The sequence below is a fragment of the uncultured Olsenella sp. genome (assembly GCF_959602185.1).
Lineage (GTDB): Bacteria > Actinomycetota > Coriobacteriia > Coriobacteriales > Atopobiaceae > Olsenella_I > Olsenella_I phocaeensis.
In genome coordinates, this window is sequence record NZ_CAUGRZ010000001.1 from 340201 (window position 1) to 397745 (window position 57545).

46 protein-coding genes and 1 pseudogene (1 of these 47 running past the window's edge) are annotated in these 57545 nt (G+C 67.7%); 5 read left to right on the forward strand and 42 right to left on the reverse strand.

What is annotated here, in order from left to right; all coding sequences use genetic code 11:
• The 5 genes from Q5923_RS01605 to Q5923_RS01625 form a co-directional block, all read right to left on the reverse strand.
• A protein-coding gene (locus tag Q5923_RS01605; protein WP_303131683.1) for an ABC transporter permease crosses the window boundary here: on the reverse strand, positions 1-1389 show its 5' portion. Its footprint begins 516 nt before the window's first position; 1389 of the gene's 1905 nt are visible here — the first part of the coding sequence; it begins with the start codon at positions 1387-1389; the stop codon falls past the left edge of the window.
• Between the two features lies 1 nt (position 1390).
• Positions 1391-2134, reverse strand: a complete 744-nt coding sequence (locus tag Q5923_RS01610) for an ABC transporter ATP-binding protein (protein ID WP_009279083.1) — start codon at positions 2132-2134, stop codon at positions 1391-1393.
• A 137-nt stretch (positions 2135-2271) separates the two neighbouring features.
• Positions 2272-3246, reverse strand: coding sequence for a sensor histidine kinase (locus Q5923_RS01615; RefSeq protein WP_303131685.1), 975 nt, complete (start codon positions 3244-3246; stop codon positions 2272-2274).
• Positions 3243-4001, reverse strand: a complete 759-nt coding sequence (locus Q5923_RS01620) for a response regulator transcription factor (protein WP_303131686.1) — start codon at positions 3999-4001, stop codon at positions 3243-3245. Before Q5923_RS01620 ends, Q5923_RS01615 begins: the two co-directional genes overlap by 4 nt.
• Positions 3998-4657: a 5-formyltetrahydrofolate cyclo-ligase gene (locus Q5923_RS01625; RefSeq protein ID WP_303131688.1), complete on the reverse strand. Its 660-nt coding sequence runs from the start codon at positions 4655-4657 to the stop codon at positions 3998-4000. Before Q5923_RS01625 ends, Q5923_RS01620 begins: the two co-directional genes overlap by 4 nt.
• A 191-nt stretch (positions 4658-4848) precedes the next feature.
• On the opposite strand from Q5923_RS01625, the gene Q5923_RS01630 reads away from it, so the two are divergent.
• Positions 4849-6129: an amidohydrolase family protein gene (locus tag Q5923_RS01630; RefSeq protein ID WP_303131690.1), complete on the forward strand. Its 1281-nt coding sequence runs from the start codon at positions 4849-4851 to the stop codon at positions 6127-6129.
• A 16-nt stretch (positions 6130-6145) separates the two neighbouring features.
• Here the strand turns inward: Q5923_RS01630 and Q5923_RS01635 are convergent, their stop codons facing one another.
• The 25 genes from Q5923_RS01635 to Q5923_RS01755 form a co-directional block, all read right to left on the reverse strand.
• A complete protein-coding gene (locus Q5923_RS01635; RefSeq protein WP_303131691.1) occupies positions 6146-6823 on the reverse strand; it encodes an aspartate/glutamate racemase family protein in 678 nt (225 codons plus the stop codon).
• A 25-nt stretch (positions 6824-6848) separates the two neighbouring features.
• Positions 6849-7643: an ABC transporter ATP-binding protein gene (locus Q5923_RS01640; RefSeq protein ID WP_303131693.1), complete on the reverse strand. Its 795-nt coding sequence runs from the start codon at positions 7641-7643 to the stop codon at positions 6849-6851.
• The gene (locus tag Q5923_RS01645) at positions 7643-8560 is read right to left on the reverse strand and encodes an ABC transporter permease (protein ID WP_303131695.1); all 918 of its coding nucleotides are present in this window, start codon (positions 8558-8560) and stop codon (positions 7643-7645) included. The genes Q5923_RS01640 and Q5923_RS01645 overlap by 1 nt, the downstream gene beginning before the upstream one ends.
• A gap of 97 nt (positions 8561-8657) precedes the next feature.
• Positions 8658-9623, reverse strand: coding sequence for an ABC transporter substrate-binding protein (locus Q5923_RS01650; protein WP_303131697.1), 966 nt, complete (start codon positions 9621-9623; stop codon positions 8658-8660).
• A 145-nt stretch (positions 9624-9768) separates the two neighbouring features.
• Complete coding sequence (locus tag Q5923_RS01655) at positions 9769-10758, reverse strand: inorganic phosphate transporter (RefSeq protein WP_303131699.1); 990 nt, start codon at positions 10756-10758, stop codon at positions 9769-9771.
• Positions 10751-11365 (reverse strand): DUF47 domain-containing protein, encoded by a 615-nt coding sequence (locus tag Q5923_RS01660; protein ID WP_303131701.1) that lies wholly within the window; start codon positions 11363-11365, stop codon positions 10751-10753. Before Q5923_RS01660 ends, Q5923_RS01655 begins: the two co-directional genes overlap by 8 nt.
• A gap of 152 nt (positions 11366-11517) precedes the next feature.
• The gene (locus Q5923_RS01665; RefSeq protein ID WP_303131702.1) at positions 11518-14214 is read right to left on the reverse strand and encodes a valine--tRNA ligase; all 2697 of its coding nucleotides are present in this window, start codon (positions 14212-14214) and stop codon (positions 11518-11520) included.
• Between the two features lie 186 nt (positions 14215-14400).
• Complete coding sequence (locus Q5923_RS01670) at positions 14401-15522, reverse strand: Xaa-Pro peptidase family protein (RefSeq protein WP_303131704.1); 1122 nt, start codon at positions 15520-15522, stop codon at positions 14401-14403.
• A 71-nt stretch (positions 15523-15593) separates the two neighbouring features.
• Positions 15594-16706: a 3-dehydroquinate synthase gene (locus tag Q5923_RS01675; RefSeq protein WP_303131706.1), complete on the reverse strand. Its 1113-nt coding sequence runs from the start codon at positions 16704-16706 to the stop codon at positions 15594-15596.
• Positions 16703-17248, reverse strand: coding sequence for a shikimate kinase (locus tag Q5923_RS01680; RefSeq protein WP_303131708.1), 546 nt, complete (start codon positions 17246-17248; stop codon positions 16703-16705). Before Q5923_RS01680 ends, Q5923_RS01675 begins: the two co-directional genes overlap by 4 nt.
• Positions 17249-17305: 57 nt before the next feature.
• Positions 17306-17812 carry a YqeG family HAD IIIA-type phosphatase gene (locus Q5923_RS01685; protein WP_303131709.1) on the reverse strand — a complete coding sequence of 169 codons (507 nt, stop codon included), beginning with the start codon at positions 17810-17812 and terminating at the stop codon, positions 17306-17308.
• Positions 17802-19064: an endolytic transglycosylase MltG gene (gene mltG, locus Q5923_RS01690; RefSeq protein WP_303131711.1), complete on the reverse strand. Its 1263-nt coding sequence runs from the start codon at positions 19062-19064 to the stop codon at positions 17802-17804. The genes Q5923_RS01685 and mltG overlap by 11 nt, the downstream gene beginning before the upstream one ends.
• Positions 19065-19071: 7 nt before the next feature.
• The gene (gene ruvX, locus Q5923_RS01695) at positions 19072-19485 is read right to left on the reverse strand and encodes a Holliday junction resolvase RuvX (RefSeq protein WP_009279065.1); all 414 of its coding nucleotides are present in this window, start codon (positions 19483-19485) and stop codon (positions 19072-19074) included.
• Between the two features lie 4 nt (positions 19486-19489).
• Entirely contained in the window at positions 19490-22141 is a 2652-nt protein-coding gene (gene alaS / locus Q5923_RS01700) for an alanine--tRNA ligase (protein ID WP_303131713.1), read from the reverse strand.
• Between the two features lie 97 nt (positions 22142-22238).
• Positions 22239-23594, reverse strand: coding sequence for an AI-2E family transporter (locus tag Q5923_RS01705; protein ID WP_303131715.1), 1356 nt, complete (start codon positions 23592-23594; stop codon positions 22239-22241).
• A 17-nt stretch (positions 23595-23611) separates the two neighbouring features.
• Positions 23612-24448, reverse strand: coding sequence for a SigB/SigF/SigG family RNA polymerase sigma factor (locus tag Q5923_RS01710; RefSeq protein ID WP_303131716.1), 837 nt, complete (start codon positions 24446-24448; stop codon positions 23612-23614).
• Positions 24441-24824 carry a hypothetical protein gene (locus tag Q5923_RS01715; RefSeq protein ID WP_009279061.1) on the reverse strand — a complete coding sequence of 128 codons (384 nt, stop codon included), beginning with the start codon at positions 24822-24824 and terminating at the stop codon, positions 24441-24443. Before Q5923_RS01715 ends, Q5923_RS01710 begins: the two co-directional genes overlap by 8 nt.
• Positions 24825-24903: 79 nt before the next feature.
• Positions 24904-25518 (reverse strand): DUF948 domain-containing protein, encoded by a 615-nt coding sequence (locus tag Q5923_RS01720; RefSeq protein ID WP_303131719.1) that lies wholly within the window; start codon positions 25516-25518, stop codon positions 24904-24906.
• Between the two features lie 63 nt (positions 25519-25581).
• The gene (locus tag Q5923_RS01725; protein WP_303131721.1) at positions 25582-26949 is read right to left on the reverse strand and encodes a replication-associated recombination protein A; all 1368 of its coding nucleotides are present in this window, start codon (positions 26947-26949) and stop codon (positions 25582-25584) included.
• A gap of 8 nt (positions 26950-26957) precedes the next feature.
• Positions 26958-28193, reverse strand: a complete 1236-nt coding sequence (locus Q5923_RS01730) for a deoxyguanosinetriphosphate triphosphohydrolase family protein (protein ID WP_303131723.1) — start codon at positions 28191-28193, stop codon at positions 26958-26960.
• A 115-nt stretch (positions 28194-28308) separates the two neighbouring features.
• Positions 28309-30303: a GNAT family N-acetyltransferase gene (locus Q5923_RS01735; RefSeq protein ID WP_156797621.1), complete on the reverse strand. Its 1995-nt coding sequence runs from the start codon at positions 30301-30303 to the stop codon at positions 28309-28311.
• A gap of 108 nt (positions 30304-30411) precedes the next feature.
• Positions 30412-30987, reverse strand: coding sequence for a DNA-deoxyinosine glycosylase (locus tag Q5923_RS01740; RefSeq protein ID WP_009279056.1), 576 nt, complete (start codon positions 30985-30987; stop codon positions 30412-30414).
• A gap of 1 nt (position 30988) precedes the next feature.
• On the reverse strand, positions 30989-31789 hold the full coding sequence (locus tag Q5923_RS01745; RefSeq protein ID WP_062531335.1) for a metallophosphoesterase family protein: 801 nt from the start codon (positions 31787-31789) through the stop codon (positions 30989-30991).
• Between the two features lie 69 nt (positions 31790-31858).
• The gene (locus Q5923_RS01750) at positions 31859-32371 is read right to left on the reverse strand and encodes a very short patch repair endonuclease (RefSeq protein WP_303131726.1); all 513 of its coding nucleotides are present in this window, start codon (positions 32369-32371) and stop codon (positions 31859-31861) included.
• 21 nt (positions 32372-32392) lie between these two features.
• The gene (locus tag Q5923_RS01755; protein WP_009279053.1) at positions 32393-33364 is read right to left on the reverse strand and encodes a hypothetical protein; all 972 of its coding nucleotides are present in this window, start codon (positions 33362-33364) and stop codon (positions 32393-32395) included.
• A 209-nt stretch (positions 33365-33573) separates the two neighbouring features.
• Here Q5923_RS01755 and Q5923_RS01760 point away from each other — a divergent pair, with 209 nt between their 5' ends.
• Positions 33574-34794: an MFS transporter gene (locus Q5923_RS01760; RefSeq protein WP_009279052.1), complete on the forward strand. Its 1221-nt coding sequence runs from the start codon at positions 33574-33576 to the stop codon at positions 34792-34794.
• A gap of 285 nt (positions 34795-35079) precedes the next feature.
• Here Q5923_RS01760 and Q5923_RS01765 read toward each other — a convergent pair whose 3' ends face one another.
• From Q5923_RS01765 to Q5923_RS01775, 3 genes are all read right to left on the reverse strand, one after another.
• Positions 35080-36207: a hypothetical protein gene (locus tag Q5923_RS01765; protein WP_303131730.1), complete on the reverse strand. Its 1128-nt coding sequence runs from the start codon at positions 36205-36207 to the stop codon at positions 35080-35082.
• Positions 36208-36333: 126 nt separating this feature from the next.
• The gene (locus Q5923_RS01770) at positions 36334-37173 is read right to left on the reverse strand and encodes a DNA/RNA non-specific endonuclease (RefSeq protein ID WP_303131731.1); all 840 of its coding nucleotides are present in this window, start codon (positions 37171-37173) and stop codon (positions 36334-36336) included.
• 15 nt (positions 37174-37188) lie between these two features.
• Positions 37189-38046 carry an HAD family hydrolase gene (locus Q5923_RS01775; RefSeq protein ID WP_303131733.1) on the reverse strand — a complete coding sequence of 286 codons (858 nt, stop codon included), beginning with the start codon at positions 38044-38046 and terminating at the stop codon, positions 37189-37191.
• A gap of 80 nt (positions 38047-38126) precedes the next feature.
• On the opposite strand from Q5923_RS01775, the gene Q5923_RS01780 reads away from it, so the two are divergent.
• Positions 38127-40919, forward strand: coding sequence for a DUF2201 family putative metallopeptidase (locus Q5923_RS01780; protein ID WP_303131735.1), 2793 nt, complete (start codon positions 38127-38129; stop codon positions 40917-40919).
• A gap of 70 nt (positions 40920-40989) precedes the next feature.
• On the forward strand, positions 40990-42519 hold the full coding sequence (locus Q5923_RS01785; protein WP_303131737.1) for an ATP-binding protein: 1530 nt from the start codon (positions 40990-40992) through the stop codon (positions 42517-42519).
• 53 nt (positions 42520-42572) lie between these two features.
• On the opposite strand, the gene Q5923_RS01790 is transcribed toward Q5923_RS01785, so the two are convergent.
• From Q5923_RS01790 to Q5923_RS01830, 9 genes and pseudogenes are all read right to left on the reverse strand, one after another.
• A complete protein-coding gene (locus tag Q5923_RS01790) occupies positions 42573-46217 on the reverse strand; it encodes an FtsX-like permease family protein (protein WP_303131739.1) in 3645 nt (1214 codons plus the stop codon).
• A 4-nt stretch (positions 46218-46221) separates the two neighbouring features.
• A complete protein-coding gene (locus Q5923_RS01795; RefSeq protein WP_009279045.1) occupies positions 46222-46923 on the reverse strand; it encodes an ABC transporter ATP-binding protein in 702 nt (233 codons plus the stop codon).
• Positions 46924-47015: 92 nt separating this feature from the next.
• A complete protein-coding gene (locus tag Q5923_RS01800) occupies positions 47016-47780 on the reverse strand; it encodes a hypothetical protein (protein WP_303131741.1) in 765 nt (254 codons plus the stop codon).
• Between the two features lie 119 nt (positions 47781-47899).
• Positions 47900-48265: a hypothetical protein gene (locus Q5923_RS01805; RefSeq protein WP_303131743.1), complete on the reverse strand. Its 366-nt coding sequence runs from the start codon at positions 48263-48265 to the stop codon at positions 47900-47902.
• A complete protein-coding gene (locus tag Q5923_RS01810) occupies positions 48258-49646 on the reverse strand; it encodes a DNA repair protein (RefSeq protein ID WP_303131745.1) in 1389 nt (462 codons plus the stop codon). The genes Q5923_RS01805 and Q5923_RS01810 overlap by 8 nt, the downstream gene beginning before the upstream one ends.
• Before the next feature lie 5 nt (positions 49647-49651).
• Entirely contained in the window at positions 49652-50233 is a 582-nt protein-coding gene (locus Q5923_RS01815; RefSeq protein ID WP_303131747.1) for a DJ-1 family glyoxalase III, read from the reverse strand.
• A gap of 66 nt (positions 50234-50299) precedes the next feature.
• Positions 50300-50599: pseudogene (locus Q5923_RS01820) on the reverse strand (peptide chain release factor-like protein); the annotation flags it as partial.
• An 85-nt stretch (positions 50600-50684) separates the two neighbouring features.
• Entirely contained in the window at positions 50685-52061 is a 1377-nt protein-coding gene (locus Q5923_RS01825; RefSeq protein WP_009279039.1) for an MATE family efflux transporter, read from the reverse strand.
• A 174-nt stretch (positions 52062-52235) separates the two neighbouring features.
• Complete coding sequence (locus Q5923_RS01830) at positions 52236-55610, reverse strand: ABC transporter ATP-binding protein/permease (RefSeq protein WP_303131749.1); 3375 nt, start codon at positions 55608-55610, stop codon at positions 52236-52238.
• Positions 55611-55959: 349 nt separating this feature from the next.
• On the opposite strand from Q5923_RS01830, the gene Q5923_RS01835 reads away from it, so the two are divergent.
• Positions 55960-57545: pyruvate formate lyase family protein (locus tag Q5923_RS01835; protein ID WP_303131751.1), on the forward strand; the 1586-nt coding region annotated here is incomplete at its 3' end.

Here is a 57545-nt window from a genome sequence, read left to right on the forward strand (position 1 = left end):
ATCGTCATCCACGTCAAACGTGAAGACCCTCACGTCCACAAGGCTGCCCGTGTCCTGCAGCATCTGCCAGTCCGCATCGCTCACCACGTAACTGCCGCTGCGCTTGGCGGTGTCCAGTATGGGTGTGGACGTGCCGACGACCTCCAGCACCCGGCCGCCTGGCACCTCCACCGAGCTTTCTGGCTCGGCCGCGCCGGAGACGTCAACCGCCTGTCCGTCTTCGATCGAGAGCGTCCTACCCGACTGCCTCTCGTATGAGCTCTGGGCGACGAACTTGTTCCCGAAGATGGTCTTCTCGGTCTGCAGCATGCCGTAGGAGTCCTTCGCGTACGCCACGCCATGGCTGGCGAGCTCGGCCTCGATCTCGCTGACGTCTGACGACTCCCGCGCGTTGTCGCCATACGAGAAGTACCCGATTCCGAAGGGGATGTCCCTGGTGATGTCGGCGCGGACCGTCGTGACGAGGGCGAGGGACACGACGATGGCGCTGAACGACATCGTGAGCATGAGGGTCGACACGAACATCGTCGTGACCGACCCCTTGAGGCGGTCCCTGAGCCCGGAGACCCAGATGGCGTTTCCCTCCCTCAGGTAATAGCGCGACCGCGCGACGCGCGAGATCACGAGGAACGAGAACTGGCGGTACGCGAGGAAGAGTCCGGCGAGCGTGGACGCGATGATGAGCCAGGGTATGACGTCGACGAGCGCGTCGTGGGACTCCACGAACGTTCGCACGGACGGGATGACGCCGAACAGGCAGGTGCCGCAGCCGCAGGCGAGCAGGACGATGCCCAGGACGGCCAGGGGCTTCGAGAAGCGCATCTCGCGGCTCTCGTCGACCTTGGCGGCAAGCAGGTCGACGATGGGACGCCTGCATATCCCGCGCGCCTGCGCTGCGCTCGCCACCAGGAATATGACGGAGAACGTGACGACGGTCTGCACGATGGACGCGGACGGGAACTGGTATGCGATGTCGGCGACATGGATGATGCGGGCCATGAGCATGACCATGAGATGCCCGAAGACAAGCCCGATGACGAGTCCTGCGGCGATGGCGCTCACGCCAATCAGGAGGCTTTCGAGCACGATCGAGAGGGCGACCTGGCGCCTCGTCATGCCCATGGTGAGGAGGGCCCCGTACAGGCGCCGCTTGCGCTTCAGGAAGGCGCTGAGCGAAAGCCCCAGGAACCCCAGGGAGTACACGGCGATGAAGGCGATGGCGAGGCGCATGATGTCCTGCACGCTCTCGCTCTGCGCAAGCTGCGGATGGTTCATGTTGGCGGAGAAGACGAAGAAGACCACGATCGAGAACACGCTGCTCAGCCAGAACGCGACGTAGCTCTCCTTGTCGCGCATGACGTTGTTGAGGGCAAACCTGAAGAAGCTCATCCTACTTCGCCCCCATGAACTTGAGCACGTTCAGGATCTCGTCGTAGAACGCCAGCCCGTCTCCCTCGCGGTACAGCTCCTCCAGGATGCAACCGTCCTTGATGAAGATGGCGCGCGTGCAGAAGCTTGCGGTCTTGGCGTCATGCGTGACGATGATGGTGGAGGTGCCCCGACGCGCATTGAGGTCGGCAAAGATGCGCATGACGCCCTCGGCTGCCGCCGAGTCGAGGTTGCCCGTGGGCTCGTCGGCAAGAAGGAGGCGTGGGCTGTGGATGATGGCGCGGGCGATGGCGGCACGCTGCGCCTGACCTCCCGACACCTCATGCGTCCGTTTGTCGAGGATCTTGCCGATGCCAAGGCTCGCGGCAATGCTCTCGGCTGCGGCGTTCATGCGTGCAGGCGGGACGTGGCGCAACATGAGTGGGAGCATGATGTTCTCGCGGATGGTGAGCGTGTCCACCAGGTTGAAGTCCTGGAAGACGAAGCCGAGCTCGTTGCGGCGGAACTCGGCCGCCTCGGGCTCGCCCAGGTGGGAGATATCGCGCCCGTCGATGCGAATTTCTCCCGAGCTGAGCGGGAGGATGCCCGAGATGAGGTTGAGGAGCGTGGACTTTCCCGATCCCGACGCCCCCATGATCGCTACGAACTCGCCCTCCTCCATCTTCATGGACAGGTCGTTCACGGCACGCACCTGAACTCCGGTTCCGTATATCTTGCTCGCGTGCTCGATGGTGAGAATCGCCATGAGGTTCTCCTTTCCGATTCACTGCAAGCAGAATACGAAACGGCACGTGAGGGACGCTATCGAGTGGAGTGACGAAAGATGACAGCCCCTGTCACTTTTGCACAAGGGGGGATGATGGGCGCGAGTCGGGGGCGACGCTAGAAAACTATGTCCACTCGGGTTCCATGCCCAACCTCAGACCTCACCTCTATTTCGTGCCCAAGCTCGTCGAGCGCGCGCTTCACCACGTACAATCCGACGCCTGACGACTGGTCGTGATCGCGTCCGTTGCTCCCCGTGAAGTAGAGGTCAAAGATGCGCGGCAGGTCGCGCGGGCGGATGCCAATGCCGTGATCGACAAAGCTGAGCTCCACGCTTCCGTCCGACTCCCCCGCGCCGACCTCGATCGACGACCCCGCGTCCGAATACTTCACGGCGTTATGCAGTATCTGCTCGATGACGAACGCGAGCCATTTCCTGTCGGTGCGCACGCGCAGGCTTGCGTCGATGCCTACAGTGGGGAAGACCTCCCTCTGCGCAAAGAGGCGCCTCTCTTTGTCAATAATGGCCTCTACCACCTCTTTGAGGGACAGGTCCTCGATGGTGAGGTCGGCCTGCATGCGCTCCATGCGCACGAGACTCAGGATGAGGTCGAGCTGCCCCTGCATGCGATCGAGCTCGCAGAGCGCACCGAACGAGTCCATGTGCCCGGGGTCCTTCTGAACCATGAGGCGCAGGACGCTCACGGGCGTCTTCATCTGGTGCACCCACTGCATGACATGCGTCCGCCAGCGCAGCATCTCGTCGTCTCGCTCGTTCAGCTGGCGCTGGTAGCTGCGGTAGGCATCACGCCTGCGTGTGACGTACGCTTCGGTGACGGGGTCGCCGCTATGGCGCCCCACCAGCTGTTCCATGGTCTCGACGTCCTCTTCCAGGCTTTCGTAGAACGCCCGCTTGCGCGCGAATCGCACGACAAGGAACACCGCCAGCACGAATGCCGCCACGAAGAGGAAGTAGGCGATGCCTGCGGCCGTCTCGAAGCCTCGGCCAAAGTGAAAGGCAAGGGCTATGGCAACGGACTCGAGGAGGAAGAGGGCCATGACGTCCAGATGATCCCTGAGGAAGAGCCTCATGGCCTTCCGCCCATGTAGAGACGATAGCCAACGGTGCGCACCACCTTGATCTGGGCGGAAATGCCCGCACTGGAGAAGCGATCGCGAAGCCGGCGGATGTTGACGTTCAGGGTGTTGGGCTCCACGAAGCCCTCCCCGTCCCACGCGGCCATGTACAGGTCTCCACGCGCAGCCGTCTTTGGATATGCCCTCATCAGGCATCCAAGGAGACTTGCCTCCGTGGCGGTGAGCTCGATCGTTGAGCCCTGGTACTCCGCCCTGAGGAGTCCCGGGAAAAAGACGAGCCCGTCGCAAGCGAGGGACTCGAGCTCCGTTGTGGCAGGTGCGAGCTCCCCATAGTTGCGGCGCATCTGCGCCTGCACCTTGGCGAGCAGCACGTCGAGGTCGAAGGGCTTCGTCACGTAGTCGTCAGCTCCCGCCTCCATGCCACGCACCTGGTCGGACGCGGCATCACGAGCCGAGACCATGACGATGGGGACGTGCGATGTCTCGCGGATGCGACGACACCAGAAGAATCCGTCGTAGCGGGGCAGGCTCACGTCGAGCAGGACGAGGGAGGGGTCGAGGGCACGGGCCTGGGCGTCTATGTCATCGAACGAGTCCGCCACGCGGCACTGGTAGCGATACCGCCCCAGCAGGTCTGCTACCTGGCCCGCGAGGGCGCTGTCATCTTCCACTATGAGGATGGGCCGCAGCGTTGCGCCCTCGGCCCGCCGCGCGCCACCATGTGCCGCCGTTGTCTTCTCCATGGTCATGCCTGGCCCTCCTTCTCTCGCACCCAATTGGACCAGGGGCTCTCGGACGTTTCGATGGTGCGCCGCTCCGTCACTACCACGTCGACGCCCAGGTCATGCTCCCCCACCACGCCCATGGCTGCCAGGTTATCGGTAAGCTGCGCCTCGTGACATATGCCGACGGAAGTGCCAGGAAAATCGGCAAGCAGCGTGTCATAGAAGCCGCCCCCGTACCCCATGCGGAAGCCATGGCCGTCGAAGGTCAGGCCAGGCACGACGGCGAGGATGCTCCCGCCCGCCTCTGCCTCGCGCGCGACGTCCAGAAGGCGATCTGGCTCCGCAAGGGGCTCCTCCACGCCAAAGGAGCTGCGCTCGAGGCGGTCGAAGTCGTCGATGCGATACCACTCCATGAGACGAGTGTGGGGCACCACACGGGGGATGGCAACGACCTTGCCAGCTACCCACGCCTGACGTACGAGCCCGCGTGTGTCCACCTCCTCGCCTACCGAAAGGTAGGCGAGGACGATCTGGGAGCGTTGCCACTCGGACAGAGAGAGGACGCGGGAGGCAATGCCGGCATCGGCACGCTCTCGCGCCTCGGAGCCAAGGTCCTTGCGCGCCTGCCTGAGCCGCTTGCGAAGCTCCTTCTTGCGCGCGGTGACTTCCTTGTCCTCCATGTGCCTCCCCCAGGACCCAATTCACATCGAGGAGAGCTTACTCCACCCCGAAGCATGCGTCACAGGGAAGGAGGCGCGCCATCCTGCTGCAATGCAGGCAAAGGGAAAAGTGTCTGGCACAAGAACCCCGCCTCCTAGCCCATCGAAACTCGGAAGGTCTACGATGGCAGCGCTGACTTCGAGGAGGGGCCATGAGATACGCATTTGCCAATGCCACCGTGATCGACGGAACGCTCGAGGCTCAACCCCAGGAGGGACGCTGCGTACTCGTCGCGGACGGACGCATCGAGTCCGTCGATGCGGGCACGGCCCCCTCCGGATACCGCGTGGTCGACCTCGGGGGCAGATTCCTGCTGCCCGGCCTGATAAACATGCACGTCCACCTCGCGGGCAACGGCAGCCCGAAGTCGGGTGGCAAGGACCCCAAGAAGACGGTGGACGCCATCTTTGCCACTCCTGTCGGCGCGGCCGTCGCCCACCTCATGGTGGCCGGGTTCGCCAAAGCCGCACTCATGGGCGGCGTGACCACCGTGCGCACCGTTGGCGGCCTGCGCGACCTCGACACGCGCGTGAGGGACGAGATCGCCGCAGGCAGGAGGATCGGACCGCGCATCCTCGCCGCCAACGAGGCGGTCTCGGTGCCGGGAGGGCACATGGCCGGATCGGTCGCCGTCGCGGCGACGACCGTCGAAGAGGCCCTGGCCGCGGTCGATGCCGCCTGCGACCAGAACGCGGACCTCGTCAAGCTCATGATTACCGGCGGGGTCATGGACGCACGGGCCAAGGGAGAGCCCGGCGAGATGAAGATGCCTCCAGAGATGGTGCGTGCCTGCTGCGACCGGGCGCACGCGCGCGGTCGCATCGTGGCGGCGCACGTGGAGTCTCCCGAGGGCGTCCGCGCCGCACTCGAGGGCGGCGTCGACTCGATCGAGCACGGCGCCAGGCCGGACGAGGACACCATGGCCCTCTTCGCCGAGAGGGGTTCCTTCCTGGTGACCACGCTCTCCCCCGCCCTCCCCTATGCGCTCTTCGACAGAAGCGTCTCAGGCGCCTCCGAGATGGACCAGTTCAACGGCAAGGTCGTCTTCGACGGCATCAGGGAGTGCTCGAAGGCGGCACTTGCCGCCGGGGTGCCCGTGGCGCTCGGCAACGACGTGGGCTGCCCCTGGATCGCCCAGTACGACTTCTGGCGCGAACTCGTCTACTTCCACAAGTACGTGGGCGCAAGCAATGCGCTCGCCCTGCATACCGCAACCCTCGGCAACGCCCGGCTCGCGGGCATCGACAGGGTGACGGGCTCCGTCGAGGAAGGAAAGGACGCCGACCTCGTCGTCTGTGCGCGGAACCCCCTCGAGGACCTCAAGGCGCTTCGCGAGGTCGACATGGTCATGGCACGCGGCATCCTCGTACGGCACCCCCACGTCAGACGCAACGCCCTGCTCGACAGGGAGCTGGACAAGTTCCTGGATTAGCCTCGCGGCGCACGCGCTACCTGGCTCTAGCCTCGTCCACGAGCGCCTGGGCCTGAGCCCCCAGGGCGTCGGCCACCGGGAGCGCAAGCTCTCGACCCCGCGTGAGCGCGAGGAGCTCCGGCGCGGCCATCACGATGGCCTGGGCGCCATGCTCGACCGCCTCGCCCACGAGCTCGTCAAAACGTGCCAGGTCGTCCGCTGAGGGTTCCTCTCCCCCGGACACGCGCCCGATCACGGCGTCGACCCACTCCTTGTCCTCGTCGTTGGGCGTGAACACCGGAACGTGGCTCGCCGCGATGGGCGACTTGAAGAACTTCTCGCGCATGGTGGTGGACGTGCCAAGGAGAAGTACGCGCACATACCGCGCTGCGACGATTCTCCTCCAGCTGGCCTCGACCACGCTCAGCAGCCGCACGCTGGTCGTACCCCGCAACTCGCGGAGGACGAGGTGCGCGTCGGTCCCCACGATCGCGACGAGCTCGCAGCCACGACGCTCGAGCGACTCGACCGCAGGGGCGAGGAGCGCGACCAGGCCCTCCTTGTCGCCCTCGCCGGCGAGGGCGTTCGTCAGAGCGGCATCCACGGACGAGCGCTCGACCTGCGCGGCGGTCTCGCCCAGCTCCTCCCCGAGCACGTCCGTGAAGTGGCGCATGCCTGCCTCGCCCGTCGCCAGAACGATGCCCATCTTCCTCATGAGACCCCCGTCCGCCGGCGCGCGGCTAGCTCAGGAGCATGCGGTCGTTGGCGAGCTCGCCGCCGCTTGCCTCCTCGAACTTGAGGAGCAGGTCGTGGACCTTGAGCGCGCGCTTCTCCTCGCCGCTCACGTCGTAGATCACGTGGCCCTCGTGCATCATGATCAGGCGGCTGCCCAGGCGGATGGCGTCGTTCATGTTGTGCGTGATCATGAGGGTGGTGAGGGAGTCCCTCTCGACGACCTGGGCCGTGAGCTCAAGGACCTTCTTGGCGGTCTTGGGGTCCAGTGCCGCCGTGTGCTCGTCCAAAAGCAGGAGCTTGGGCTTCTTGAGCGTGGCCATGAGCAAGGTGAGCGCCTGGCGCTGCCCGCCCGAGAGCAGGCCGACCTTGGAGCTCAGGCGATTCTCGAGGCCCAGGTCGAGCGAGGCCAGTCGCTCCGCGTACTCGGCGCGCTCGGCCTTCCCGATGCCCCAGGACAGTCCCCTGCCCTCGCCGCGGCGGCGGGCCAGAGCCAGGTTCTCGTCGATCTGCATGTCGGCCGCGGTGCCGCGCATGGGGTCCTGGAAGACGCGCCCCAGGTAGCGGGCGCGCTGGTGCTCGGAGAGCAGGCTCACGTCGGCCCCGTCGATCTGTATGACGCCCGAGTCGGGCGGGAAGACGCCGGCTATGGCGTTGAGCAGGGTCGACTTGCCCGCCCCGTTTCCGCCGATCACGGTGACGAAGTCGCCGGGCTCGAGGTGGAGATCCACGCCGACGAGGGCGGGCTTCTCGTTGACGGTGCCCTTGTTGAAGGTCTTGCTGACGTTGGTAAGGCGCAGCATCAGCGCTCGCCTCCCTTCGAGTAGGAGCGCCTCTGCCGCTGGCGCTCGACGACGGTGGGTACCACCAGGGCAAGGGCGACGATCACGGCCGAGAGGAGCTTCATGTCGTTGGCGTCGAGGCCCATCTGGAGCACGATGGCCCTGATGAGGAAGTAGACGACGGAGCCCACGACCGCCGAGGTGAGGCGGCTGCCGAAGGCCTGGAGCTTGCCGGGGGTGAGCCGGCCCAGGACCTCGCCGATGACGATGGCGGCGAGTCCGATCACGATGGCGCCCGTGCCCATGCCGATGTCGGCGTACTTCTGGCTCTGGCAGATGAGGGCGCCCGAGAGGCCCACCAGGCCGTTGGAGAGGGCAAGCGCTATGAGCTTGGTGACGCGCACGTCGATGCCCAGGGCGCGGCACATGTCCTCGTTGTTACCCGTGGCGCGCAGGGCGGAGCCAATCTCGGTGCCGAAGAACCAGTACATGGCCGCCACCAGAGCCGCTGCCACCACGAGCCCCACGACCATGGCCGAGGCGGCCTGGTTGAGGCCCGTCAGCGCGGAGATGCGCGTGAAGACGGTGTCCACGTTGAGGAGCGGGGTGTTCGACTTGCCCATGACGCGCAGGTTGACCGACCAGAGGGCGATCTGGGTCAGGATCCCGGCCAGGATGGCGGGGATGTCGAACACAGTGTGGAGAAGCCCCGTCACCAGGCCCGCGACCACGCCGGCAAGCATGCCCAGTAGGATTGCGACCAGCGGGTCGAGCCCTAGCGAGACGGAGGCGACCGCCGCGACGCAGCCGCCCAGGGCGAAGCTGCCGTCGACCGTCAGGTCGGCGATGTCGAGCATCTTGTAGGTGACGAAGAGTCCGAGCACCATGACGCCCCAGAGGATTCCCTGAGAGACGGCACCCGTTAGAGCTGGCAGCATGCTACCCCCAAACCTGCGATGTGCCCCGGGTCGCCCCGGGGCACACGACGAACGTCAGAAACTGTCGTCCCATCCCGGGACGAGACGCGACCCGCGCCTAGGCGCCCAGCACGGAGAGGTCGACCCCGATGGCGTCGGCCGTGGCCTGGTTGGTCGCAAGGGTGCAGTCCTCCGCAGCGAGGTACTCGATGGGCATCTCGGCAGGCTTGGCCTCGCCCTTCAGGACCTTGACGGCCATCTGGCCAGCCTTGTAGCCCAGCTGGTCGTAGTTGATGCCATAGGTGGCAAGGCCGCCGTTGTCGACCATGCCCTGCTCGGCCACGATGACCGGGAGCTTGTGCTCGATCGCCACCATCGAGACCGTGGACATGCCTGCGGCGATCGTGTTGTCGGTCGGCGCGTAGGCGACGTCCACCTTGCCCACCATCGACTCGACGACCTGCTGGATCTCGTTGGAGCTCGAGACCGAGAAGCGGACGGCCTCTAGGCCGCGGGCGGAGGCGGCAGCCTCGGCGAGCGCGACCTGGACGTCGGAGTTCGACTCGGCGGTGCAGTAGAGCAGGCCGACCTTCTTCGCGGAGGGGATGAGCCTGACCAGAAGGTCGAACTGGTCCTCGACCGGCGTGAGGTCGGAGCTGCCCGTTACGTTGCCGCCCGGGGCGTCGTTGGAGGCGACGAGACCGGAGGCCGCGAAGTCGGTGATGGCCGTACCGATGACGGGAATCTGGTCGGTGGCGCCTGCGACCGCCTGCGCGGCCGGCGTGCCGATGGCGAGGATGAGGTCGTCCCCGTCGTTGACCAGCTTGGAGGCGATGGTCTGGCAGGCCGACTGGTCGTTCTGGGCGTTCTGCTGGTCGATCGTGTAGCTCAGTCCGGACTCGTCGAGCGCGCGGACGAAGCCGGCGTTCGCGGCGTCGAGGGCGGCGTGCTCGGTGAGCTGCAGCACGCCGATCTTGTAGCCCCCCTTGGAGCCCGTGCCGACGTTTCCGCAGGCAGCAAGCGCAAAGGAGGAGCATCCTCCCAGTGCCACGGCGAGAAAGGACCTTCTGCTGAGGCTGTTCATGGCAATCCCCTCTCTGAATGCACCGCAGGATGCGGCAGGCGTCTCGATGCTGTTGGTTATATCAGTTGGGCGGACGCCGATGGTTTCCTGCGTATTAAGTTATTTATGGGAAGGCTCGGGATGCCGTGCAATTCGCCCGAGAGCCCTAGAAGCGCCCCGCCACGAGGGCGAAGAGGGCGCCGAGGCACATGGTCGCCGGAAGGGTCACGACCCAGGCGGTCACGATGCTGCCGGCGACCCCCCAGCGCACGTTCTTGATGCCCTTGGCACTGCCCGCACCCATGATCGAGGTGGTGAGCACCTGCGTGGTCGACACGGGGGCGCCCAGCGCCGTCATGGCCTCGATGGCGATGGCAGAGGCCGTCTGGCAGACGAAGCCGATGGCGGGCTCCAGCTTGGTGACGCCCTGGCCCACCGTCTTCATGATGCGCTGCCCGCCGATGGCGGTCCCCAGGGCCATCATCGCCGCGCAGAGCACCTTCACCCAGAGGGGCACGCCGGCCCCGGCATCGAGCATCCCCGCCGAGACAAGGGCGATGGTGATGATGCCCATGGTCTTCTGCGCGTCGTTGTTGCCGTGGCTGTAGGCCATGAACATCGACGAGGCGACCTGGGCCTTGTGGAAGAAGGAGTTCGCGTTATGGGCCGTGACGTCGGCGAAGGCCTCGAAGGCCAGGTTCATGAAGACGAAGCCCAGGGCCAGGCCGATGAGGGGCGAGGTGAAGAGGGGGATCACGACCTTGTCCACAACCCCCTCCCAGATCACGTCCTGGGGTCCCCCCGTGAAGACCATGGTCGCGCCGATGAGGCTCCCGATGAGGGCGTGGCTCGAGCTCGAGGGAATCGAGAACCACCAGGTGAAGAGGTCCCAGGCCACGGCGCCCAGGAGGGCGGCGAGGATGACGTGGAGGCCGAGCTGCACGCTCACCAGGCCCGTGGCGATGGTCATGGCGACCTTCTCGCTCGTGAGCGCCCCCACGAAGTTCATCGCGGCCGAGCTCAGGATGGCGACGCGCGGCGAGAGGGCGCGGGTGTAGACCGTGGTCGCGATGGCATTCGCGGTGTCATGGAAGCCGTTGATGAACTCGAAGGCGAACGCTATGACGAGCACGGCGACGAGCAGCGGGCTAGGCATTCTTCATTACCACGCTATGGGCGACGTTGGAGACGTGCTTGCAGTTGTCGAGCGCATCCTCCATCTTGTCGAGCAGGCTCTTCCACTTGAGAGTGTGAATCGGGTCGTCGTGGGCGGCGAACACGGCGCCGAGCGCCTCGCGGTAGACGACGTCGCTCTGGTCCTCGAGCTCGTTGATGCGGCGCATCTGCTGGGCCACCACGGGGTCCCTCTTGAACTTGTCGAAGTGGTCGAAGAGCGTCTGGAGCTCGCGGGCGGATGCGAGGGTGAGGTCCGCCATGTCCTTGGCGGGGGCGATCATCACGTTTACGTCGTAGATCGAGAAGCGCGCCGAGACCCCCTCCATGCCGTCCACGATGTCGTCCAGGAGGGTGATGAGCGAGAAGACGTCGTCGCGGTCGAAGGGGGTGATGAAGGAGCGGTTGAGCTCATCCATCGCCTCGCCGGTGAGCTCGTCGTGCCTGCTCTCGAACTCCTTCATCTGGGGGATGAGCGACTTGGAGCTCGGCCACTCGCCCACGATCCGATCGAAGAGCTCCGCAGCCTCGACGATCATCTTCGACGACGCCCTGAAGTGATCGTAGAAGACGGCTTCCTTGCGACTCACGCGACTCATAGGCCCCTCTTCCAGGGCACGAGGCCCGTTTGGAAATTTGTCAATTTTCGGAATTTTACACCCATAGCAGAGCGCCCCGCCACCGCAAGGTGTCAGGGCGCCCGAATCTGCCTGAGGTAGCCGGAACTCCGCGAGCGGCGTGGCTAGGCGAAGTCGGCAATCTGCTGCCTGAGCGCCTCCACCATCGCCTCGAGCTCGGCCTGCTGGTTGCGCTTCTTCTCGATGACCTCAGGCGCCGCCTTGGCCACGAAGCCCTCGTTTGTCAGGGTCTTGGTCACGCTGCCCAGGTCCTTCTCGGCCTTGGCGAGGTCCTTGGCGAGGCGCGCGGCCTCGGCCTTGAGGTCAACCAGCTCCCCCACCAGCACATAGGCATCGAAGTCGCCCTCGTGCGCCACCACGGCACCCTCGGGCTTGGCGAAGCCATCGGCCACGGAGAGCACCAGCTCGCTCACGCGGCCCACCTTGCGGATGAAGCCCGCCTGGCCAGAAAGGACGTCCACCGTCTGCTGCCCACCGCAGCTCACCTCGACGCGCAGCTCCTCCTTGGGAGAGAGGCGATAGCGCGCCCTCGTGGAGCGCACCTGCGAGATGAGGCGCTTGGCCAGCTCGAAGTCCCCCTCCGCGCGCTTGTTGACGAAGCCCGCGAGCGCCTCAGGCTCGGGCCAGGCGGCCGTCATGAGGAACTCGCTCGAATGGTCGTCCAGGGCGGAGGCGGGAAGCATGTCCCACACGCTCTCGGTCACGAAGGGCATCACCGGGTGGAGCAGGCGCATGCTCACGTCGAGGACGAAGACCAGGTTGCGCTGGACCTGCAAACGCTCCGCGGCGACACCGTCCAGGAGGCGGCCCTTGCAGAGCTCGATGTACCAGTCGCAGACCTCGTTCCAGAAGAAGGACTGGATGTCACGGGCGTAGTCGCCGAACTCGTAGGCCTCGAGCTGCGAGGTCGCCGTGCGCACGGCGCGAGCGAGGCGGCTGAGCATCCAGGCGTCCTCGGGGGTCTGCGCGAGCGCGGGGCCCGGCTCGTAGCCGTCGAGGTTCATCTGGACGAAGCGGCTCGCGTTCCAGATCTTGGTCACGAACCCGCGCGCCTGCTCGGTCCGGGGGCTGTCTATGAGCGCCTTGGTCTTCTTGTCGATGTTCGCGTCGAACTTGACGTCCTGGTTGTTGGTGATGAGCGTCAGCAGGTTGAAGCGCATGGCGTCGGCGCCGTACTTCTCCATGAGCTCCATGGGGTTGACGCCGTTGCCCTTGGACTTGGACATGCGGCTGCCGTCCTTGGCCAGGATCGTCGCGTAGATGTACACGTCGTGGAAGGGCACCTCTCCCGTGAAGTAGAGGGAGCTCATGACCATGCGCGCCACCCAGAGGGCGATGATGTCACGCGCGGTGACCAGCACCTTGGTGGGGTGGTGCCCCTCCATCTGCTCCGGGTGGTCGGGCCAGCCCTGCGTGGCGAAGGTCCAGAGCTGCGAGCTGAACCAGGTGTCGAGCACGTCCTCGTCCTGGTGCACGTGGTGGCCGCCGCAGTGGGGGCACACGTCCACGTCCTCCATGAGGGCGTCCTGCCAGCCGCAGTCGTCGCAGTAGAAGACGGGGATGCGGTGGCCCCACCAGAGCTGGCGGCTGATGCACCAGTCCTTGAGGTTCTCCATCCAGGTGAGGTAGGTCTGGGTCCAGCGGTCAGGGTGGAACGTGACCTCGCCGTCCCTCACGACCTCGCAGGCACGCTCCTTGAGCTTGTCCACGGCCACGAACCACTGCTCGCTGAGCCAAGGCTCGAGGGCGGTGCCGCAGCGGTAGCAGTGCATGACGGAGTGGTCCAGCTCCTCGACGTGGTCGAGCAGCCCATGCTCCTCGAACCAGGCCACGATGGCCTTGCGGCACTCGTCGCGGTCCATGCCGCTGAACTCGCCGTAGCCCTCCACCACGTGCGCGGTCTCGTCGAAGATGTTGATCTGCTCGAGGCCGTGGGCCTGGCCCATGGCGTAGTCGTTGGGGTCATGCGCGGGGGTCACCTTGACAAATCCGGTGCCGAAGCCGGCGTCGACGTGCCAGTCCGAGAAGATGGGGATCTCGCGGTCCATGATGGGCAGGATGACCGTCTTGCCCACGAGCCCCGCCTTCTTGGGGTCGGATGGGCTCACGGCGATGCCGGTGTCGCCCAGCATGGTCTCGGGACGGGTGGTGGCCACGGTCACGTACTCGACGCCGTCCACGGGCTCCGCCAGGGGGTAGCGCAGGTACCAGAGGTGACCCTTCTCGTCCTGGTACTCCGCCTCGTCGTCCGAGATCGCGGTGCGGCAGCTGGGGCACCAGTTAACGATGCGCTTGCCGCGGTAGATCAGCCCGTCGTGGTACCAGTCGACGAAGACCTTGCGCACGGCCTTCGAGAACTCGGGACTCATGGTGAACTTCTCGTCGTCGAAGTCGATCGAGCAGCCCATGCGGCGAATCTGGCTCACGATGGTCCCGCCGTACTCGTGCGTCCAGTCCCAGCAGGCGTCGAGGAACCTCTCTCGTCCGATCTCAAGGCGAGAGATGCCCTCGGACTTGAGCTTCTTGTCCACCTTGGTCTGCGTGGCGATGCCGGCATGGTCAGTTCCCAGGATCCAGCGGGTGGAGCGGCCCCTCATGCGGTTGTAGCGCACGAAAGCGTCCTGGATGGCGTCGTCCATGGCGTGCCCCATGTGCAGGATGCCCGTGACGTTGGGGGGCGGAATCACGACGGTGCAGTCTCCCACGCCCTTGCTGCGCTGGTAGCAGCCTGCAGAGACCCAACGGTCGATGAGCGCGGGCTCGCTGGCCTGGGGGTCGTAGGTCTTGGGCATCTCTTCCACGGGTACTTCCTCTCGTCTGGCCCGGGGCACGCGTTGGCACTCGTGTCTTGAGCGCGCGCGACCTTCGGGCTGGTCAGGTCTGCGCGAGGGGCATGCCCTCGCGGCTAGCAAAGAAGAATAGCACGCAGCGGGCGGGGCCTCCCCTGCCGGGTCGACCCGCCGCGCGCCGGGTTGCCCTGTCGTGCGCTACCCCACCACGCGAAGCTCGTGGCCGGACTTGGTGAAGGGATGGTAGCCGTCCTCCCCCATGATGCCGAAGTCCTCGAGGCGCACTCCGAAGCGACCGGGCAGGTAGATGCCCGGCTCGATGGTTATCACGGAGCCGACGGGGACGGGCTTGTCATAGAGCCTCCCGAAGCTGGGCTGCTCGTGGATCTCGAGCCCCACGCCGTGGCCCAGGCCATGCTTGAAGTAGTCGCCGTAGCCGGCGTCGGTGATGACCTCGACGGCCAGGTTGTGGATGTCGCTGCCGATGCAGCCGGGCCTTGCCTCGCAAGCGCAGGTCTCGTGGGCGAGACGAACCACGTCGTAGACCCGGCGCTGCTCCTCCCCCGGCTCGCCCACGCACACGGTGCGCGTCATGTCGGAGTGGTAGTCGTGGTAGCCCGCGCCGTAGTCCATGACGACCATGTCGCCCTCCCGGACCACGTACTCGCCCGGCTGGGCGTGCGGGTTGGCGCCGTTGGGCCCCGCGGCGACGATGGTGTCAAACGAGAGCGCATCCGCGCCATGTGTGAGCATGTAGTTCTCGAGCTCGACCTTGATCTCCTGCTCGGTCATGCCCGCCTTGACGAAGGCGCAGATGTGCTCGAAGGCCGCGTCGGTGATGTCCTGCGCATGCCGCATGAGCTCGACCTCCTCGGCGTCCTTCACGATGCGCAGGCCGACGATGTCGCCGTGCATGCGCGGGACGAGGCAGGCGGTCGATTGCTTTGCGCAGGCGACGTTGAAGGCGTCGAAGAAGGCGAGGCTGCAGCTGTCCTCGATGGCCACGACGCGGGCATGCGCCATCGAGATGACGCGTGCCGCCCACTCCGCGGGGGCAACGAGCTCCATGTCGATCTGCCAGGGGGTGTCGGCACCCAGGCGCTCCTGGAAGGTGTTGAAGTAGCGGGAGTCGGTGTGAAGCCAGAGCCCGTCGGCCGTGACGACGGCCGTGTGCGCCACCTCGCCGTCGAAGGTGCGCTCGGCACCCGTGAGCCAGCGCAGGTCGGGGTTGTTCCTCAGAATCGCGGCGTCGTAGCCACGCTCCCCCATGAGCGCGCGGAAGCGCCCGACGCGTCCCGCGCAGGCCTTTGCGTCTGCCATGTTCGGTTCCTCTCTAAGCGTCCTCTGCCGCGTGGGTGCGTCGCCCGTCCCGCAGCGGCAGTTCGATCCTTCTATTCCTCGGGCAGGTGGGCGTCGCACCAGGCGGCGGCATGCTCGGCGAGCAGGCCCTCGTCGACGGAGGAGAGCCTCACGCGCCCCACGGCCTGGGGCAGCGCCAGGAGGAAGCGGTTGCTGCGCGCGAAGCGCTCCCTCCTCAGGGCCTCCACCATGGCCCCTGGCTCGAGCTCGCATTCGACGGGCTCGATGCCCAGGCGCTCGAGCAGCTCGTCCTGCACCAGCACGTCGTCCACGTCGAGCTTGCCCTCGCCGGCCGAGACGCGAGCGGAGAAGCGAAGGGCCTCCCCCAGGAGCTCCGCCTCGGATGCCGCGGGGACCAGCGGGCGCAGGGCGCGCACGAAGTCCTGCCCGTAGAAGAGCGACTGTCGCACGGCGACGGCCGTCGAGGAGGCGAGCTTCCCGCGGGCCTTGAGCAGGGAGAGGGTCTGTTCGAGCAGGACGTCCTCGTCGCCCCCCATGATCTCTGGCGTGGCGTCCCAGAGGTGCTCGAGCGCCGGCCTCGAGTCCGCGACGGCCGTGGCGGCCATCAGGGCGAGCGAGAGCCGCGTCGCCTCGGAGCCAAGCGAGAGGTCCATCACGAGGGGATCGCAGAAGAGGTAGCGGATGCCCAGCCTGAAGCTGGCGACCTCCTCCCTGCCGCCCACGTCGAGCGCGCGGGGCGAGGCAGGCACCAGGAGCATGCCCGCGAGGTCGAGCGGGATGCCCGCGAGCGGGACGCCCCCGCACCAGACCGAGCAGGCGGCCTGGGCGAGCGAGAGCTCGTCTGCGCCCCCCAGGGCGAGCGCGAGGTCGTCAGAGGTGACGCCGGCCTCCCCCAGGCCGGCCATGAGGGCGCAGAGGGCGCTCACGTCCCGGGCGCCCGCACCGGCGGGGACGTCCACGCGGGCCGCCCTGAAGCCCGCGTCGGTGACCTGCCTGCGCAGGCGCTCGACCAGCGTCTCGTCGGAGCCCTCGGGCACCACGACGGCGCAGACCTCGGGCCTTCCGGCCACCGTCTTGAGGACAGACCCCAGCCCCTCGACGAGGTCGCGGCCCACGCGCACGTCGCAGGAGCCCCCGGGCACCGAGACCCACTGCCTGACCAGCTCGGGCACCTCTTCGCTCATAGCAGACCCTTCTCCCAGAGCAGCTGGGCCGCATCGGCACAGACCTGCTCGAACGTCCTGTTCCTGATGTCTATCGTGTAGTCGGAGGTCGCCTCGTAGAGGGGCCGCCTCCGGCCGTGGAGGCTCCTGGCGCAGTCCACCGTGGCGAAGTCGGGCCTGAGTTCGGGATGCCTGAGCTGGCGCAGGGAGTCCTCGACGTCCCCGTCGAGGTAGACCACCGTGCCCATGCGGTGCATGAGCTCGCAGCTCTCCCGCCCCTCCACGATGCCGCCCCCGCAGCTCACGAGCAGGGACTTGCGATCGAGCAGGCCCCGCAGGACCTTGGCCTCGTCGCGTCGAAACGCCTCCTCGCCCTCCCGCTCGAAGATCTGGCAGACGCTGAGGCCGCGCATGCGCTCGACCATGCGGTCGGTGTCCACGTAGTCACGACGGAAGAGCCCGCCCAGGTTGCGCGCCAGGGTGGACTTGCCCGCTCCGTGAAAGCCCACGAAGAAGATGTGGTCGCAGCCCTCGTGGACCACGTACCCGCCAGCCGATGCCATAGAGCCTCTCGAGAGGAAAGATGTCTTTCGTGACGATTCTAGCATCCGAGTCCCGGGCTATTCCCCCCTGAACCGGCGGCCGCGCAGGACGGCGCGCTCCGCGACGCGCAGGAGCTGCGTGTACCAGAGGTCCTGGGTGGACTGGGGCCGGACCAGCACGGTGCGCACGCCCGCGAGGTTCCCCGCCACGACGTCGGTGAACACCTGGTCGCCCACGAGCACGGCCTGCTCGGCGGGGACGCCCACCTTGCGCAGCGCGGCATGGACGGCGAAGGGCAGGGGCTTCATGGCGTGATGCACGACCTCGCAGCCCAGCTCGCGGGCCGAGCGCTCGACCTCGGCGGAATGGAAGTTGTTCGAGACGACGCAGGTCGCCATTCCCGCCTCCCGCACGCGCCCGAGCCAGTCGAGGACCTGCGGGGACGCGACCTTCGCGTCGCGGGGCACGCAGGTGTTGTCACGGTCCAGGAGCACGCAGCGCACCCCCTCGGAGGCGAGGCGCCCGACGTCGACGAGGTCAACGGAGGCGACGTAGGCCGTTGCCTCGAAGGGACTACGAGGCATTGGAGATCGCCTGCAGGTGCTGGTCGTAGGTCTCGGAGAAGACGTGCTCGCTCTGGGTGATCCAGAAGTAGAGGTAGTTGGTGCTGGGCGGGTCCATCGCGGCCTTGATCGAGGCCAGGCTGGGCGAGCAGATGGGAGTCGGGGTCAGTCCCGCGTTGAGGTAGGTGTTGTAGGGGCTCTGGGTCTTGAGGTCGTCGGCGCTCACGGCACCGCCCGTCACGTAGCCCATCGTAGCATCGCTCTGCAGGGCCATGCCCTCCCTCATGCGGTTGTACATCACGGACGAGATGTTGCTGCGGTCCTCGTCGTTCAGGGCCTCCTTCTCGATGATGGAGGCGAGGGTGAGGATGCCGTAGTCGCTCATGTCGATGCCGTAGGTCTCCTTGATCCTCGCCTCCGCCGAGGCGAGGTCGAGGCTCGCGACCTCCTGCCCATACTGGTCGAGCATGGCGCGGATGACGGAGTCCGCCGTCGCAGGAGTGCCGCCGAAGTCGTAGGTCTTGGGGAAGAGGAAGCCCTCGAGCGAGTCGTTGGCGGCCCGCGCGAGGAAGGGGTAGTCGGCGGCGTAGTTGGAGGCCTTCGCCTGGCTGAGGAAGTCCTCGGCCGACACACCGATGCCGCTTGCGCCGACGGCCTCCGCCGTCTTCTGGAGGGTGAGGCCCTCGGCTATGGTCAGCTTGCCCGCCGCGGAGTTGGGCCCGCTCACGAGCTGCCTCACGACCTCGGACACGTTGGCGCCGGTGAGGAAGTCGTAGGAGCCGCTCTTCATGCTCGACTCCGCGCCCTGGGCCTGAACGGCCTTGAAGAACTCACCGCTGTCGCCGATGACGCCGGCATCGAGGAGGATCTGGGCAATCTGGCTGCCGCCCGAGCCCTCCGGGATGGTCACGGTGACCCTCTGCCCGGCGGCGACGGAGCCGCCCGCCTTGCCCGAGGACGAGAAGTGGCGCCAGGCGAGGGTGCCCGCACCCACGAGCAGGCCGCAGACCACCAGGAGCATGAAGGCGACCTTGGGCCAGCGACGGCGCGGACCGCCGGGCCTCTCGCCACGGGCATGAGAGCCGGCGTTTCCGGCAGCGCGACGGGTCGCGCTGACGCTCCGCTGCGAGACCCCTCCCGCATAGCCCGCCCTGCGGTCGGGCGTGGAGGACCCCCGCGAGCGACGCGTGTCACCGCCGCGGACGGGCCGGGAGCCGCGACTCGAGGGCTCGGGCGAGAAGTGCGATCCGTTGCGGGTCGGGTTGTTAGACATCAGGGACCTAATCTACTCGGGCGTCCAGCCAGGCCTGCAGGAACAGGGACGCCGCCACCATGTCGACGCGCCCGCGCATCGAGCGCTCGTCGTACCCCTGCTCACGAAGGATACGCTTGGCCTCCCTGGACGAGAGGCGCTCGTCGGCAAACTCCAGAGGAAGGCCGCAGGAAGCCGCGACCCCCCTCGCCTGCTCCATGACGCGCTCGGCCTGGGGACCCTCCTCGCCCGCAAGGGTGAGGGGGCGGCCGCACAGCAGGAGCTCGGGCTCGTAGTCCTCCAGGATGCGCCTGAAGCTGCGCGCGTTCTGGAGGACCTCCTGGGCCGGGAGCACCTTGACGGGAGAGGCGATGCTTCCGCTCGCGTCGCTCGCCGCGACGCCGATGCGCACCTCCCCTATGTCGAGGGCGAGGACCCGCATGCCGCTAGGCGCCCAGCATCTCTCGGGCGGCCTTCAGCGCCGCGTCGATTCCGGAGGCGTCGGTGCCGCCTGCCTGGGCCATGTTGGGCCTTCCGCCACCGCGGCCACCCACCAGCTGCGAGGCCTCCTTGACCACCTTGCCGGCGGAGAAGCCCAGGGCGACGGCGTCGTCGGTGGCCGCCGCGAGCAGGGCGACCTTGCCGTCTGGCATGGCGGAGGCGATGACGCAGGCGGCCTTCTGCCCGCCCATGCCGTCGCGGATGGTGTCCCAGGCGCTGCGGAGCTCCTTGCCCGAGAGGCCCTCGACGCGGGCGATGGCGCAGCGGTAGCCGCCCAGGTCGACCGCGGAGGAGATGGCCTGCGCCAGCTGGTCGCTGGAGGCACCCACCTTGGCCGCGTCCAGGCTCTTGCACGCCTCGCGGAGCTCCGCCTCTAGGGCCTCGACGCGCGCCTTGAGGTCGGACGGGCGGCACTTGAGCGACGCCGCGACGTCTTCCAGGAGCTGCAGGCGCTCGTCCACGTACTCTATGGCGCCGGCGGAGGTCACGGCCTCGAGTCTGCGGGCGTTGGACCCCACGGAGCTCTCGCTCACGATCTTGAAGAAGCCGAGGTCGGCGGTGTTGCGGGCGTGGGTGCCGCCGCAGAGCTCGCGGGAGAAGGGCCTCTCGGACTCGCCGGTCGAGACCACGCGCACGACGTCGCCGTACTTCTCGCCGAAGAGGGCGACTGCACCGGACGCCTTGGCCTCCTCGATGCCCATGATCCTGGTCACGATGGGCTCGGCGGCGAAAATCTGCGCGTTGACCAGCCCCTCGACGCGCTCGACCTCGTCCTTGGTCATGGCCTCGAAGTGCGTGAAGTCGAAGCGCAGGCGGTCGGGGGCGACGAGGGAGCCCGCCTGGCTCACGTGCTCGCCCAGGACCTGCTTGAGCGCGGCGTCCAGGAGGTGGGTCGCGGTGTGGTTGCGTCGGATGAGCTCGCGGCGACCGTGGTCGACCACGGCACGGAGCTCGCGGCCCTGGGCCACCTCACCCGCGACGACCTCCGCCACATGCCCCACAAGACCACCCTCGTGGTGGCGTGTGTCAGTGACCTGCAGGCTCAGGCCCTCTGCCAGGAGCCTGCCGGTGTCGCCCACCTGGCCGCCCATCTCGGCGTAGAAGGGAGTGCGGTCGAGGACGACCTCGACCCTCTGCCCCAGGGTGGCGGAGGGGACCTCCTCGCCGTCGCGGACGAGGGCCAGCACCCGGGCGCCCTCGAGCTCGTCGCTGTCGTAGCCCACGAACTCGGTCTGGGCGATGCGGTCGGAGAGGGAGACCCACACGTTGTTGGCCTTGCCCCAGGCGTCGCGGTTGGCCGTGGCGCGGGCGCGCTCGCGCTGGGCCTCCATGGCGCTGTCGAAGGCGCCCATGTCGATGCCATGGCCGGAGTTAGCGCAAATCTCGCGCGTAAGGTCGATGGGGAAGCCATAGGTGTCATGCAGCTTGAAGGCCACGGCGCCCGAGAGGTCCTCCCCCTCGCCCAGGGACTCGAGCTCGGTCTTGAGCATGGTCTCGCCGGCGTCCAGGGTTGCGCCGAAGCGCTCCTCCTCGGCGTTCACGATGCCGTCGATGAGGGCGCCGTTCTCCACCAGCTGCGGGTACACGTCCGCCATGAGGCTCGTGACCTCGTGGACGTAGCTGGAGAGGAAGCGGCCCTGGATGCCCAGGAGGCGTCCATGGTAGACGGCGCGGCGCAGCAGGCGGCGCAGGACGTAGCCGCGTCCCTCGTTGGAGGGCAGGATGCCGTCGCCGATCATGAACGAGACGGCGCGGCTGTGGTCCGCGACGATGCGCAGGCTCTTGTCCACGGAGCCGGACTCGTGATAGGTCACGCCTGCGAGCCGCTCGCCCACGCCGATGAGCGTGCGCAGCACGTCGCCCTCGTAGTTGGAGCCCTCGTGCTGCATGATTGCGGCGATGCGCTCCAGGCCCATGCCCGTGTCGATGTTGCGGTGGGGCAGCTCGGGCATGGAGCCGTCCTCCTGGCGGTCGTACTGGGTGAACACGAGGTTCCAGAACTCGAGGTAGCGGTCGCCGTCGTCGCCGGGCGCCTCTCCCTCGAAGTCGGGGCCCTGGTCGAAGTAGATCTCGGAGCAGGGACCGCAGGGGCCGGTGGGGCCGGCGGCCCAGAAGTTGTCCTCCTCGCCCAGCCGCGAGATGTGGTCGTAGGCGACGCCCTGGGCGTGCCAGAGCTCGATCGCCTCGTCGTCGTCCTCGAAGACGGTCATGTAGAGGCGGTCCGCGGGAAGGCCGAGGTGCTCGGGGCTGGTGATGAACTCCCAGGCCCAGGCGATGGCGTCGGCCTTGGTGTAGCCGCCGAACGAGAAGTTGCCCAGCATCTCGAAGAACGAGAGGTGGCGGGAGTCCCCGATGTTGTCGATGTCGTTCGTGCGCAGGCACTTCTGGCAGGAGGTGGCACCTATCTCCCCCATGGTCTTGGTGCCCTGGTAGTACTCCTTGAACTGGTTCATGCCGGCGTTGGCGAGGAGGAGCGAGGGGTCCTCGGGGACGAGCGAGGAGGACGGATAGAGCTTGCAGCCCTTCTCCTCGAAGAAGCGCAGGAAGTCGCTGCGAATCTGCGCGGTGGTCATGGTCTTGTAGTCAGAGCTGCTCATGCTTCTCCTTGTGGTCTTACTTGCGGCGGTGGCGCCGAGCCAACCCATATATCATACGTGGCGCGCCCTTCGAGCGCGGCTGGGAATTGCCACTCAGCTACTTCTCTTCACCGTCTGCGCCAGACCTGCCGCGCATGGCACGCCGCGCGACGTTTTGCACCCGCGCCCCCAGTCCGACCCCGGTCGCGTCCGGCCGGGGCTCGGGCCGCACCGCATGCAGGCCCTCAGGGCTCACCAGCCGCGTGCTTTCGAAGAAGCGGTCGTCGTCCAGGGCGTCGAAGGAGGGCTCGATGCGCCCCTCCTCGTCGCGGAAGGGGGTGCTCCTGAACAGCGCCCCGTCGTACGAGACGAGCTGCCGTCCGCTCTTCGACTCGAAGAAGTAGACGAAGACGCTGCGGGCCGCGGCGGTGAGCGGTATTGCCAGCGCCATGCCCAGGACCCCGCCCAAGGCGTTGCCGATCACGATGCCCAGAAGCGAGAGCGCCGGGTGCACCTTGACCGACGACTGCATGACCAGGGGAGAAACCACGTTGTCCGTCAGGTTCTGCACCACCACCGAGACGAGCAGGGCCTCGAGGGCGAGCACGGGGCTCACCGAGAGCGCGAGCAGCACGACGAGGGCGGAGGCAATCCAAGGCCCCACCACGGGCACGAAGTGGAACACGCCCATCGCGATGGCCATGAGCCCCGCGTAGGGGTGTCCCATGAGCGCGTAGCCCACGAAGGCGAGAAGCCCACCCACGAGCGAGGTGACGGTCACGCCCCTCATGTAGCCACCCACGGACCGGCTCATCACGGCGAGCAGGACGGAGATGTCCCTGCCGTGCGCGGGACCGGCGATGACCATGAGCTCGCGGGCGATCCGCGGGTAGTCCTTCGCGAACCAGTAGCCCAGGACGAGCCCGAGGAAGAGGGTGAAGAGTCCGCCCACGGCCGAGACGGCGTTGCGCACGATGCCGCTGGAGAGCCGCTCCACCAGCTCAGAGGAGGTGTTGAGGCCCAGGTTGGATATGGCGGTCACGAACTGGTCGAGGCTCTGCTGGACCTCTACGGTCTTGTCGCTGCCGAAGGACTCCCAGAACCTGCCCATGGTCGCGCGCAGCTGCGAGACGTACACGGGCGTCCTCTGCAGGACCTCGAGCAGCTGGCTCATGAAGGGCGGTCCCAGCAGGACGAAGACGAGGGACGCGACGAGGAGCACGAGCAGGAGGGAGGCGAGCGCGGCGAGCGCGCGGCCCACTCCCCTCCCCTCGAGCCAGTTGGTGATGGGGCTGCAGACGAAGCCGACGACCACCCCCACAATGAGGAGCTCCACCGCGGGCCACACGATCACGAGCGCGCGGCTGGCCAGCCAGACGGCGAGCAGGCAGCCCACGGTCGCCCAGGCCCGCAGGGCGACCCTGCGGGCCCTTTCGTCGCTGGCGCCACGGTCGTGGGCGTCGGTCTGGGGCATGAGGGCTCCCTTCCGGCCTAGCGCATGAGCCCCTCGGGGTCGATCTTCTCCTGGACCTTCTTGAGGGTGCGCCTCAGGAGGCGCGAGACCTGCACCTGGGAGATGCCGAGCCGCTTCGCGATCTCGACCTGGGTGAGGCCGTCGATGAAGCGCATGCGTATGATCTCCTGCTCGCGCGGAGAGAAGTCGCGGATGGTGTCCTCGATGACCATGCGGTCGTCAGAGGAGGCGAGCTCCTCGTCCTCGCTGGCGTAGTGGTCCAGGACCGAGGGGCTGTCGTCGTCCCCACCCGAGCTCGGCGCCTCAAGCGAGACCGAGCTGTAGGCGCTGGAGGACTCCATCGCCTCGAGCACCTCGTCCACCGTGGAGTCGAGCTCGCGGGCTATCTCCTCCACCGAGGGGCTGCGCTGCAGCTCCTTCGTGAGCTCGTCGGTCACCTGGTTGACCTTGGCCGAGAGCTCCTGCAGGCGACGGGGCACGCGCACCGACCAGCCCTTGTCGCGGAAGTGGCGCTTGATCTCTCCCGTGATGGTGGGCGTGGCGAAGGTCGTGAACTCGAGGCCGCGCTCGGGGTCGAAGCGGTCGATGGCCTTGATGAGGCCGATGGAGCCCACCTGGATGAGGTCGTCCAGCGGCTCGCCGCGGTTCTTGAACTTGGACGCGAGGAAGCGGACCAGGTTCAGGTGGCTCTCGATGAGCTGCTCGCGGGCCTCCTCGTCGCCCTCCTCCTTGTAGCGGCGGAAGAGCTCGCGCGTGCGCCCCTTGTCCCAGGCGAGCTTGCCGTGGGTGAGGCGCGCGGAGCTCCTGCGACGGCGGCGCTCGGCCGAGGCGGACGTTGCGTCGAGGCTAGGCATGGGCAACGACCGTGCCCTTCGCGAGGTGCAGGACGCCCTCCTCGGTGATGTCGAACTCGTCGCAGATGGCCGAGAGGAGCAGGCCCACCATCTCGAGGCCATCCTCCCCTGCGCCCCCCTCCGACTCGTCGGGCTCGCCCTCGCCCAGCACGAAGTCCATGCGCACGGCACGCTCGCCCAGGCGGAAACTGATGTCGCAGGACTCGGGACGGGTCGCGCAGCAGTAGACGAAGCCCTCCTCGGCGGCCATGCGGACGTCCTCCACGTCGTCCACGCTCATGTCGCAGGCGACGGCGAGGCTCGCCGCGGTCATGCGCACGGCGCGCGCGTACTTCGCCTCGGCGGGAACGCTCAGGCGAACCATGTTCTCGGTCATTTCTCTCCTTGTCAGGGGGCGCTGTCAGGCGACGCCCGCGTGGTGTGTGGTCGATCCTCGGCTGGGAAGGAGGCCGATGCTACTCCTCGGCGTCGTCCTCGTTCGTGGTGGCGTCGCCGCCCTCGCCCGCCCCCTCTTCCACCTTGGGGCCGCCATCCTTGGGGTCGTCACCCTTGGGACTGCCGTAGGTCACGTACCCCGTGGGCTCCTTGGCGTGATGCGGAGAGGAGGCCGGGCCGCCCGCGAGGGAGGCGTCGTCCGCAGGGGCGAGCTTGGCCGAGCCGCGCTCGCCAGGCACGTGGGCGAGGCGTGAAACGATTCCGTTCACCGAGTTCGCCGCGTTGTTGGCGACCTTGGTCACGGCGTCGGTCACGCCGACGGCGGTGCCGGACACGGTGGAGACGTCGCCCAGGATGCCGTTCACGCGCTCGAGGCTGACGTTTGCCTGCGTCACGGCGACGTCGAGCTTCGCCGCGATGGGGTCGGCCTGCTTCAGCGCGGGCTGCAGCTCGTCCATGACGCCGTCCAGCTTCGAGATGATGGGCTGCACCTGCTCGATCGTCTCGTTCGCAGACCTCGTCACCTCCTCGACGGAGGAACGGGCCTTCCTGAGGGTGAGCGCCAGCTCGACGACCGCCCATATCGCCGCGGCCACGAGTGCCAGGATCAAGATGCCAAGAGGTGTGAGGTCCATGACCTGCCCTTCCCTAGTGCGTGGGCCGCAACGCACGGCGCGGCCACGTGGTCGGGTCCAATTCTAGCCGTTCGTGCCGTCCTGGTCAGGACGGCCGTCCTGCGCGCCAAGATGGTCCCTTCCCGCAGCCTCCATGCGCCAGGCCTCCCAGCCCCTCGGCCCCGGATGGTAGAAGTCGCCCCGCGAGAGCCCGTCGGGAAGGTACTGCTGGGGCACCCAACCCGCCGGGAAGTCGTGGGGGTACAGGTAGGCGCCATAGCCCTCGGAACCCGGGCGATGGCGGTCGCGCAGGTGGCTAGGCACCTCCCGACGTGGCCCCTCGCGCGCCTCGCGCAGGGCGGCGTCGACGCCCGCCTCGGCGGCGTTGGACTTCGGGGCGAGCGCCATGTAGGTGGCCGCCTGTGCCAGGTTGATGCGGCACTCCGGGTATCCGATGACCTCGGTCGCCCTGAAGGCGGCCTCGGCCACGAGGAGGGCCTGGGGGTCGGCGTTGCCTATGTCCTCGGAGGCGAGGATGAAGATGCGGCGCGCGATGAACTTGGGGTCCTCGCCCGCGTCGATCATGCGGGCGAGCCAGTAGAGGGCCGCGTCGGGGTCGCTCCCGCGCATCGACTTGATGAAGGCGGAGATGACGTCGTAGTGCATGTCGCCGGACTTGTCGTAGCTGAGGCCGCGGCGGGGGTTCGCCTCGCGCACGTGCTCGGAGGTGATGGCAAGGGGGTGGGAGGGGTCGGCCTCGGCGGGGTCTCCGGTGGGAAGGGCCATCTGGCTCGCGAGCTCGAGCGAGGTGAGGGCGGCGCGGCCATCTCCCCCGGCCAGGGTCACGATGTCGCGCAGCGCCTCGTCCTCGAGGGCGAAGGCGCCAGCCAGGCCCTGGGGGTCCGCCACCGCCCGCAGGACCAGCGTGCGCAGCGACTCGTCGTCGAGGGGCTGGAGCTCGACCACCCGCGAGCGGCTGATGAGCGCTGAGTTGACCTCGAAGTAGGGGTTCTCGGTCGTGGCACCCACGAGGACGACCACGCGGTCCTCCACGGCGTGCAGCAGCGCGTCCTGCTGCGAGCGGTTGAAGCGGTGGATCTCGTCCACGAAGAGGATGGTGCGCCTTCCCTGGACGAGTAGGCGGCTCTCCGCCGCGTCCACCTCGCGACGGAGGTCCTTCACCGTGCCCGTCACGGCCGAGACCTCGACGAACTCGGCATGGGTGCCATTGGCGATGATCCGCGCGAGCGTGGTCTTGCCCGTGCCGGCGGGCCCGTAGAGGAGGACGGACGAGAGCGTGTCGTGCTCTATGGCCCGCCTCAGCCACGACCCCTCCCCCACGGCCTGCTCCTGGCCCACGAACTCGTCGAGGGTCTGAGGCCGCATTCGCACGGCGAGAGGGGCGTTGGCCTTGCGCTTGTAGCGCTCGACGCTTGAGAAGAGGGTGTCCATGTGGCCCTCTACGCCCGCACGCCGTCGAAGTAGCGCCGCCTGGGGAAGAGCGACCTAGCCTCGGGGAAGGTCTCCTGGCAGATCGCCACGAAGTAGTCGTCGGTCATGGCGCTGATGAAGTCGCAGACGGTCTGGTCGGGGTCCGTCTCCCAGTCGTACTCGCGCCCGTAGTGGCCCAGGTGCCGCTGGAGCGGGAGCACGTGGTGCTGGAACACGGCGCTGCCCTCGTCACCCTCGGCCAGGGCATCCAGCTCGTGCTCGTAGAGGCGGTGGAAGTACTCCCCCACCTCGCGCGAGAAGTCGCCGTTGACCTCCGCCGAGCGGTAGATCTTCTGGTAGTTCTCGCGCTTCGCGCGCCTGAGCTCGGCGAACCCCTCCACGCTCAGGGCGATGCGGTCCTTGCCCAGGCTGTTCTCGACCACGTCGGCCACGAAGGCCGAGAGCGCCCACGCGTTGTAGGCGCCTCCCAGGCCGTCGTCGAAGCTGTCCTCGTCGCAGATGCCGGCGCGGATGGCGTCCTGCCGGTCCTTGCCCACGTAGGCGATGATGTCCGACACGCGGACGACGCAGCCCTCGAGGGTCATGGGGCGCAGGCGCCCGATGGCATCCTCGCCCGTCTCCCAGCAGCCCGCCACCACGCGGTCGAAGGTGTCGAAGTTGGTGAGCCCGCTGGTCTCGAGCCGCTGCTGCTCGAACTCGCCGTTGTGGCAGATCACGCCGTCGAGGGTCTGGAGCGAGAGGTTGCGCCCGTAGAGGCGGTCGAGCACGCGCACGCTCTGCACGTTGTGGAAGAACCAGCGCCCCGTGCGCTCGTGGAAGACGTCGTTGAGGCACTTCTCGCCCACGTGGCCGAAGGGCGTGTGCCCCAGGTCGTGGCCCAGGGCTATGGCCTCGATGAGGTCCAGGTTGAGCCCCAGGACGCGGCCGATGTCCCGCGCGACCCTGCCCACGAGCTGCTCGTGGAGACCGCGGCGGCAGAGGTCGTCGTTGGGCCTGAACGAGAAGACCTGGGTCTTTCCGTTGAGCCTGTTGTAGGCGGGGATGTGGAGGATCTTCTCCGTGTCGCGCACGAAGGCGGGGCGCAGGGCGCTGTCCTGGTCGCGCTCGTCGTCGCGGCGGATCGCCGCGAGGTCCGAGGTCGCGTAGTGCGAGAGCGTGCCCGACGCGCGCTGCTCGCGCACGCGCGCGGCCGCCTCGTCGGAAAGGCGCCCCGTGAGCAGCGGCGCCAGCCTGTTGGTCTGCATGGTCCCTCCCGGCATGGCCTCGACCGTCAGGGACGCGAGCCTGCGCGCTGCACCTGGGCGACGTCAGCCATGTGATAGCTGTCTTCTGACGCCCAGTATAGGAGCAGCCTGGGACCTAGTGCCTGGGGCCGTCCCCCGCACATGCCGGTGGCTCGTCCGTCTGCGCGGTATCTCCACCTTGCGCGGGCTCCTCGCCCGCACCGTGGGCCCAGCCGTCGCCGGCCCCCTCAGGCGCGACCACCTCCCCCGCCTCGGGAGCGCGGGATATGTAGCAGCTCTCGTTGGCAGCCTGGACCTTGAGACCAAGGCGTCGCTGCAGCCTGAGGGAGTCCCTGTTCTCCGGCCACACCTCGCACCAGGGCCTGAGGCCACGCGCCAGCTGGTCCTCGATCTTGGCGCGCTCGAGCGCCTCTCCCCAGCCCCTGCCCCTGTGCTCGGGGAAGACCTCCAACATGCCCATGGAGCCACCGGGGTGCTCGCCCACGAACCCCACCAGCTCGCCGCCCTCGAAGCCCCCCAGCAGGAGTCCCTGCTTGAGCAGCCCCTCGAGCTCCCCTTGGCGCAGGTACTCCGGGTGGGAGTAGCGCTCCCTCACGACACTCGCGAAGGAGGCGTCAAGGGGACGGACCTCGCGCGGACGAGAGGGACGGTGCCCCTTCGCCGCTGGCTTGGGCCGCCCCTGACACACGCAGATGCTCACGGGGCTCACGGACTCGAGCCCCAGGGTGAGGCACACGTCGCGAACGAGCGCCGGCTCGAGGCAGTACACGAGCTCGACGTCGTCCAGCATGAGCAGGACGTCGTGCGCGAGCTCCCGGTCGCGGCCCCAGATGGTGACCTGGCCGGGCACCAGCGAGAGGGCCACGCAGCCCTCCTCCGCGAACAGCACCTCTCCGATGCCCCTCCTCAGCTCCTCCTGCAGGGGGAAGCAGCGCCGCGGCGCGCCCTCGAGCAGGGTTTGCGCCCGCGTGCGGCGCTCCTCCACGTCGCCTCGCCGCATCATCATGCGAACCCAGAGCCTGCGTGCGAGCTGGCGCGAGCCCTCTGCGTTGGGATGCTCGAAGCCGTCCGCCATGAGCGAGGCCCTGTGGTCCAGCAGCCGCCCCCCGTCCAGGAGGGTCATCTGGTCGTGCGGGGCGCAGTGGGCCGCCAGGAAGAGGGGCACGCTCCGCCAGCAGCTCATGGAGTGGGAGGGGTAGGCCTCCTCGTCGTGCCAGAGGGGCGACATGACCCAGATGGGGACCCTAGACCAGAGGCGCGAGAGCTCGAGCAGGTAGCCCCTGACGTCGCGCGTCACCAGGCGCTCGCGGCAGGGCTCGTAGCGATAGTTTGCCCCCAGCTCCACGACGATGCAGGCGGGGTCGACCGCCTGGGCGAGCCCCAGGAGCGTCCCCGGCTGGAACACCTGCCCACCTATGCCCTGGTTCACGAGGTCCAGGTCCAGGCGGGACGCCAGGAGGGCGGGCCAGGCCTGGAAGGGGTCGTCCGAGACGAACCCCTGGGCGATTGAGTCCCCCAGGACGAGGAGCTCCCGACGGGCGGCGACCCCCCTCACGAAGCTCCCGTTGCCCACGACGTCGCGAAGCCGGCATCCGCGCAGGCAGGGAAGCCAGATGCGCACGTGGTGCGTGTCTCCCATGCCGGGGAGCTGCATGACGCCATCGGCCGGGGCGGCGTCGGGGTCGTCGAGCGAGAAGACCACGCAGTCGTCGTCGCCGGAGGGCTGTCGCAGGCCCAGGTGCCTGCCGTCCACCTCGCAGGAAACGCCGTCGTGAGGGAACGCCTCCCCCTCAGGGTCCACGTAGTCGAGCACCGCACGGGTGCCCCGGGGCTCGTCGTCGAGCAGGAGCTCGAGGGCGACCTCTGACGAGTCCGTCGTGAACTCGAGCGTCACGCCGGCGGTCGTGCGGGCCATCTGGCGGTACAGGCCGGGGTGCCAGGCCTGGCAGCTCCCCAGGGCGCGCATCTGGATGGGCGAGAAGCGCCAGGGCCGCACCCAGCCCTCTCCCTCGTCGCTCGTCCTCAGGGCGCCATGCAGGAGCTCGCGCGCGCTCGCCGAGGCAAGCGTCCGCTGCGATCCGGGCGTCATGTCCATGTCACGAAGCCTCATCGACGTCTCTCTCGTTTGAGCTGCGGTCATCGCCGTTGGGCACTGGCATTCTCTCAGAGCGTGCCGACGTCAGGCAAGGATGGCGCAAAAAAGCCAGGAGCGGGGCCGCTACCCGCCCACCGCGTCCCGGGACAGGCAGGGCGGGTCGCTCCCCTCCGCGGCCTCGCGCACCACGGCGTAGGCCCGGACCAGGTCGTCGAGGCGCCACCGGGCGTTGGCGGGGCTCGTCGAGGGCAGCGCCACGCAGGGCACGCCCAGGACGGGCTCGACGTGACGGCGGTAGAGCCGCGCCGCGGTCGAGCCCGTGCAGAACACGCGGCAGATGGGGGCTGCCCTGAGGATGGGCCCGAGGTCGTTGGGGACGGGATTCGCGATGGACGAGTCTGATGCCCCCGCGATGTCGCAGCTCGCCAGCACATCATGCAGGGCAAGACGATGGCGGCGCAGGAGGTCCCGGCGACCCTCGACGCTGTTGGGAGGCTCCTCATCCCAGAGGGCGGAGAGCACGCGCCAGAAGCGGTTCTGGGGGTTCCCGTAGTGGTAGCCCCTCTCGCGCGAGAGCGGGCTGGGGAGGCTCCCCAGGACGAGCACCCTGGAGTCCGCGTCGAAGACGGCGGGAAGCGGGGACTCGACGTGCCTCAGCGGCCGGGTCGCGCCCCTCCCGGCGTCACGGCCGGAGGGCACGCTACTCTCCCTCGCGGACGGGCTCGTAGAACTCCATGCCATCATCCAGACGCAGCATGCAGACCTTCCCGAAGCCCGCGCCGCCCGCGGCGCCGCAGTCGATGTCCCAGCGGTCCGAGACGCCGCCCGTGGCCTCGCAGGCCCCGACCCTGACCATCTGGCAGAGCCCGTCATCCGCCCTCGAGGGCCGCTCGGGCAGGTCCGCCATGCCGTCCAGGTACGCCGTCGGCGTGTGGCCCGCGATCACGATGGGACCGCGCCCCGCCTCGTCGAGGAGGTTCGTGGGCCGCCCCCAGAAGTCCTCGCGGATCCAGAGGAGGTCGTCCACGAGCTGCCGGTCCAGGAGGTCGAGCAGCGCCTGGGCGTCCCAGGACTCGCGGGGAGAGAGCCCGTCGGCGCGGATGCCCGCGTGCACCAGGATGTAGGGCCTCTCGCCCACCTGGGTGATGGCGCAGACGGGAAGCTGCTCCACCCAGCCGAGGAGCTCGGTGCGCGACGCCTCGTCAAGCCCGTCGAGGCCCGCCTGGGTGCTCGCCGCGCCGTTGGTCTGCCAGTTGTACTGGCGGATGGGGTCGTCGGGCTGCTCGAGGCACGAGAGGAGGAGGTCCTCGTGGTTGCCCATGAGGACGGTGCAGCCGGGGAGGTCGCGACAGCAGCGCATGACCCCCACGGGATCGGGCCCGCGGTCGATCATGTCGCCTAGCATGAAGAGGCTGTCACCCTCGCCGGGGGCGATGCGCTCCAGCAGGCGGTCGAGGGGGGCAAGGTGCCCATGCACGTCCGAGAACACGTAGGTTGACACGAGCGTCCCTCCTCAGGTGGCAGTGCGTCGCCCCTCTGGCTACGGCGCTGCCTGGCAATGTCTCACAGTCTAGCGGTAGTGCCCCGACGCGTGCCTGCCCGACCTTATGGTCCTGAGCCTCCAGCCCGGCAGGGACCCGGCCTCCACGATGCGCCCCGCGTGCGTTCCGGCACCGCCCGCCCGCTCGACCTGCGTCACCACATCGCGCATCGTGGACTCGAAGCGCTCACCCTTGAGGTGGCACTCCCAGACCACGACCACCGTCCAGCCGTCCTCCATGAGCAGGACCTGGTCACGCTCGTCACGAGCCCTGTTGCGGTTGAACTTCGCCTCCCAGAACTCGACGTTGGACTTGGGCATGCGCAGGTCGCAGTGGGGGCAGCGATGCCAGAAGCAGCCGTTCACGAAGATCGCCACCTTGCGGCTGGGATAGCAGATGTCGGGCCTCCCGGCCGCCTTCTTCCAGTGCAGGCGATAGCCGGGGTAGCCCGCGGCGCGCAGGGCCTCCCTCACCCTGAGCTCGGGCTTGGTGTCCTCGCTCTTGTTGGCCTTCATCACATGGCGCGTGGCAAGGCTGGTCATGCTGCGGGAGCGCCGCCTTCCCTACTCGCCGGCATCAGGGTCGTCCGGGTCAACCGGCATGCCCGAAAAGTTGAGGTCGCGGGAGAGGCGCAGGCTCGCCGCGTAGTCGAACGAGGGCGAGAAGAACGTCGTGACGTTGTCGAAGACCTCCTCCAGGGCGTCCTCGTATATGTCCCAGAAGCTGTCGGTGCTCGAGACGCCCTCCACGAAGGGATGGCTCCAGACATGGTGGTCGTGATTGTCGAAGGCCGAGGTCCTCTCGGCCCGCACGCGATGCGCCATGGCGCCATAGAGCGAGTAGCGCTTGTGGCCGACGAGGCGCTCCAATGGCGCAAGGACGCGGGCCTTGCCCTGGCGGGGGGTGTAGAAGAGGCGCTGCATGAGCCTGAATGCCTTGACGGCGCGCGTGTAGCAGTCGAGGTCCAGGGTGCGGCTGTAGGTCCAGAGGCCCATGTAGAAGTACAGTTTGTCGATGATGGCGAGGGTCTGGTCGCTGGCGTGCAGCACCTCCTCGTAGGGCCTGTAGTCCGCGACCGTCTTGCCCGTCTTGGTATAGAGCACCATCTCGTCCAGGTCGCGCTCGATCTCTGCGTGCACCTCTCCCCCGTCGGAGCGGTCGAGCCCGTCCACGCCGGCGTCGCAGATGGCGTACTCGTTAAAGAACACGAGGGGGTGCATGGCCCGGTCGAGCGTGTAGTGGCAGAGAAAGCCAGCGGCGTAGGCCTCACCCACGGGGCGCTCCTCGCGCGTGAGCATCGAGAGCGCGTCATGGAGCGAGAGCAGGAGCTTGGCAGGGCGGGCGTGGTGCATGAGGCCACCCACGCGGTTGCCCTTGGAGACGCGGGGGTCGGCCACCAGGTAGAAGAGGGGGTCCGGGCCCTGGTTGCCCAGGAAGAAGGCATCGTGCTCCTCGACGGAGAGCAGGCCCAGGCGGGAGAAGACGTCGGCGTAGGCGTCCCTGCCAAAGAAGTCGTGGGTGAGAATCGCGGGCACGGTGGCTCCTTCCTTCCGTCGTCCCACCCATGGTGCGGTTTATCACCTTGCGATGCAAGGGGCACTTGGACCCGTGCCCACCGGGTGCCCCGGCCCCGCCGCAGAGCCCTGGTGAGGGGCCGTTGGGCCTGAGCGGCGGGGATCGCGTACGAGGGCGCACATACAATATGCAAGAAATGCGCGATGGGCCCTGCTGGGAGGGAGCAGAGATGGCACGCACCAGGTTCACGAAGGCCGAGAAGAGCTGGATCATGTACGACGTTGGCAACTCGGCCCTCGTGCTGCTCGCGACGAGCGTCATCCCCATCTACTTCAAGTCGCTGGCCGATGGGCCCGCGCTCGTGGCCTGGAGCTACGGGGAGACCGTCGCCTCCCTGGTCATAGCCCTGCTCATGCCCATCCTCGGCTCCATAGCCGACATGCAGGGCATGAAGAAGAAGTTCGTCCTGGGCACGGTGCTCACGGGCGTCGTCGCCACCGTGGGAATGGGGTTCCCCACCAACGCGATGGCCTTCCTGGTCGTGTACGTCATCTCGTCGGTGATGCTCAACTCGTCGATCGTGTTCTACGACGCACTCCTGGTCGATGCGACCACCGACGAGCACATGGACGAGGTTTCGAGCCAGGGCTACGCCTGGGGATACATCGGCAGCTGCGTGCCCTTCGTGGTCTGCCTCGCCGTCGTGCTCCTGCGCGAGCGGCTGGGCCTGGCGCTGCAGACCTCCATGCAGATCTCGTTCGCCGTCACCGCGGCCTGGTGGCTCGCCTTCACGATCCCGATGCTGCGCGACGTGGAGCAGACCCACTACAAGCCGCTCGAGAGCCACGCCCTCTCCAAGGCAGTGCGGGGCATCGGCTCGACCCTGCGCTGCATCGGCGGAGACGAGGCCCTGCGCACCTACATGCTGGCGTACTTCTTCTACATCGACGGCGTGCACACCATCATCAAGCTCTCCACGAGCTATGGGTCCGACCTCGGGATCGACGGCACCCAGCTCGTGCTCGCCCTGCTGGTGACGCAGTTCGTGGCCTTCCCCTCGGCCATCGCCTACGGCAAGCTGGGCAGCCGGGTGGGCACCCGCAAGATGATCCTGGTGGGCATCGCGGGCTACACCTTCATCACGCTCTTTGCCGCCTTCTTCCTCCGCAGCGCCGCCGAATTCTGGTTCCTCGCCATCATGGTGGGACTCTTCCAGGGCGGGCTTCAGGCGCTCTCGCGCTCCGAGTTCGGAAAGCTCTGCCCCAAGGACCACGCCAACGAGTACTTCGGCTTCTTCGACATCTTCGGCAAGTACGCCGCCATCCTGGGAACCTTCATCGTGGGCACCATGACGGCGGTCACGGGAAGCGGGTCTCTGGGCGTGCTGTCCATCGTCGTGCTCTTCGTCATCGGCTTCGTCCTGATGACCCGCGTGCCCGAGCGCAGGTAGCGCCGGCGACGGCCGAACCCGCGGGCCACGGGCCATGGGCTATGGGTCGCGAGCCACTGGCCAATTCCCGGCTGCCCTGGGGCGCCCGCTTCGAGCGCCTCGCACGGATTGCCAGCGAAGCGCGCATTCTATTTTTAGAATGCGCGCTTCGTCTCAAAATGCCAGGTCGGCATATGGGGGTGCGCATTCTAAAAATAGAATGCGCACGTGGCAACTCCCCACAAGGGAAGAGGGCAGGTCATTCTCAGACGCAGCCATGTGCTGACGACTAGGCGGGAGATTCCGCTAGGGGTTGCAGTGGCCGCAGGGGCTATACCCCTGGGCGATGAGCTCCTCGCGCGTCGACTCCACGACTTTCTTGTTCTTGTCCTTCATTCGGCTAATGTCGCGGCATCCCTCGCGATGAAACTTGTGGGTATGGGTGTTGAGCACGTATGTCTGGGTCTGGGGCTCTGACGCGGAAACTACCGAAGTCGGTTCCTGGGCTGATGAGACCTCCTGTTGGGCCGTGGAGGCATCGGGGGACTTCTCCTCTGGCTTGGAGGACACCTCGACTCTGAAGGACTTCTTGGCGCTGTTTCCGCTTGCATCGCAAGCTCTGACCACGAGCTCGTAGCTGCCCGGAACGTTGGTGTCAACCGACCCGTCGATGAGGTACCAGCCCACTTCGTAGAAGTTCTTCCCATCCTGGCTTCCTTTGGGGACTGGCTCCTCCTCCACGCGTGGCAGAGCCCCATCCACCGGATCTGCCGTGACACTCACGTTGGAGGCCACGTCGAGGCCATCCCCCTGCACAATCCCCAGCACGTCCTGTGCGAGAGTGATGTTGGGAGCGCGGGTGTCACGCACCTCGAAGGCGACGTTCTGCTCCTTCGTCTTGTCGCCCAGGTGGATGACATAGCTCAGCTCCTGTCGCCCGAGCCTCCTAAGGTCGATACCGCCAGAGGCGGAGACCTCCGCGCCCTCGTCGGAGCATCTCACGAGAGTCAGGGGATCAACGGGAAGGTCGGAGTACTCGAGCACCCCAGTCGTAGGGGTGAGATTCACCGCATCTAGCCTTGCCTGCATTTCGTCCGTCCGCTCCTCCGTCGAGGGAGCCTCCCCGCTGTTTTGGACAGTGCTCGCCCCTGCGGAGTAGCAGGCCGTAAGGAAGAGGGCGAGGGCTGCCGGCAGCCAGTAGCGTCCCGCCCTACGTGCCCAGGCGGGCGCGTCGAAGTCTCCTCGATGAAGGTGAGGCAGCCGGTTCGATAGCTGCTTCACCGGAGCAAGGAAGAACGCCGCCAAAACGAAGAGCAGCGAGGCAAGACTGGGAAGGAAGCAAAATGAGAAGAGGAGACAGGCTCCCGTACAAGCCCAGCGAAAGACGCTCCCCGCAAAGCCGAACGCCCGGCCCTTCCAAAGCCTGCGCAGCATGAGCTCCCTCTTGCAAGGAAGTGAACCTGGAATGTGTGATCGTGAGTCCAAGGATAGGTTTCCGGATGCCTTCCAGGACAAGATATGCACGGACGGCAGAAGGGAGCGGCAAGCGGGGTACGCCAGCTAGGAGACGCTGGCAAACTCGCCCGTGTGGTAGTCGATCCGGTAGCCCTTCGCGGCGTTGTACACCTCGAGACGCTCGTCGATCTGCCCGTCAGACGAGAGGACGTCCACCATGACCGAGCGGCAGATGGGCTCGTCCCCCTCGTAGAGGGGCGTTGCCACGTACTGGACGCTCACGTCGGGATACACCTCCAGCCAGCTGCGGATGGCCGACTCGAACATGTCCATTCCGCCCTGCCCGTCGTTGGCGCCGACGTTCTGCATCCTCGTCCCGCAGACCAGGTTCTGCAGCTCGTCGCTCCCGCCCAGGGACTTGGCGAGCAGGTGGCTGCGGTTCCAGAACCAGCCGTGGTAGATGCGCCCGTCAGGGATCTCGATGGATACCTCCTCGTTGTGGGAGGGCCACCCGGATGGGTCTGGGAGGGAGCGCGAACGCGCCCTGGCACGACCCTCGTCCATCATCTGACGCGTGATGCACGCGCGCACGCGACCCGTCCTCCCCAGTGCGTCCAGTCCTTCGTAGACGACCTTCCCCGGCTCGAGCGGCTCTGCGACCTCGGCCGTGCCGACCAGGCGAACGTAGTTGGGGCTCTCCTGCTCCGACCAGCTGGTGTAGGCGAGAGCGCCCGGCTCCGTCGCCGCGGCATCGACGGAAGTCCCCGGATCGCCGTCCTCCGAGGGGGACGTCTGGGACCTCGCGGCCATGGGTTGCGCCCCGGGCACCCCATAGGGGGCGGTGGCCAGGACGCCCAGGGCGACGGCAAGGCCGCAGGCGACAAGGAAGTTGCGCCATGCCCTCCTGCCTGCCCTGTTTGGAGAGGGGCCTTTTGCAAACGCCACGGGAGGGCGAGCCACCTAGTCCCTCGAGACCTCGTCGGGAATGGCCAGGTCTCCTCCGCTCCGCGCGATGACCTCCATGACCCGTGCCGGAGCGTCGTCGAGGTCGCGGGCGATGTGGAAGCTCGCCGTTCGCTTCGCCTCGTCGCTGCCGTTCTCCACGCAGACCGAGTTGGGAAGGCGACGCATGAGGGCGAGGTCGTTCTCGGAGTCCCCGAAGAACGCCACCTCGTCCGTCGCGAGCCCAAGGGCCTCGAGGAGGAGGTCAAGTGCCGTGCCCTTGTTCCAGCCCCGGGGCATGACGTCCAGGAAACCGGGGGCGGGAGAGACGAAGTCGAGCTCCGGCGCCGCGACGGCAAGCTCCTGGCGGACCTCTGCAAACCTCGTGGTGGAGCCGCTGCAGAGGAAGCCCACCGTGAGGATGGGGCAGTCGGGCAGCTCGGGGGCAAGGGTGACGTCCACGCGCCCGCCCTCGCTGGTGCGCATCCCCGCCGCCTCCTCGGCGCTCGCCCCCAGGAGCAGGCGCTCCGCGCTCCCGTCGGAACGGGTCGGCCCATGGGTCACCAGGCCGCAGTCACGCTGGCTCGCGGCGTAGTCGACGACCTTCTGGAGCGCATGGCGGTCGAGCTCCCGCCTGTACACCACCTCGCCACCCGCCAAGACGTACTTGCCATTGGCGAGGATGCCGTTCTCTATGGTGACGCTTCCCTTGCCGAAGAAGCCCATCACGTCCTCGAGCTCGCGCCCGCTTGCCGGGCCGAAGCCGATTCCCGCCCGTCGCAGCGCCTCGATTGCCGCAAGCGTCCGCGCGGAGACCTCCTGATGCCCAAAGGGCAGCAAGGTGCCGTCCATGTCGCAAAGAACGAGCCGTATCATGCGAATTCTCCCAGCGTCGGCCAACCGCGCGGACGCGGGGCGAGTCTCGTGTGAGATAGTAAGCCAAAAAAGGGAGGGACATGGCCCAGGCGAGCGCGGAACGCAACGCACGAGACATGCTCGAGCAGGCGCGCGAGCTCATCCGGAGCGGTCACTCCTCCCGTGCGGCGACGGCATGCCGTGCCCTCGCCGACGTGCGGCGCGAGCTCTCCGCCCAAGAGGCGGTGGACCTCCTGGAGCGCGCCTGCTGCATGGCGGACGCCTCCGTGGTGGAGGCAGTTTGGCAGGCCTTCTCGGGAGACTTCGCCTACAGCGGCTGGGCGCTCGCGCTGGCCCTGCGCTGCGCCCGCGAGGACGTGGCTCGCCTGCTCCTCTCCCGGGGCGTGGACCTCCTGGGAGGCGTCCGGCACCCGCGCGCGATTCGCTCCCTCCTCCCCCACGAGGGGGTGTTCACCCGCTTCGACCTCGTGCGAGAGAGTCCTACCCTCTTCGTGAACAACATGGACCCCACGGTCTCGACCGAGGTCTTCGAGCCCTTCACGGGCAGGGAGCAGCTCGCCGGGCCGCCCTATGCGCCAGAGGTCGACCTCGCCGCCAGCTGCGGGCTCGTCGCACGCCTGGCCGAGGAGGGGCTCTTTGACGCCACGGTGTTCGACGACCTGCTGCGCGCCAGCGCCGTCAAGGCCTGGAAGGCCCTGCGCCATGCCGACCGGCGCGACGAGGATGTGGCCGGAACCTGCCTGGGGCTTGCGCAAAGGCTCCTCGAGCTCCATCGCGAGCGCGGTATGGGGGACTCCAACATCGAGCACGTCCTGGGAAACCTCATAGTCCCCCGGGCGGACCCGGCCATCGTCGCCTTCGTCTGCAAAACGGAACCCCAGGTCTTCCTGGGAAGGCTGGTCGCCCTCGGGTGGCTCCGCGAGGACGGCGAGCTGCTGCGCTCGATGGTGCCCCTGCTCAGCGCGGGCAGCGAGGAGCAGAACCGTGCCGTCCTGGTCTGCTGCGCCAGGAACTCGTTCCTGGACGAGCTCGGGCTGCTCGAATCCTGGCCGCGCACCATGACCGAGCGAAACCTCCGGGAGGCCATCCGGGCGGCAAGCGAGGCGGGCCGCGCCGAGGCCGTAGCCTGGCTGCTGGCACGGCTCAAGGGGGTGGGCGACGCGGCGGCCCTGCGGCCCGCGGCCGCCAGGCAAGCCCTTGGGGACGACGTGGGACCAAACCCCTCGCGAAGGGTCAAGGGCCTTGCGTCGTCCCAGCCCAGCCACATCGTCTCGACTCCTTCCGGGCCTCTCCCTGACGCAGGGGAAGACGATGGGGCCCAAGGCGAGAGGGACGCCCTCGCGCTGGAGGTGGTCTCGCTCGCCCGAGACGCCCTCCTCGCCCAGAACCCCTTCCTCGCCTCCAGCATGGGCCTGCTCGAGCTGGCGCCCCGGGAGCTGGGGGGCACGTCCCTCTCGACCGATGGCGGGACGCTCTGGTACGACCCCACCCGCACCCTCGACGAGTTCCGCGCCACGCACGAGCCCCCCGTCCACGAGATCGCCCACCTCTTCGTGCACTGCCTGCTCCTGCATCCCTTCGTAGACGCCAGCGTGGACGCAAGGTCATGGGACCTCGCCGCCGACATCGTGGCCGAGGGCCTCTCCACCGAGCTGGTGGGCCCGCGCGAGGGAGAGCGCGGGAAGAAGATCGCCGCGGTGATGGAACAGCTCCACGACGCCTTCGAAGGGCACGTCACGACCGAGAGGCTCTATGGACGCCTGCGCAGGGACTGCTGGGACAACATGCGCGAGGTCTGGGAGGAGCTCTTCCGCGTGGACGACCACGCGCCCTGGCACCCCCGTGCGGCAGACCAGCCCACCGACGAGGGCGACGGGGCGGACGCGCAGGACGGCCCCTCCGACGGCCAGGCGGATTCCCAACGCCGCAGGAGCTCGCAGGGCCAGGACCAGGGCTCCGCAGGCTCGGACGGGCACGGGAGCGGGGGCGACTACCGCGACGGCATCTGGGACGAGGACGAGGGGGACGTCAAGGGAGAGGGGCCCTCCGAGGCCGAGGGTCCTGCCCACGGCTCCCCGCGCCCCCAGCAGGCACCGGCCCGCGACCCTGCCGCGGAGAGCGCACGGCGGGAGGAGGAATGGAGGGAGGCGGCCAAGTCGATCCGCGTCGACCTGCAGACGCTCTCGAGGCAGAGCGGCCAGCGCGTGGGAGGGCTCGTCGGCGAGCTCGAGGTCTCCTCCCACGAACGGGTGGACTACCGCGAGTTCCTGCGGCAGTTCGCCGTCCAGAACGAGGAGATGCGCCTCTCGCAGGACGAGTTCGACTACGTCTTCTACACCTACGGACTCGAACTCTATGGAGACACGCCCCTCGTCGAGCCGCTCGAGTTCAGGGACGAGCGGCGCATCCGCGACTTCGCCCTGGTCATAGACACCTCGAGCTCGGTCACGCGCGAGGTGGTGCAGCAGTTCGTCGATGCCAGCTTCGACGTCCTCAGCAGCGAGTCAAGCTGGGCCGCCCGCACCAACATCCACATCATCCAGGCGGACCTGCGCGTGCAGAGCGACGTGCGGATATCCTCCGTCGCGGACCTCGACCGCTGGAGGCGCGACATCAAGCTCAGGGGCTTCGGCGGCACCGACTTCCGCCCCGCCTTCCGCTACGTGAACGGCCTCCTCGCCAACGGGGAGTTCGACGACCTGCAGGGCCTCATCTACTTCACCGACGGCTGGGGCATCTACCCCGACCGGATGCCGCCCTACAAGACGACCTTCGTCTTCTACGACGAGGACCACCGTCCCGAGCTGGTGCCACCTTGGGCGCTGCAGATCACGCTCCATCCCGGGGAGTTCGAGTCGCTCTCCGTCTACTAGCGAACGCCAGCACGACCAGGCGGGCAAGCGCGCGACAGGGAGCCAGACGCGCTCCGAGGAAGGAAGAAACGTGAACATACGATCGGCGACCGAACAGATCGAGGGTGCCGTCAGGGCCTACCTGGCAAAGGACGAGCACGGGCTCTATCTCGTGCCGCCCCAGATGCAACGGCCCATCATAGTGATGGGCCCTCCCGGCGTGGGCAAGACCGCCGTGGTGGCCCAGGTCGCCGACAGGCTGGGCGTCAACTTCGTCTCGTACTCCATCACGCACCACACGCGACAGAGCGCCCTGGGGCTCCCCTACATCGCCGAGGCGGAGTTTGGGGGCAGGACCTACCGCGTGAGCCGCTACACCATGAGCGAGATCGTCGCGGCGGCATACGACAGCATCGAGGCCACGGGCGTCAACGAGGGCATCCTCTTCCTGGACGAGGTCAACTGCGCGAGCGAGACGCTCATGCCCGCCATGCTGCAGTTCCTCCAATACAAGACCTTCGGCCAGCATCGCCTGCCCGAGGGCTGGGCCATAGTCTGCGCCGGCAACCCACCGGAGTACAACCGGGCGGCGCGGGAGTTCGACCCCGCGATGATGGACCGCCTCAAGCGCATCGACGTGGAGCCCGACTTCGAGGTGTGGATGGACTACGCCGTCACCCATGGGGTGCACCCGGCCATCACCACCTACCTCTCCAGCAAGCCCGCGAACTTCTACAAGGTGCGCGCAAGCGTGAACGGGACGCGCATGGTCACGGCACGGGGATGGGAGGACCTCTCGCGCATGCTCCTCGCCTACGCCCACGAGGGAATCGAGACGGGTCAGGAGCTCGTCTCCCAGTACCTCCAGGACAAGCAGGTCAGCGAGGACTTCTCGCTCTACCTCAGGCTCTTCGAGAAGTACCAGGACGACTACAAGGTCGCGGACATACTTTCCGGAAGCGCGGGCGAGGACATCTGCGGTAGGGCGGCCAGGGCGCCCTTCGACGAGCGCGTCGCGCTGGTGAACCTCCTCCTGGACGCGCTGGTGTCCCAGGCACACGCGGTCGATGCCCGGGAGCTCGCCCTTTCCGACGTGAGATCGGAGCTCGGCCTGCGCGAGGGGGACGCCGGTACGCCCGCCGCGCAGGAAGGAGCCGGGAGGCTGGCGGCGCTTGCGGCCAAGGCCCAGGACGAGCTTGCGGAGGCACGCTCCAAGGGAGGGGTTCCCGAGGGAAGGCTCCTGAGGCTCGCCGGGCGCCAGGAGCTCCTCGAGGGGCTGCGGGCGCTTCTCGCCCGAATAGAGTCCGAGCGGCGCCCCGAGACGGACGCGCAACGCATGGCGGAGCGGCTGTCGTCCCGACTCGACGAGCGCGCACGCGAGCTCGAGGCCGAGGCCACGAGCTGCGCCCGGGGACTCGACCACGCCCTCGACTTCCTCGACGGCTGCTTCGGCGAGGGCCAGGAGCTGCTAGTCTTCGTCACCCACCTGGCGGTCGACCCCACCTTTATGGGCTTCGTCGCCAACCATGGGTCCGATTCCCTCGCCCGCCACGGCAGCGCCCTCATGCTCCACGAGCGCGGGAGCGAACTCCTGGGCAGGGTCGAGGCCCTGGGCAGGTAGGGACTGCCCCGCAATGGGCCCCGCGCCTGCCCAGGGCGGGCGCGGGGCCTCGGCTACTCGACGCTCTTGAGCGACTCGACCATGTCGACGCCGTCGAGCTTGTGGCGCATCGCCAGGAGCACCAGACCCGTGAACAGCAGGGTGAGCGCGAAGGCGACGGCGAAGCTCTGCGGGTGTATCTCGCGGCCGAACATGACGTAGTCGACCTCGGCGGTGGTGACGACGAAGTTCTCGAGCCAGGCCCCGAGGAACATCCCCAGGACGTCCCCCAGAAGCGAGAGGATCCAGATCTCGCGGAAGATGTAGACGTATACCTCGCGCCGGGTGAAGCCCAGGACCTTGAGGCTCGCGATCTCCCTCACGCGCTCCCCGATGTTGATGTTGGTCAGGTTGTAGAGCACGATGAAGGCGAGGGCCGCCGCAGATACGACGAGCACCACGACCACGGCGTTCACCGCGCTCAGCATGCTCCGGTAGGTGTCTATCGTCTCCTCGCTGAAGAGCACGGTGGAGACCTCGTGCCACCCGTGCAGCTCGCGCGCGATCTGGCTGCGGGCCTCCGGGTCCTTCGTGCAGTTGGCGAGTATGGTCGAGAAGGCGGGGACCTCCTGCCGCGCGCGCCACCAGGCACCGCGCCCCACGTAGACGTAGTTCCCGACGTAGTTCTCGACCACGCCGGTCACCGTGAGGCGCAGGCCCTCGCCCACGGCGTTGCCCACCTCGTCCTGTTCGTAGACGGTGACCTGATCCCCCACCCCGACGCCGCAGAGGGTGGCGAGCTTCTCGCTCACCAGCACGGAGTCGTCCGTGAAGTCGACCCGCGCGCCGCCCAGACGCTCCCTGAAGCTCACGAGCGAGCGCAACTCGGCGGACGCGCGGGGGACCACCACGCTCACGCGCGTGGTGTCGGTGGCAGAGCTGCCCTCCCCGGGGCCCGTAGCCTGCATGTTCGTTTCCTGTACGCGGCAGAGGTCCTCCACCTCGCCCGTGGACTCGAGGAAGTCGACGACCGAGCTCACGTCCAGCTCGTCGGCGGAGGCGCTCAGGCCCACCGTGGTGTCGTAATGGACGATGGGACCAAACTGCCTGTCGATGATGTCCCATATGGAGTCGTGCAGTCCCAGCCCGACGAGCAGGAGGGCGGCGCACCCCGATATGCCGATCACCGTCATGAGCAGGCGGCGCTTGTAGCGGAAGAGGTTGCGCAGGGTCACCTTCCACGAGAACGAGACGCGCGCCCAGAGGGGGCCCATGCGCTCGAGCAGGATGCGCTTGCCAGGCTTGGGGGCACGCGGGAGGAGGAGAGACGCCGGGGTCTCGCGCAGGCTGCTGATGACGGCCGCCCAGGTCGCCAGGAGGGTCACGCCCACGCCCAGGCCGCCCGCGAGGAGGGCGGAGCGCGGCTCGACAGGCAGGGGGAACCCCAGCGGCGGTAGCGCGTAGATGATCGAGTACGAGCTCATGATGATGTGGGGCAGGAGCTGGGAGAGGAGCGCGATCCCCAGGACGGCTCCCGTCCCCGCCGCGAGCCCGGCATAGAGGAGGTATCTGAGCGCGATCTGCGCCTTGCCGTACCCCAGGGCCTTGTAGCTGCCAATCTGCATGCGTTCGTCCTCCACCGTGCGCGTCATGGTGGTGAGCGACACCAGCGCCGCCACAAGGAAGAAGAAGAGGGGGAAGACGTTGGCTATGGAGTCGATGCGCTTGCTGTCCGCGCTGTAGGTCGCCGCCCCCTCGCTCTGGCCGCGGTCGAGCACGTAGAAGTCGGGCAGCTCGATGGAATCGATCTTCTCCTGCGCGTCCTCGAGCTGCCTGCGGGCGTCAAAGAAGCGCCTGCCAGCCTCGTCCTTACCGCTGCGATACTCCGCCAGCCCCTCCTCGTAACGCGCCCGCGCGTCGTCCAGCCTCTGGCGGGAGGAGGCCAGCTCCCGCGCCGCTGCGTCGAGCTTGTCCTTTGCGCTGGCCAAAGACTCGTTGGCATCACGTTTTTTCTGGTCGAGCTCGGCCTGCCCGGCGTCGAGGCGCGCCCTTCCGTCCTCGAGCTGCCGTCGCCCCTCGACGAGCCGGGACTCGGAGTCCACGAGCTTCGCAGCAGACTCGCGGGCGGCCGCAAGTGCCTCGAGCTCCTGCTCCGAGGGAAGTTGGGACTCGATTGTGGCGATGCCGGCCTCGAGTTCCGGAAGGTACGCCACGCTGGCATCGAGCCCGGCCAGACTCTGCTCGAGCTGTTCGAGCTGCGCCCTCGCCTGGTCGAGCTGCTCCTGCATCTGGGGCGTGAAGCCCTCCTGCAGGAGCTCCTTGGCCTCCTCGAGCCGCTCCACGGCAGATCTCGCCTGAGCTATGCCCCCCACGAGTGCCTCCCGCTGCGAGGCCGCCTCCTCGATCTGGGACCTCTGGGCCTTCAAGGCCTCGAGCTGCTCGCGTGCCGAGGCCAACTGGGCAAGGCGGTCGTCGAGGGCCGCGAGGAGCTCCGAGGCGCTCCCGCCCATCCCCTGTGTCGCAAGGGCTGAGGACAGGGCGTCGTAGCCCTCCCTCCATTCGGACTCTGCCGCCGCGAGTGCGGCCTCCTTCTGGTCGAGGAGGTCGCGCTGCTCGTCTATTTGCCCCTGGGCGTCCGCGAGCTGTCGCTCGGCGTCCGCCTTCTGGTCGCGGTAGGTGGAGAGGCCCTCCTCGTACTCGGCCTGGCCCGCGTCGAGCGACGCCCGACCGCTGGAGATGCTCTTCTCGGCATCGTCGAGCTCCGCCTTCGCCTCAGCCAGCTTCCCGTAGGTCTCGCCGTGCTGTTCCTCGTACTCCGCCCACTTCTCGTCGAGCTCCGACTGGGCCTTCGCCCTGAGGTCCTCCTGGCGCTCACGCTCGAGGACGCTGGCCTTCCCCTCGAGCGCCGCCTTCACCCTGCCCACGACGTCAAAGTAGGCGTCCGACTCGCTCAGCTCCTCGCGTGCGCCCCTCACCGTCAGGTATGCCTCGCCGTAGGGGCTCGCGTCCTTGAAGGCCTCCTCGCCGACGAAGACGAGCTGCTCGATCGAGCCGCTTCCCAGCTTGGTCGACCCAAGGCTTCCCGTGTAGGGATGGTCGGGGGAGCTGACCGTGCCCACGACTTCGAGCCTGCGCGCCTCGAAGAGGTCCGCGAAGCCCTTGCCGCCGTAGAGGACGTCGACCTTTTGGCCCTCACCTGCCTTCACCGGGGCGTCGGAGCAGACGACGCACTCGTCCGGACCCTCGGGCCAGCGACCGCTCCTCAGAAGGAGCCTGTTCAGGTAGGAGTCGTCGTCCGACTCGACGGAGCCGCTGCCCAGCTGCCTCGATGACTCCGCGCTTCCCGTCCTAATCGAGCTGATCCGGACGGCAAGCTGCTCGTCGCCCAGGCGGGCCATGGCATCGACGGAGCGCGAGAGCATGACGTCCTCGACGCTGTCGACCTCCGCCAGACGCTCGAGGTCGGCGACGTCGAGCCCCAGCGTGCTGATGACTCGCAGGTCCCAGAGCCTCGTCTCGTCGTAGTAACGGTCGGCGGCGAGCCTCATGTCCGCACCGCTCGCCTGCAGGCCGGCAAAGAACCCGGACCCCAGCGCGACGATGCCCATGATGGCGAGGAAGCGGCCGAGGGAGCCCCTCACGCCGCGCGCGAGCTCAACCCAGAAGGCAAGGCGCCTCCCACGGCGCGTCGACCTGGCCTTGTCGGGCCCACCCGGCATGGGGCTACCACTCCACCGTAAGCGCGTCGACAGGGCACTCGTTCGTCTCTATGCTCTGGGCACGCCCCTCGCGCACGCGGATGACGCGGTCGGCGATGCCCGTGAAAGCGAGGTTGTGCGTCACGATGGCGACGGTGCGCCCGTCCACCCTGCAGCTGTCCTGCAGGAGCTTGAGGACCTGCTTGCCCGTCCGAAAGTCCAAGGCGCCCGTCGGCTCGTCACAGAGGAGTAGCTTGGGGTTCTTCGCCAGGGCACGGGCGATGGCGACGCGCTGCTGCTCGCCGCCAGAGAGCTGTGAGGGGAAGTTGTCCGCGCGGCCTGCCAGGCCGACCTGCTCGAGAACCCTGGCCGCAGGCAGAGGGTCGCGGCAGATCTGGCTGGCGAGCTCGACGTTCTCCAAGGCGGTGAGGTTCTGCACCAGGTTGTAGAACTGGAAGACGAAGCCTATGTCGTGCCGTCTGTACTGGGTGAGCTCTCGCTCCCCCATGCCACTCACGAGCTGTCCGTCAAGCTCGATCGTCCCAGAACTGCAAGAGTCCATGCCCCCCAGCATGTTGAGGACGGTCGTCTTGCCCGCGCCGGAGGGTCCCACGATGACGACGAGCTCGCCCCGCTCGATGGAGAAGCTCATCCCGTCGACGGCCCGCACCTCCACGTCGCCCATCCTGTAGGTCTTGCATACGTCCCTGAACTCGATGAATGCCACACGGACCCCCTTCCCGGCCCCATCATGACACAGGGAGGTTTAGGGCCGCCGCATTTTCGGCCATGGGGACGCGCCTCTTGGCGAGAGGGGGCTCAGGCCCTGCCGCCAGGCCCCCTGGCATCCCGGATGCGACCGACGCCCAAGTAGAAGAGGGCGACTCCGACAAGGGCAAGCAGCACCGACGACAGGGCCAGAACGACCCCACGCTCGAGCGAGACGAGCATGAACCTACCGGCCGCCAGGGCAACGACGAGGCCCAGCAGGAGGAGGGCCACCCCACCGCGTCGCGGCTCTTCCAGGGGTTCGCCGTCGCCAAGGCCCGGGCGTCCCTCCCTCTCGCGACGCACGAACGAGGGCTCCTCTCCCCATTCGATGCCGTCCGCGAACTCCCCCAAGGCGGAGGCGACGCTTCCCTCGCTCCGGGGGCCGATCACGTAGCGGGCTGCTTCCAGAGCCACTCCCGGCGCGTCCTCGCAGGTGGCGGAGCACCCCGCCCGGAGCATGCAGCCAAGCCCCGCGGCGGACTCCCCCAGGAAGGCAGCGTCCTCCCAGCCGAGCCCATGCGTCGCGAGCAGGCAGCCCACCGCGCCTTCGAAGCCCCGCGCCTCGGAAGGCGGGAACGCGCGGCCCCCGTCCAGAACCATCGCGCCGCCGTCCAGGACGGCTAAGGGCGCCAGGTCCCGGCTGCCGCCCAGGAGCGCAGAGAGCTCCTCCCTGCCACCCCCGCAGAGGAGGACGACGCGAGCCCCAAGCGCCTCCAGGCGTCCCAAGGCGTCCAGCTCCTCCGCAGACGCAACGCCTTGCCTGGTTGGCCCCAGCATTCCCGCCTCTATGGCAACGAGCCTGAGCAACGTCACGACCCCCTCTCTCGTGCGAACCACGCCAAGGCGGCTCCGTCGCACGTCGATTCCTGCACCCAGTATTCCCACGCACGTGCTGCCGTACCGCCCCGACTTCCAAAGTGCGGGAACCCCACCTATGGGGACTCTGGAAGGTCCCGCACCCCCTCGATGCCCACCACCGAGGCGAGCGGGACCCGGAGGCTTCCCACCAGCAGGAGGCCATGCCCCTCGTCGAGGCCGAAGAAGGGCCCCTCGGCTGACCTGGTCTCACCCTCCGCGTGATAGCGCACGACGACGGCATCTCCCCTCCCCAGGTCGGCAAGCCGGCGGGAGAGCTCCGCGCCCCGCTCGTCCGAGAGCTCGGGCCGAACGCTCAGGGTGAGCCGTCGCTCCCGCTCGTCCAGGGCCTCCCTGAAGCCCTTGAGGGGCTCGAAGGGAATGAAGATCTTGGCACGCTCGGAAAGCGGCATGCGCGGGTGCCTCAGATAGAACTCATCCACTGCGATGGCCCCCTATCTGCGCGTTTCTCTCGCGCGCCGTCGCGTCGGGCAGGAGGTCGAGCCCCCTCAGAAGGGCGTTCTTGCCGAATCTCCGCTTGACCGCGCTCACCGCCTCCTGGCGTGCCCGCTCGCGCGGTGACTCCCCCTCCCCCTGGAAGAGGCTCAGCTGGAGCCCGCGCTCGTCCGCCCCGTGCACGTCACCCAGGGTCAGGGTGAGCCGGTGTATGGGCCGACCCGGGTCTGCCACCTGACGAAAGAGCGGCTCGAGCGCAGCCCAAACCTGGTGCAGCGAGCTCGTGGGGGCGGGAAGGCGGACGGAGCCACCATCCGCGAACTCCCCCCAGCGCACCCGCCGCCCGTGCTCGCCCTCGGCCGTAGCGTGGCTAAACGTGAGGGCGGCCTTTTCCCTGCCGTTAAGGCGATACCCCAGGGCAAGAGAGAGGGACGAGGCCACAAGCCCCCTCTCTACCAGCTCGAGGACGAGGGCATCCGCCATCTCCTTCGCGATCACCAAGCCGCCCTCGATGCCAACGTCGTCGCCCAGGACCTGCCCGCTGCTCAGGCTCTTGCTCTGGGACCGATAGGCCTTTATGTCCGCGATTGTGACGGGCTCCCTGCCCCAGGCATGGTCTATGAGCAGCTCGGCGTCTATGCCGAAGATGCGATAGAGAGGCTCACGCGGGTAACTGGCGACCTGCCCCATGGTATGGATGCCCAGCTCGGAGAGCCGCCGGGCCGTACCCGCCCCCACGCGCCAGAAGTCGGTGATAGGCCGGTGGTTCCAGAGCGTGGCGCGGTAGCCCTCCTCGTCCAGCTCGCCGAAGAAGCCAGGGTCATGCTTCGCCGTGATGTCCAGCGCGACCTTGGCGAGGTAGAGGTTGGTCCCCAGGCCACAGGCGGCGGGTATGCCCGTCGTCCTCACGACGTCCGCGCGGATCCGCTCGCCCAGCTCGCGGACGCTGCAGCCGTAGAGCTCGAGGTAGCCCGTCACGTCCAGGAAGGCCTCGTCTATGGAGTAGACATGGATGTCATCGGGAGAGAGGTAACGCAGGTAGACGGCATAGACGTCAGCCGAGCGCTCGATGTAGAGCGACATCCGGGGCGGCGCCATAAGATAGTCGATCGAGGGCGGAATCTGGAACACGCGGCAGCGGTTGCGGACGCCCAGGGCCTTGAGCGCGGGCGAGACCGCCAGGCATATCGTCTTGCTCGTGCGTGTGGGGTCGGCCACCACGAGCTTGGTGGTCATGGGGTCAAGCCCGCGCTCGACGCACTCGACCGAAGCATAGAAGCTCTTGAGGTCGATGACCAGGTACTGGCGACGTGACCCGGTGGTGGCCTCGCCTCCCCCATCGGGCCACGGGCACGTCTTTGCCCGCATGTGGCCTAGCCCTGGTACACGATGCCGGCCTTGACCCTCTCCTGGACCTCGTCGCCCAGGATTCGGCGGACCAGGACGAGCCCGAGCTCGATGGCCGTACCCAGCCCCTTGCTCGTCACGACGTTACCGTCCTCCACGACCGCGTCCTGGAGAAGCTTCGCCCCGTGCTCGACGAGGACCTCCTGGAAGCCGGGATTACCCGTGGCCCTGCGCCCCTCGAGGAGCCCGAGCTCGGCCAGCACCGAGGGCGCCGCGCAGATCGCCGCGACGTCGCCGCCGTGTCCCACGTGCTCGACGAGCGCCTGGCACAGGGACCCGCAGGCGCGCAGGTTCTTCGTCCCGGGCATGCCCCCGGGAAGGAAGAGCAGGTCGTAGCCAGAGAAGTCGAAGTCCTCGTCGCAGACGCTGCGATCGCAGCCCACGCTCACGCCATGGCTCGAGACGACCGTGAGCCCGGGCACGACGGAGACCTTATCGCAGGGGATGCCCGCCCTGAATAGCAGGTCGGCAACCACGAGCGCCTCGCACTCCTCGAAGCCCTCGACAAGGAACGCCGCCACCCTGTACTCGCTGGACTGCCTGAACATGTGAGCCTCCCCTTCTCGCCCTTCCATGCCACAAGAGTATAGAACATGTGTTCCTATATTGGAAGCTCAGTCGTCGGGACCGGGCTTGCGGCGGCGCGACTTCAGCTGGGAGCGCCTCCGCTTCTCGTCCAGCCTCCTCTGGCGGGCGGCGCGGCTGGGCTTGGTGGCATGCCGCTGCTTGGGCGGGACCGACCGGCGCAGGAGCTCCCGCCTCAGCTTCTGGAGGCAGAGCAGGCGGTTCTGGTACTGGCTGCGCGACTCCCTGCTGGTCACCACGATGCCCGTGGGGAGGTGCCTCATGCGGACTGCGGAATCGGTGGTGTTGACGCCCTGCCCGCCGGGACCCGTGGCACGGAACGCGTCCACCGCACACTCACCCGCAAGCTCCTCGATCCCCTTGCGTGCGAAGCGTGCGTAGTCGCAATGTCCCAGGCCGCCCTTGGCGTCCATGCTATGCCGCCTCCAGCCTGAGCTCGCGCCGGAACGCCAGGAGCACCCACAGCGAGAGCACGAGCGAGAGGAACGACATGACCGGGTAGTTGAGCCAGAGCCCCGTGAGGCCGAGGGGCCAGAGGAGCGGGAGCTCGAGGAGGGGGAACACGAGCGCGCTGCACACCGAGAGGAGCGAGGCCAGCTTCGACATCTGGATGGCCGTCATGAGGGCCTGGGTGGCAAACGAGAACCACCTCACGGTAAACGACACGGCGAACACGCGGAAGGCGACGGTCGCGAGGGCCATGAGCTCGGGGGCCGGGTCAGAGATGAAGAGCAGAGTGAGCTCGCGCGGGAGAAGGGCCATCGCGACGCCGGAGGCGAGCGAGATGGCGGCACAGGCGGCGAAGACGCAGCGCTCGATGGCGACGACGCGGTCCTGGCGGCGAGCGCCCCAGTTGTACCCCACGGAGGGCTGCAGCGAGTCGCAGACTCCGTAGATCAGCGGGAACACGAAGCCGTCCACGTACATGAGCAGGCCGTAGGCAGAGACCGCGTACTCCCCACCCAGAAGGAGCAGGGCCGCGTTGAGCGCGATCGAGGTGACGCGGCCGGCGACGTTGTTGAGGAAGGTAGGCATGCCAGAGGCCGCGATCTCCCGCACGAGGGCCCAGCTCAGGCGAGGCCTCACGAAGCGCAGCTGCATCCTCCCCAGGGCGAAGGGCAGAAGCGCGAGCACGGTGCAGACCGCCATGGCGAGGGCGTAGCCCAAGGCGGCCCCCAGGATCCCCAGGTGCAGGAAGTACATGAGCGAGAACTCCACCACGCCGCCGAACACCGCCATGAAGACGTTGAGGGCGAGGGAGGAGCGAATCCTCCCACAGGCCTTGAGGTAGTTGTCGACCGCGAACATCCCCACTGTGATGGGCGAGAAGGCCGCGTAGACGCGCAGGAAGTCCACCGCCATCGAGGCGAGCTCCCCCGTCGCCCCCATGGCCGCCATGATGGCGGGGGCTGCGAGGAAGAGAGCCGCGCCCGTGACGGCACCCAGCAGGACGTTGAGGAGGACGGAGCAGCTGAAGATGTTGTTGGCCCGCTCGTCGTCACCCCTTCCCATGCTGATCGAGATGGGAACGGACGAGCCCACGCCGATCATGTCGCCGAAGGCGAAGTTGAGGATGACGAAGGGCATGGCGAGGTTGACCGCGGCGAAGGCCTGCTGCCCCAGGAGCTGCCCCACGAAGATGCCGTCGGCAAGGTTGTAGAGGGCGGACACGAGCATGCTGGCCGCCCCCGGGACCGCCGCCACGAGGAAGAGCCTGAGTGGAGGCGTGTCGACGAAGAGCCTGCGGGCGCGCTCCGCCGCCAGGCCGCTCTCCTCCTGCATCTGCGCCATGCGTCCCCTCTCGCCTGCAAAAGTGCTTGGAATCGGCAAGGTGGGCCGCGCGACGGCCCCGCAATGCCCAAACAAGAAAATACCAGTCGAAGGGAACGTCCGCACGCAGGGAGGACCCGACGCACGGACGTCCCGACGGGGCGTCATGAGGCCGCCGGCCACGCCCGTGATGCGCTACTCGCTCCTGAGCGCCTCCACCGGGTCGCGGCGGGCGGCCATGCTCGAGGGGATGAGCCCGGCGACCAGGGTGAGCCCCACGCTGATGGCGACGAGCGCGAGGGCGCTCTGCCAGGGCAGGACCATGATGTTGGGCACTCCCTTCCAGCCCACCACGAAGGCGTTCACGGGAACCGAGGCCAGGTACACGAGGCCGACGGCGAAGACGCCCGAGAGAAGCCCCTCGATCACGGTCTCGGCGTTGAAAATGTTGGCGACGTTGAGCCTGGAGGCGCCCATGGCGCGCAGGATGCCGATCTCCTTCTTGCGCTCGAGGACCGAGATGTAGGTGATGATGGCGATCATCACCGAGCTGACCACGAGCGAGATGGACACGAAGGCGATGAGCACCGTCGAGATCATGTTGACGATGTCGGTCACGGAACTCATGAGGGCGCCCACGAGGTCGGAGTACTGGATGGTCGAGTCGGGCTTGCCGGCGGCCTCCTCGCCTCGGTTGTAGGAGTCGATGACCCCCTCCACCGACTTCTTCGCGTCGAAGTCGCGGGGGTAGATGCTGATCGACTCGGGGTCGTCGAGCCTCGCGTAGCCTAGCTTCCTCATGTTGGCGTCGTAGCTCAGGTCTTCCGCGTTCATGTAGTTCTGCAGGAGGGAGCTCAGGTCGTCCTGGCTCATGTTGACCTTGATGGCACGCGAGAAGGCGCCGGCGTCCACCGAGAAGCCGCTCTGGAGCGCGGAGGAGAGGGACGACATCTGGCTCTGGATCTTGCCCGCGATGGCGTCGGAGAGCTGTGTCCCCAGCTTGGAGGTGGCCGCCGCCATCTGGGTCTGGAGCTGGCTCGCGAGCTGGGTGGCCATGACCTGCGCCGCCTGCCTCACGAGGGCCTGCATCGCGTTGGAGAAGTAGGGTGCGAGCTGCTCCTGGAGGTACTTCTGCATGGCCTGGCCGGCCACGTCGCCCATGCTCGACCCGAAGCCCTCCTGGAGCTTGGCGATGGTCGCCTTGGCGGCGTCGGTCTGCAGGTACTCCTGGACGAGGGAGGCGTAGTCCACCTGTGCCCCGTCCGAGGGGACGAGCCTGCTGCCCGCCCAGGCGGCGAAGCCCGAGCCGAGCTCGTTGGCCTCGTCCCCAAGCTGGGCGCGCTGCTCGTCGGAGAGGCCCGAGAGCGCGTCGGTGATGCCGCTCTTGGCGAGGTCGAACCTGGGCGCCCCCGCCATGAGCGCGGCCATGCTCTGGGCGCTGAACACGCCGGAGAGCTGGCTGGTGTCCAGGCGCACCGAGCTCATGTCGAAGCCCGAGGCGTCGGGCGCGAGCCCCGAGAGGTCGAGCGAGCCCAGGTCCATGCCGGACGAGAGGCCCGAAATCGCGCTCGCGTCAAACGAGAAGGCGCTCTTGAGCGCCGACTCGTCGACCGCGAAGAGGGAGCCCATGTCAAGCTCCTTGCCCTGCTTCTGCTGCAGCTCCTCGAAGCTCTTGCCGGTGAAGACGTCGGTGTCGGGCTTGGCGACCTGCTCCTTCACGATGTCGGAGTCGGCGGCTTCCTGGATGAGCTCGTTCGTGAGGGCCGCGGTGTAGCCGACGCCCTCACGCACGAGGCTCGAGGAGCTGACGCTCCGGGGCTTGACCACCCCCACGACGCGCAGGTCCAGCCCCTCGTCCACCGCGGAGCGCAGGAATCCGTCGTCGGCCGACATGTCCGTCCATCCACCCGTGCTGTCGTTCCTCTGGTAGAGGGCGGTGGCGGGGACGACCTTGAAGCTCATGCCCATCGCGTCGTCGTAGCTGAAGTCGCGGTAGTCGTCGGGCACCTCCACCTCCTTGCCGCCCAGCATCTGGCTCATCATGTCGTTCATGGCCTCGGTGTCATAGAAGCCCAGACTGTAGAGGGTGTAGTCGCTGATCCTGCCGTTGGCGTCAAGAACGAGGACCGCCTCGTCCGCCGCCTTGGGCCAGCTGCCGGCGACGACCTCCATCTGGTCGTCGAGCATCTTCTGGTCGCTCACGAGCTCGTTGAAGGAGGAGTTGGTGGTACCGCCCGTGAGGGCCGAGCCCATGACCCCGCTCGCTATCTTGGTGGTCACCTCCGAGGGGTTGAGTCGCGTGACGCCCGCGCTCGTGTCGGCCTCGTAGATCTGCGGCGTCACGCCGTAGGAATACTTGATCGTGTTGACGTAGGGCTCGATGCCGCTCTGCCCGCCCTCGAGGAAGGCCTTGAAGGACGAGAGGTCGTTGTTCTTGACCTGGGCGAACATGTCGGTCATGACCTTGTCCTGGCCGATGGTGCCGGCGTCTGCCGAGGCCTGCTGCGCCTCTCCGCCAGAGCTGCCGCCCGCGATGCCGGAGCCCAGCAGGCTCGAGACGTCGAAGCTGCTCTTGGTGATGGTGAGCGGATAGGAGGCCAGCGAGCTCTCCTCCGTGTCCTTGATGTAGCCGTTCACGCCGTTCGAGAGGGCGAGGATGGCAGCGATTCCGATGATGCCGATGGAGCCCGCGAAGGCGGTGAGGAAGGTGCGCCCCTTCTTGGTCATGAGGTTGTTGAACGAGAGCGAGAGGGCCGTCGCGAACGACATCGAGGCATGCCTGCCAGGCTTGGAGGCGTCCCTCTCCCCTGGTCCGGCGGTGGCCGAGGCAGGACCTGACACGCCGGCCATGGCTCCCGACGCGCCCGCGCGCGCCGTCCCCAGCCCCTCGGGGCGCAGGGGGTCGCTGTCACCCTCTATGCGACCGTCGCGCACGCGCACGATGCGGGTGGCGTAGGCCTCGGCGAGCTCGGGATTGTGCGTGACCATCACGACGAGGCGGTCGCGTGCCACCCCCTTCAGGATATCCATGACCTGCACGCCGGTCTCGCTGTCCAAGGCGCCGGTGGGCTCGTCGGCGAGGACGATGTCGGGGTCGTTCACCAGCGCGCGTGCGATGGCCACGCGCTGCATCTGCCCGCCGGAGAGCTGGCTCGGGCGCTTGTGCAGGTGCTCGCCGAGCCCCACGCGCTCGAGGGCCTCCCTCGCCCGCGCGCGCCGCTCCGAGCGGCCCACCCCCGAGAGCGTGAGGGCGAGCTCGACGTTGGAGAGGATGCTCTGGTGCGGGATGAGGTTGTAGCTCTGGAAGACGAAGCCCACGCGGTGGTTGCGGTAGGTGTCCCAGTCCTTCGAGCCGAAGTCCTTGGTGGAGGTCCCATTGACCACGATGTCGCCCGAGTCGGCGTGGTCGAGGCCGCCCAGGATGTTGAGCATGGTGGTCTTGCCCGAGCCCGAGGGCCCGAGGATGGCCACGAACTCGTTGTCCCTGAAGGTCACCGACACGTCGTCCAGGGCCACCTGGGTGAAGGAGTCGGTGACGTAGGCCTTGCGTATGTTCTTGAGCTGGAGCATGGCAAACCATCCCTCGCGCGCGATTTTTCACCTGCTGGTTCTACCCAGAACGCCCCGACCTAGGCGGGGACGGGGAGATTCATCCCATGCACACCTGACGCCTGGTGCGAGACGAGGGAGGATCGAAGGGGACGCCTCTCTCCCCCTCATCTGCTTCTGAAGCAATTGGTTTAATTTATATGCAATATGTGGTGTTTCACAGAAATTAAATAACAATATGTTGTGCTAATCCCAGATGGACTGGTTTAGACTGGGTCTCACCCCTCGCAAAGGACTCTGGTAGGTTAGATAGAGCTAACAGTGCGGGCGCCGCAGGGGACGCCCGCAAACGGACCCTTGGGAGCGTGCGATGCAGAAGGCATGGGAAGGCTTCGTCGGCGGCAACTGGGAGCGCCACGTGGACGTCAGGGACTTCATCCAGAGGAACTACACGCCCTACGACGGCGACGAGTCGTTCCTCGCAGGGCCCACCGAGGCCACGAGGAGGCTCTGGGACGAGGTCATGGACCTCTTCGAGGAGGAGCGCGCGCACGACGGCGTGCTCGACATGGACACCGACGTCGTGAGCACCATCACGAGCCACGGGCCCGGCTACATAGACCGCCCGCTCGAGAGGGTCGTGGGGCTGCAGACCGACCGCCCCCTCAAGCGCGCCCTCATGGTGGACGGCGGCATACGCATGGCGGTGGCCGCCTGCGAGAGCCACGGCTACCATGTGGACCCCCAGATCGTCGACTTCTACACCAAGCGCCGCAAGACCCACAACGCCGGGGTCTTCGACGTCTACACGCCCGAGATGCGCGCCTGCCGCCACTCGCACATCATCACGGGGCTCCCCGACGCCTACGGGCGCGGGCGCATCATAGGCGACTACCGCCGCGTCGCCCTCTATGGCGTGGACTTCCTCGTCGCAGAGAAGAGGGCCGAGAAGGCGGGCACCCAGAAGCACATGACGGAGGCCGTGATACGCCATCGCGAGGAGCTAGCCGAGCAGGCGCGCGCCCTCGAGGAGCTGAGGGAGCTCGGGCGCATCTACGGTCTGGAGCTGGGCCGCCCCGCCCAGGACTTCCAGGAGGCTGTCCAGTGGCTCTACATGGGCTACCTCGCCGCCGTCAAGGAGCAGAACGGCGCGGCCATGTCCATCGGGCGCAACTCCGCGTTCCTCGACATCTATGCCGAGAGGGACCTCGCGCGAGGGCTCTTGGACGAGTCCCAGGTGCAGGAGGTCATCGACCACCTGGTCATGAAGCTGCGCATGGTCAAGTTCGCGCGCACTCCCGAGTACAACGAGCTCTTCTCCGGCGACCCCCAGTGGGTCACGGAGTCCATCGGCGGCATGGGCGTGGACGGTCGCTCCATGGTCACCAAGACGAGCTATCGCTACCTCCACACCCTCGAGAACATGGGCACCAGCCCCGAGCCCAACCTCACCGTGCTCTGGAGCACCCGCCTGCCCGAGCCCTTCAAGCGCTACTGCGCCAAGATATCCATCGCCACCAGTTCCATCCAGTACGAGAACGACGACCTCATGCGCGTCTACCACGGTGACGACTACGCCATCGCCTGCTGCGTGAGCTCGATGCGCATCGGCAAGGAGATGCAGTTCTTCGGTGCACGTGCCAACCTCGCGAAGTGCCTGCTCTATGCCATCAACGGCGGACGCGACGAGAAGACGGGCGAGCAGATCGGCCCCAAGTTCCGTCCGGTGGAGGGCGAGTACCTCGACTACGACGACGTGGTTGAGAAGTACCGCGACATGATGGCCTGGCTCGCCGGCGTCTACGTGAACGCCCTCAACATCATCCACTACATGCACGACAAGTACTGCTACGAGCGCCTGCAGATGGCCCTGCACGACGAGCACGTGCATCGCTGGTTCGCCACGGGCATCGCCGGGCTCTCCGTCGTGGCGGACTCGCTGAGCGCCATCAAGTA

Excerpts from the sequence above, each read along its gene's own strand:
- Q5923_RS01610 (WP_009279083.1), bottom strand. The coding sequence starts at position 2,134 with ATGGCGATTCTCACCATCGAGCACGCGAGCAAGATATACGGAACCGGA.
- Q5923_RS01615 (WP_303131685.1), bottom strand. The coding sequence starts at position 3,246 with ATGAGGCTCTTCCTCAGGGATCATCTGGACGTCATGGCCCTCTTCCTC.
- Q5923_RS01620 (WP_303131686.1), bottom strand. The coding sequence starts at position 4,001 with ATGACCATGGAGAAGACAACGGCGGCACATGGTGGCGCGCGGCGGGCC.
- Q5923_RS01625 (WP_303131688.1), bottom strand. The coding sequence starts at position 4,657 with ATGGAGGACAAGGAAGTCACCGCGCGCAAGAAGGAGCTTCGCAAGCGG.
- Q5923_RS01630 (WP_303131690.1), top strand. The coding sequence starts at position 4,849 with ATGAGATACGCATTTGCCAATGCCACCGTGATCGACGGAACGCTCGAG.
- Q5923_RS01635 (WP_303131691.1), bottom strand. The coding sequence starts at position 6,823 with ATGAGGAAGATGGGCATCGTTCTGGCGACGGGCGAGGCAGGCATGCGC.
- Q5923_RS01640 (WP_303131693.1), bottom strand. The coding sequence starts at position 7,643 with ATGCTGCGCCTTACCAACGTCAGCAAGACCTTCAACAAGGGCACCGTC.
- Q5923_RS01645 (WP_303131695.1), bottom strand. The coding sequence starts at position 8,560 with ATGCTGCCAGCTCTAACGGGTGCCGTCTCTCAGGGAATCCTCTGGGGC.
- Q5923_RS01650 (WP_303131697.1), bottom strand. The coding sequence starts at position 9,623 with ATGAACAGCCTCAGCAGAAGGTCCTTTCTCGCCGTGGCACTGGGAGGA.
- Q5923_RS01655 (WP_303131699.1), bottom strand. The coding sequence starts at position 10,758 with ATGCCTAGCCCGCTGCTCGTCGCCGTGCTCGTCATAGCGTTCGCCTTC.
- Q5923_RS01670 (WP_303131704.1), bottom strand. The coding sequence starts at position 15,522 with ATGGCAGACGCAAAGGCCTGCGCGGGACGCGTCGGGCGCTTCCGCGCG.
- Q5923_RS01675 (WP_303131706.1), bottom strand. The coding sequence starts at position 16,706 with ATGAGCGAAGAGGTGCCCGAGCTGGTCAGGCAGTGGGTCTCGGTGCCC.
- Q5923_RS01680 (WP_303131708.1), bottom strand. The coding sequence starts at position 17,248 with ATGGCATCGGCTGGCGGGTACGTGGTCCACGAGGGCTGCGACCACATC.
- Q5923_RS01685 (WP_303131709.1), bottom strand. The coding sequence starts at position 17,812 with ATGCCTCGTAGTCCCTTCGAGGCAACGGCCTACGTCGCCTCCGTTGAC.
- mltG (WP_303131711.1), bottom strand. The coding sequence starts at position 19,064 with ATGTCTAACAACCCGACCCGCAACGGATCGCACTTCTCGCCCGAGCCC.
- ruvX (WP_009279065.1), bottom strand. The coding sequence starts at position 19,485 with ATGCGGGTCCTCGCCCTCGACATAGGGGAGGTGCGCATCGGCGTCGCG.
- alaS (WP_303131713.1), bottom strand. The coding sequence starts at position 22,141 with ATGAGCAGCTCTGACTACAAGACCATGACCACCGCGCAGATTCGCAGC.
- Q5923_RS01705 (WP_303131715.1), bottom strand. The coding sequence starts at position 23,594 with ATGCCCCAGACCGACGCCCACGACCGTGGCGCCAGCGACGAAAGGGCC.
- Q5923_RS01710 (WP_303131716.1), bottom strand. The coding sequence starts at position 24,448 with ATGCCTAGCCTCGACGCAACGTCCGCCTCGGCCGAGCGCCGCCGTCGC.
- Q5923_RS01715 (WP_009279061.1), bottom strand. The coding sequence starts at position 24,824 with ATGACCGAGAACATGGTTCGCCTGAGCGTTCCCGCCGAGGCGAAGTAC.
- Q5923_RS01720 (WP_303131719.1), bottom strand. The coding sequence starts at position 25,518 with ATGGACCTCACACCTCTTGGCATCTTGATCCTGGCACTCGTGGCCGCG.
- Q5923_RS01725 (WP_303131721.1), bottom strand. The coding sequence starts at position 26,949 with ATGGACACCCTCTTCTCAAGCGTCGAGCGCTACAAGCGCAAGGCCAAC.
- Q5923_RS01730 (WP_303131723.1), bottom strand. The coding sequence starts at position 28,193 with ATGCAGACCAACAGGCTGGCGCCGCTGCTCACGGGGCGCCTTTCCGAC.
- Q5923_RS01735 (WP_156797621.1), bottom strand. The coding sequence starts at position 30,303 with ATGAGGCTTCGTGACATGGACATGACGCCCGGATCGCAGCGGACGCTT.
- Q5923_RS01750 (WP_303131726.1), bottom strand. The coding sequence starts at position 32,371 with ATGACCAGCCTTGCCACGCGCCATGTGATGAAGGCCAACAAGAGCGAG.
- Q5923_RS01760 (WP_009279052.1), top strand. The coding sequence starts at position 33,574 with ATGGCACGCACCAGGTTCACGAAGGCCGAGAAGAGCTGGATCATGTAC.
- Q5923_RS01765 (WP_303131730.1), bottom strand. The coding sequence starts at position 36,207 with ATGCTGCGCAGGCTTTGGAAGGGCCGGGCGTTCGGCTTTGCGGGGAGC.
- Q5923_RS01775 (WP_303131733.1), bottom strand. The coding sequence starts at position 38,046 with ATGATACGGCTCGTTCTTTGCGACATGGACGGCACCTTGCTGCCCTTT.
- Q5923_RS01780 (WP_303131735.1), top strand. The coding sequence starts at position 38,127 with ATGGCCCAGGCGAGCGCGGAACGCAACGCACGAGACATGCTCGAGCAG.
- Q5923_RS01790 (WP_303131739.1), bottom strand. The coding sequence starts at position 46,217 with ATGCCGGGTGGGCCCGACAAGGCCAGGTCGACGCGCCGTGGGAGGCGC.
- Q5923_RS01810 (WP_303131745.1), bottom strand. The coding sequence starts at position 49,646 with ATGCGGGCAAAGACGTGCCCGTGGCCCGATGGGGGAGGCGAGGCCACC.
- Q5923_RS01815 (WP_303131747.1), bottom strand. The coding sequence starts at position 50,233 with ATGTTCAGGCAGTCCAGCGAGTACAGGGTGGCGGCGTTCCTTGTCGAG.
- Q5923_RS01825 (WP_009279039.1), bottom strand. The coding sequence starts at position 52,061 with ATGGCGCAGATGCAGGAGGAGAGCGGCCTGGCGGCGGAGCGCGCCCGC.
- Q5923_RS01830 (WP_303131749.1), bottom strand. The coding sequence starts at position 55,610 with ATGCTCCAGCTCAAGAACATACGCAAGGCCTACGTCACCGACTCCTTC.